The following is a 57,671-nucleotide window of genomic DNA, read 5'->3' as shown; positions in this document are numbered from 1 at the left end:
CAATCTCCGCTAATACCTCTTCGCTCAGCTCCAGATAGAGGCTCTCAACGTTGGTTTTTAGCTGCTCCATGGTCGTGGCGCCCAGCAGGGTGCTGGCCACGAACGGCTGACGGCGGACAAAGGCCAGCGCCATCTGCGCCGCGTCCAGATTATGCCGTTTAGCGATATCCACGTAGGCAGCGATCGCTTTTTGCGTCTGCTCGCCGCTGTAGCGCGTAAAGCGGCTAAACAGCGTGTTGCGCGCGCCGGCGGGCTTCGCACCGTTCAGGTATTTGCCGGTCAGGGTGCCGAAGGCCAGGCAGGAGTAGGCCAGCAGTTCAACGCCCTCAAACTGGCTCACCTCTGACAGACCGACCTCAAAGCTGCGGTTAAGCAGGCTATAGGGGTTCTGGATGGTGACGATGCGCGGCAGATCGTGCTTATCCGCCAGGTGCAGATAGCGCATCACGCCAAACGCCGTTTCGTTTGAGACGCCGATGTAGCGGATCTTGCCTGCCCGCTGACATTCGGTCAGCGCTTCCAGCGTGTCGAGAATGGTGACGGCGGGGGTGGATTCGGCCCACTCATAGCCCAGCTTGCCAAAGCAGTTGGTCGGACGCTGTGGCCAGTGGACCTGGTAGAGATCGAGATAGTCGGTTTGCAGGCGTTTCAGGCTGGCATCCAGCGCTTCACGGATATTCTTGCGATCCAGTACCTGATTCTGGCGAATGCCGCTGTCGTTATTGCGGCTCGGCCCGCTTACTTTGGAGGCGATAACCAGTTTTTCACGGTTGCCGTGCTTCGCCAGCCAGTTGCCGACGTAGGTCTCGGTTAAACCCTGCGTCTCCGGGCGCGGCGGCACGGGGTACATCTCTGCCACATCGATCAGGTTAATACCCTGGGCTACGGCGTAATCAAGCTGTGCATGGGCCTCGGCTTCGCTGTTCTGCTCACCAAAGGTCATTGTGCCCAGCCCCAGCGTGCTTATCTCAAGCGAGCTGTGAGGGATACGGTGATAATGCATAGCCGGCTTCCTTGTTTTTTAACAACGTCAGGGGCTTCCTGACAAAGGAATATAAACATGGCAGAGGGGAGGCAAAAGGGGAAGAGAAAAATCAAAAGGCCAGCAGATTGCTGACCTTAGCACTTATCGTTCGATAATTTGCGACACGTCATCACGGTTAATCTGCATCTCGTTGCCCTGCAGGTCGCGGTAGCTGACCAGCCCGGTATCATCATCTACTGCTGGCTTGCCTTCGGTCAGGATCATACGGCCATCTTTCGTCGCCATCACATAGTCGCTGCTGCATCCTGAAACTGCGCAGGCTAAACCCACTGCGGAAATCACTACTGCCCATTTTTTCACGGCTTTTCTCCTTCTTAAGGCCAAAATATGTATTGAGTGTAGTAATAACGCATGGATACGAAAGGAAAAAGCGGGAAAATCTTAAAAGACTACAAGAAATAGCGGCATTCGCCACGGTTTACCATACGCATAGCATGGTAATATTTTCGCGTTGTAATTAACGTTACAAGTAACGGAGAAGGAGAGATGGAGATACGCGTGAAAACGCTTGAGGAGAAGGTCGAGTCGCTGGTAACGGATGTCGCCGTGATTAAATCTAACTATGCAACAAAGGAGGACGTTTCAACCATCAGGGTAGAAATAGCAGAGACTAACGTCAGGATTGCAGATGTAAAGGCCGAGCTTCATAACACGCTTAGAGCGCAGGTTACGACAATCGTTGGCTCAATGATTGCGATTACCGGCGTCGCTTCAGGCGTCATCATCAAATTTCTCGCCCATTAATGCAGCGATGGCTCCCCCGGAGCGGGGGAGCGAGAGATCACAGCGGATTCTTTTTATTGCGCAACAGGTTCAGGGTCTCGACGGCAATCGAGAAGAACATGGCGAAATAGATATAGCCTTTCGGCACGTGGATGCCAAAACTCTCCAGCATCAGCGTAAAGCCAACCAGGATCAGGAACGACAGAGCCAGCATTTTTACCGATGGGTGACGATCAACAAATTCGCCGATAGGACGGGCGGCAAACATCATCACGCCGACGGAGATCACCACCGCCGCCATCATAATGAACAGATGATCCGACAGACCGACCGCCGTAATGACCGAGTCGAGGCTAAAGATAATATCCAGCATCATGATCTGCACGATGGCGCCGAGGAAAGAGTGAACGTTGGTTTTCAGCCCCTCCTCTTCACCTTCGATCGTTTCATGGATCTCCTTGCTGGCCTTCCAGATCAGGAACAGACCGCCGAGCAGCAGGATCAGATCGCGAGCGGAGACCGCATGATCGAAAGCGCTGAACAGCGGCGTCGTCAGCCGGGTCACCCATGATATAGAGGCCAGCAGCGCCAGACGCATCAGCATTGCGCCTGCCAGGCCAATACGCCGGGCATGGTTGCGCTGTGCGGTTGGAAGTTTAGCGACGACCAGAGAGAGGAAAATAATATTGTCGATCCCGAGCACAATCTCCAGCAGCGTCAGCGTACCGAGCGCGAGCCAGGCGTTGGGATCGGTTATCCATGCAAATAACATCGTAAAGTCCTGCCAAAAAAAGAAGCGCTAATTATAAGCCTCCGGCAGGCGAGGGCAAAAAATTTAATATCCCTGCAACAAAAAATGCCGGGCCAGCAGTGCGCGAGTGAAGTTCTTTTTCAGATAGAAGCCGCGCGGCAGCGTCAGGATCGGCTGGCCATGCTGGCCCACCGCCTCGGTCAGGGCCTTGCTGTTCGCCGCCTTTGGGCGAAGCTGTAGCACCTCGCCATGACGGGCGGTAATGCTCTCTACCTGACCCAGCACGATAAGATCCATCAGCTCCTCCCAGTCCATGCGCAACTGCTGCTCTTCCTGCTCGCTGGGACTCCACAGCAGCGGCGAGCCAACCCGGCGGCTGGCGACAGGGATCTCCCGCGAGCCCTCTACCGGGATCCACAGCACCCGCTTCAGCTTGTGACGCACGTGGCTGCTCTCCCATGTGACGCCGCTGTTGCCGGTCAGCGGCGCAACGCAAACGAAGGTTGTCTCCAGCGGACGGCCCAGGCTATCCACCGGAATGGTCTTCAGCTCGACCCCTAGCGCAGCGAAATCTTGCTCAGGCTTGCTGCCCGCGCTCGCCCCTAGCCAGCGCTCCAGCAGCACCCCGGTCCAGCCCTTATCACGCTTGAAGTCTGCCGGAACCGGCAGTCCAGCCAGCGCACCCAGCTCGCCAAGAGTCAGCCCGGCCAACCGCTGCGCCTGCTCAAGCAGAGCGCTTTCCGAGTCCGGCGGAGAGGTAAAAGGTGAGAGCGGCAACATATGTACAACCTCTGGTTAAAAAATGAACAGCAATAGTGCACAGGGGGCAACGCGATAGATTTTTTCCCACAGCGATAAACAACGCGATGATTTTTAGGATTTTTTTCCCTTGCGTGCTCTGTGTTGCGCAACGGCTCGCAATGTTTTCCAATTCTGGTCACTGACAATGAACAGGATCTTACACCATGTTATCCACAGAAAAGTGGGATAAGTGAGAAAAACCCGCACTACTGTTTCCATTTACAGCCTTGACGTGCGACCAAAATCGAATTTTCGCACAAATTGTGCTTAACTTATTGGCACAAACTGTGGATAAAACCGACTCTGTTCGATCTTTCATCAGTTGTCGGATCGTGCCTGTGATACACATCACATAATGATCCCGATAGCACAAAGATCGTGATATAACCTAATGAATAGTCCCAAATTATTTTTACGAGTGATAAACTGATTGTTCAGGGCCGTCAGGGTTTTCCCGGAGTAATTCCGTACTTCTGCACAACTCTATCCACAGAAATCGTGAATAAAACCGCCGCCGATGCGCCCATTCTGTTTATAACTCAGGTGATAATTGTGAGTTATTCAAATGTTATTCGGTTATAGCGCATTGAGAGAGTGGTTTACCGTATCTCACGAGTGTGAAACAATCGTTTAATTCAGGTTTATTTTGAGGTAGTCCGGTGATTGATGACGATGGCTACCGCCCAAATGTGGGTATCGTAATCTGTAATCGACAAGGCCAGGTTATGTGGGCCAGGCGCTTCGGTCAGCACTCATGGCAGTTTCCCCAGGGCGGTATCAACCCTGGAGAGTCCCCGGAGCAGGCTATGTACCGGGAGCTGTTCGAAGAGGTGGGGCTGAGCCGTAAGGATGTACGTATTCTTGCTTCGACCCGCAGCTGGTTGCGTTACAAGTTACCAAAACGTTTGGTGCGTTGGGACACAAAGCCGGTTTGTATCGGCCAAAAACAGAAGTGGTTTCTTTTGCAGTTGATCAGCAACGATGCGGATATCAATATGCAAACCAGCAGTACACCTGAGTTTGATGGCTGGCGCTGGGTAAGCTACTGGTATCCTGTTCGTCAGGTTGTCTCGTTTAAGCGCGATGTTTATCGTCGGGTGATGAAGGAGTTTGCAAGTGTGGTCATGGCGCTGGCAGAGAGCACCCCAAAGCCACAACACTCTCCTGCCTGGCGACGTAAGAGAGGATAAGCCATACATATCATGCTCACCCGGTTACGAGAAATAGTTGAGAAAGTTGCCAGCGCGCCGCGCCTTAACGAGGCGCTGGATATTCTGGTGACGGACATCTGTCTGGCGATGGATACCGAAGTCTGTTCGGTCTACCTCGCCGATCACGACAGACGCTGCTATTACCTGATGGCGACGCGCGGTTTGAAAAAGCCGCGCGGTCGCACCATCACGCTCGCATTCGATCAGGGTATCGTCGGTCTGGTAGGCAGGCTGGCGGAGCCGATTAACCTCGCCGACGCGCAAAAGCACCCCAGCTTTAAATACATTCCCTCGGTAAAAGAGGAGCGGTTCCGCGCCTTCCTTGGCGTGCCGATTATCCAGCGGCGCCAGCTGCTTGGCGTGCTGGTGGTGCAACAGCGCGAGTTGCGCCAGTTTGATGAAAGCGAAGAGTCATTCCTGGTCACGCTGGCCACCCAGATGGCGGCGATCCTCTCCCAGTCACAGCTTACCGCTCTGTTTGGTCAGTATCGGCAGACGCGTATTCGTGCCTTGCCTGCCGCACCCGGCGTTGCCATCGCCGAGGGGTGGATGGATGCCACGCTGCCGCTGATGGAGCAGGTCTACGAGGCCTCGACGCTGGACACCGCCCTTGAGCGCGAGCGGCTCACCGGTGCGCTGGAAGAGGCCGCCGGCGAGTTTCGTCGCTACAGCAAGCGCTTCTCTGCCGGGCAGCAGAAAGAGACGGCGGCCATCTTCGATCTCTATTCGCACCTGCTGTCGGACGCCCGCCTCAGACGCGAGCTGTTCGACGAGGTCGATCGCGGTTTCGTGGCCGAGTGGGCGGTGAAAAAGGTCATCGGACGCTTTGCCGAACAGTTTGCCGCCCTCTCCGACGGTTATCTCAAAGAGCGTGCTGGCGATCTGCGCACGCTGGGGCAGCGCCTGCTGTTCCACCTCGACGATAGCCTACAGGGCCCCAATACCTGGCCCGAGCGCTTTGTGCTGGTCGCCGACGAGCTCTCCGCTACCACGCTGGCCGAGCTGCCTCACGATCGGCTGGTGGGCGTTGTAGTACGCGACGGCGCAGCCAACTCCCACGCGGCGATTATGGTGCGCGCGCTGGGCATCCCAACGGTCATGGGGGCCGATATTCAGCCCTCGGTGCTGCATCGTCGCACGCTGGTGGTGGATGGCTACCGGGGTGAGCTGCTGGTTGATCCTGAACCGATCCTGCTTCAGGAGTATCAACGTCTTATCACCGAAGAGAACGAGCTAAGCAAGCTCGCGGAGGATGAGGTTAACCTTCCCGCCCAGCTGAAAAGCGGCGATCGGGTTAAGGTGATGCTCAACGCCGGGCTGAGTCCTGCGCATGAGGAGCAGCTTGGCAGCCGTATCGACGGCATTGGCCTCTACCGAACTGAAATCCCGTTTATGCTGCAAAGCGGCTTCCCCTCCGAAGAGGAGCAGGTGGCCCAGTACCAGGGGATGCTGCAGCTCTTTAACGAGAAGCCGGTGACCCTGCGCACGCTGGATGTCGGGGCGGATAAGCAACTGCCCTATATGCCCATCAGCGAGGAGAACCCCTGCCTTGGCTGGCGTGGGATCCGTATTACGCTCGATCAGCCAGAGATTTTCCTGATTCAGGTGCGGGCCATGCTGCGCGCCAACGCCGCCACCGGCAACCTCAGCATCCTGCTGCCGATGGTCACCAGCATTGAAGAGGTGGACGAGGCTCGTCGCCTGATTGAGCGCGCCGGGCGGGAAGTGGAAGAGATGATCGGCTACGCCATCCCCAGACCGCGCATCGGCGTGATGCTGGAGGTCCCTTCCATGGTCTTTATGCTGGCGCATCTGGCCAGCCGGGTCGATTTTATCTCCGTCGGCACCAACGATCTCACCCAGTACCTTCTGGCAGTGGATCGCAACAACACCCGCGTGGCAAGCCTCTACGACAGCCTGCATCCGGCGGTGCTGCGCGCGCTGGCGACTATCGCCCAGGAGACGGAGCGCTATGGCATCGATCTCTGCCTGTGCGGTGAAATGGCGGGCGATCCGATGTGCGTGGCAGTGCTGATCGGTCTTGGTTACCGTCATCTGTCGATGAACGGCCGTTCGGTGGCCCGCGTTAAATATCTGCTGCGTCATATCGACCGCGAAGATGCCGAGACGCTGGCAAACCGTACCCTGGAAGCGCAGTTTACCACCGAGGTGCGCCATCAGGTGGCTGCCTTTATGGAGCGCCGTGGCATGGGTGGCCTGATCCGCGGCGGACGCTAGCGCACCGGCGGCGGGTAAAGGGACGATACAGATCTTTTACAACTTCGCCCTAATCGCCCGCCTGGCTTATGCTATGATTCCCAGCTTTGGAGCGCCCTGTTAAGCGAGCGCACATCTTAACCGCTGTCGATTTTTGGCGGAATAACAACACTTTGTGGTGACAGATGAATAATGGATATCTGCGTTTTCCCGATTTCGATCCGGTAATTTTCTCTATCGGACCGGTTTCGTTGCACTGGTACGGCATGATGTACCTCGTTGGCTTTATTTTTGCCATGTGGCTGGCTGGCCGCCGCGCAAATCGTCCCGGCAGCGGCTGGACAAAAAACGAAGTGGAAAACCTGCTCTATGCGGGCTTCCTGGGCGTCTTCCTTGGCGGGCGCATCGGCTATGTGCTGTTCTATAATTTCCCGACCTTTATCCAGGATCCGCTCTATCTGTTCCGCGTCTGGGATGGCGGCATGTCCTTCCACGGCGGCCTGGTTGGCGTGATCGTGGTGATGATTATCTTTGCCAAACGCACCAAGCGTACCTTCTTCCAGGTCTCCGACTTTATCGCACCGCTGATCCCGTTTGGGCTGGGCGCCGGGCGACTGGGTAACTTTATCAACGGCGAACTGTGGGGCCGCGTCGATCCGAGCTTCTCGCTGGCGATGCTCTTCCCTAACTCCCGTGCTGAAGATATGGCACTGCTGCCTTCGCACCCGGAGTGGCAGTCTATTTTTGACACCTACGGCGTACTGCCGCGCCACCCTTCACAGCTTTACGAGCTGGCGCTGGAGGGGGTTGTGCTGTTTATCATCCTTAACCTGTTTATCCGTAAGCCGCGCCCGATGGGTGCAGTATCAGGCCTGTTCCTGATCGGCTATGGCGCATTCCGCATTATCGTGGAGTTCTTCCGCCAGCCGGACGCGCAGTTTACCGGCGAGTGGGTGCAGTACATCAGCATGGGCCAGATCCTCTCTATCCCAATGATTATTGCGGGCGCGCTGATGATGGTCTGGGCGTACCGCCGTCGCCCGCAGCAACACGTCTCCTGAGGAATCATGAAACAGTATTTAGAACTGATGCAAAAAGTGCTGGATGAAGGCACACCGAAAAACGACCGTACCGGCACCGGCACGCTTTCCATTTTTGGCCATCAGATGCGCTTTAACCTGCAGGAGGGCTTCCCGCTGGTGACCACCAAGCGCTGCCACCTGCGCTCAATCATTCATGAGCTGCTGTGGTTCCTGCAGGGCGATACCAATATCGCCTACCTGCATGAAAACAACGTCTCTATCTGGGACGAGTGGGCCGACGAGCAGGGTAATCTCGGCCCGGTCTACGGCAAACAGTGGCGCGCATGGCCAACGCCGGATGGCCGCCACATCGACCAGATCGCGACCGTGCTGAACCAGCTGAAGACCGATCCGGACTCCCGACGGATCATCGTCTCCGCATGGAACGTGGGCGAGCTGGACAAAATGGCGCTGGCCCCGTGCCACGCGTTTTTCCAGTTTTACGTGGCGGATGGCAGGCTCTCCTGCCAGCTCTACCAGCGCTCCTGCGATGTCTTCCTCGGCCTGCCGTTTAATATCGCCAGCTATGCGCTGCTGGTGCATATGATGGCGCAGCAGTGCGACCTGGAGGTAGGTGACTTCGTCTGGACCGGCGGCGATACCCATCTCTACAGCAACCACATGGAACAGACGCACCTGCAGCTGAGCCGTGAGCCGCGCGCGCTGCCGAAGCTTGTTATCAAGCGTAAGCCGGCGTCGCTGTTTGACTACCGCTTCGACGACTTTGAGATCGAAGGCTACGATCCGCACCCCGGCATCAAAGCCCCGGTCGCTATCTGATAATCACAGCCTGCCACAGCCGGCGCGTTACTGCGCCGGTTTTTTTCCGCTTTTACCCCATTCTGCGATCCGCTTTCCCGCTGTGATGTAACCCTCTGCAATCCCCGATATTTTTCCCGTAGCGCCTCGTAAAAGCGAGCATCTCACCTCGCATGCATCGCGCATCAGGCGCAGAGTACGGCCATGAAAAAAGAGCAGGGTTACACCCTTATAGAGATCACGGTGGCGATGATTGTGCTGGTGATCCTTGGCGCGTCGGGGCTGTACGGCTGGCAGAGTTACCAGGCGCACCAGCGTCTGTGGCAAACCACCTGGCAGGTGCGTGACTATCTGGAATTGCTGCGGGACGACGCCAACTGGCACAACCGGGATCGCAAGGTACAGGTGAGGCAGGAGAGCGGCCGCTGGTGCCTGCTGGCGTCAGCTGATGCGCAGGCAACGTGCGGCGCGGACAATCCCTTTGCGCTGCGCTCGCTTTGGCCTGAGGTGGCACTGGTGGATATCACCCCCTCGCTCGGCTTTTACGGGCTGCGCAATACGGCATGGGCCGGACATATCACACTGCGCAGCGAGGCGGGGGAGTGGCAAATCATTGTATCGAACTGGGGGCGGATAAGAGTATGCCAGCGTACAGACAGCGACTCATGCAGCTGACCGAAGGTGGTTTCTCCCTGCTGGAGGTGCTCATCGCGATGACCATCGGCAGCGTACTTCTGCTCAGCGCCGCCCGATTTTTGCCTGCGCTGCAAGCGGCGATGCTCCATCAGACCCGGCAGCAAGCGCTGGAAGAGACGGTTTGGCAGCATCTTTTCACGCTGGGAAAGCATCTCCAGCGGGCTGGCTACTGCCGGGGAGAATGCAGCGGAGAGCCGCTGGTGATGGGGCGGCAGGGGGCCTGCGTGATCGTCCAGTGGGATGCCAACAGCAATGGCCGGTGGGAGCATTCGCCTCTCTCGGAGGCCGAGCAGACCGGCTTTCGCTTGCAGAACGGCGTACTGGAGACGCGGCAGGGGGCAGAGAGCTGCGAAGAGAAAGGGTGGGATAAAATCACCGATCCCGCCACGGTCAGCGTGCAGCGCTTCACGGTGATCCGCCAACCGCAGGGCGTTTTAGCCCCCGTGCTGACGGTCACGCTGGCGGCGGCTCCCCTTAACCATCCCGAGGAAGCCATTAGCGCGACGTACAGCGTGGCGGGGTACAATTTATGAAAAGTGAAATCTGTGAGAGACGAAAGAGGAATATCATCCCTGGCGCTGGTGCTCCTGCTGCTGGTGTTAGGTAGCCTGATGCTTAACGGTTTAAACCAGCGCCAGCGCACCCATACGCAGCGCATTACTAGCGAAAGTCGGGCAATGCGCAATTTGGCCGATGCCCACTCGGCGCTGGAGTGGGGGCGAATGCAGGCCTGGCAGATGCAGCCTGCCGTGCAGTGCCGGGCGCATCGCAGCCAGCCGTGGCGGGTCTGCCTGCGCATTTTTGCCGACCGGACGCTGCTACTGATCGCCGCCAGCGGGAGCGAAACCCTGTGGCGCAGCGGAGCGATAGGCGAGAGCGGCGTGACGTTTTCGCCCCACGGCTGGAGCGATTTCTGTCCTCTCAAGGAGATACGCCAGTGTCAGATGCCGTAGCTCGCCAGAGGGGCTTTAGCCTGCCGGAAACGTTGCTGGCAATGGTGCTGCTGGTCATGGTTGTCACGGCGCTGACAGGGTATCATCGCGTGCTGCTTGAGGGCTTCACCGCCTGGAGCCACTACCGCTACCTGTGGCGCTACGGCTGGCAGCAGGCGCAGCTCCGACCCGCGCCGCTACCGCCCGGCTGGCAGGTCAGCCGGGTACAGACAACGGACGCCGGATGTGTCAGCATCAGCGTAACCATCACCTCGCCGGTGGGCAGGCAGGGGAAGATGACGCGGTTATATTGCCCAGTTTATAAGTAGTCAGGAGCGTTTATGTTAAGGGTCTATCACTCCAATCGTCTGGATGTGTTGGAAGCGTTGATGGAGTTTATCGTTGAGCGCGAACGGCTCGACGATCCCTTTGAGGCCGAAATGGTGCTGGTACAGAGTACCGGCATGGCGCAATGGCTACAGATGACGCTGTCGCAAAAGTTTGGCATCGCTGCCAATATCGACTTTCCGCTCCCGGCGAGCTTTATCTGGGATATGTTTGTCCGCGTGCTGCCGGACATCCCGAAAGAGAGCGCCTTTAATAAACAGAGCATGAGCTGGAAGCTGATGACCCTGCTGCCGCAGATGCTGGAGCAGGAGGCGTTCACCATGCTTCGCCACTACCTCAACGACGACGATGACAAGCGTAAGCTGTTTCAGCTCTCGTCTCGGGTGGCGGATCTCTACGATCAGTATCTGGTCTTTCGCCCAGAATGGCTGACCCGCTGGGAAGAGGGCGGCCTGATCGATGGCCTCGGTGAAGCGCAGATCTGGCAGGCACCGCTCTGGCGGGCGCTAGTGGAGCACACTGCGGCGCTGGGGCAGCCGCACTGGCACCGCGCCAACCTCTATCAGCGTTTTATCAACGTGTTGGAGTCCGCGACGACGCCACCTGCCGGGCTGCCTTCCCGGGTGTTCATCTGCGGCATTTCGGCTCTGCCGCCGGTCTATCTCCAGGCGCTGCAGGCGCTGGGCAAGCACGTGGATATTCACCTGCTGTTTACCAATCCCTGCCGCTACTACTGGGGGGATATCAAAGATCCGGCGTTTCTCTCCCGGCTCATTGCCCGCCAGCGTAAACACCACCTTGATGCCCATCCGGTGGCCCTGTTCCGTGAAGATCAGCCGGTAGAGGGCCTGTTTAACAGCGAAGGCGAGCAGGAGGTGGGTAACCCGCTGCTGGCCTCGTGGGGCAAGCTGGGGCGCGACTACATCTATCTGCTGGCAGGGATGGATCGCTACGACGATCTCGACGCTTTCGTTGATATTACGCCCGGCGCGCTGCTGCAAAACCTGCAGTATGACATCCTGGAGCTGAAAAACAGCGCCGTCGCTGGCGTAACGGCCAAGGAGTATGAGCGCAGCGACGCTAAGCGCAGGCTGGAGCGGGAGGACCGCAGCGTGGCGGTGCACGTCTGCCACAGCCCGCAGCGGGAGGTGGAGGTGCTGCACGATCGCCTGCTGGCGATGCTGGAGGAGGATCCCAGCCTCTCCCCGCGCGACATCATTGTGATGGTGGCGGATATCGACAGCTACAGCCCCTTTATCCAGGCGGTATTTGGCAGTGCCAGCGGGGAACGCTATCTTCCCTATGCCATCTCCGACCGTCGCGCCCGTCAGTCACACCCGGCGCTTCAGGCTTTTATCAGCCTGCTTTCGCTGCCGGACAGCCGTTTTCAGTCGGAGGACGTGCTGGCCCTGCTGGACGTGCCGGTGCTTGCCGCACGGTTTAACATCGATGAAGAGGGGCTGCGCTATCTCCGCCAGTGGGTCAACGAGTCCGGCGTACGCTGGGGCATGGATGACGACAACGTGCGCGAGCTGGCGCTGCCTGCGACCGGGCAGCACACCTGGCAGTTTGGTCTGACGCGTATGCTGCTTGGCTATGCAATGGAGAGCCGTCAGGGCGAGTGGCAGTCGGTGCTGCCCTACGATGAGTCCAGCGGCCTGATTGCCGAGCTGGTGGGCCATCTGGCCTCGCTGCTGATGCAGCTCAGGCTGTGGCGCAAAGGGCTGGCTCAGGATCGCCCGCTGGCCGAGTGGCTACCGGTCTGCCGGGACATGCTCAACGACTTCTTCCTGCCGGATCCCGATACCGAAGCTGCGCTGGCGCTGATTGAACAGCAGTGGCAGGCGGTCATTACCCAGGGCGTTGGCGCACACTATGACGAGGCGGTGCCGCTCTCGCTGTTGCGCGACGAGCTGGCGCAGAGGCTCGATCAGGAGCGCATCAGCCAGCGCTTCCTCGCCGGGCCTATTAATATCTGTACCCTGATGCCGATGCGCTCAATCCCCTTTAAGGTCGTTTGCCTGCTGGGGATGAACGATGGCGTCTATCCGCGTGCGCTGGCCCCGCTTGGCTTTGATTTGATGAGCCAGAAACCGATGCGCGGCGACCGTAGCCGCCGGGACGATGACCGCTACCTCTTCCTGGAGGCGCTCATCTCCGCGCAGCAGAAGCTCTACATTAGCTATATTGGGCGCTCGATTCAGGATAACAGCGAACGGTTCCCGTCGGTGCTGGTGCAGGAGCTGGTGGACTATATCGGGCAGAGCCACTATCTGCCCGGCGATGAGGCACTCACCTGCGACGAGAGCGCGCGACGGGTGGTGGATCATATTACTCACCTGCATACGCGAATGCCGTTCGATGCAGAAAACTTTATTGCCGATGAGCTGCAAAGCTACGCCCGGGAGTGGTTGCCCGCCGCCAGCCAGCAGGGGGTAGCTCATGCCACCTTTATTCAGGAGCTGGACGATGAGCCGCTGGAGACGCTGGCGTTTGAGCAGCTGCAGCGCTTCTGGGCGCATCCGGTGCGGGCCTTCTTCCAGATGCGTCTGAAGGTTAACTTCCGTCCCGAGGCGAGCGATATTCCCGACGCCGAGCCGTTCATCATTGATGGCCTGGACCGCTACCAGCTCAACCAGGCGCTGCTCAACACCCTTGTCGAGGAGGAGGACGTCGAGAAACTCTTCCGTCAGTACCGTGCGGCAGGCCAGCTTCCCTACGGCGCATTTGGTGAGATTGTCTGGGAGAGCCAGCATCAGGAGATGCAGCAGCTGGCATCGCGGGTTCACGAGCACCGCAAGCCAGCCGAGAGCATGGAGATCGAGCTTGACTGCGGCAAGGTACACCTGACCGGCTGGCTACAGCACGTGCAGGAGGATGGCCTGCTGCGCTGGCGTCCTTCGATGCTGAAGGTCTCACAGGGGCTGCAACTTTGGCTGGAACATCTTGTCTACTGTGCCAGCGGCGGAACGGGAGAGAGTCGGCTGTTTGTCCGCAACGATAAAGCCTGGCAGTTCCCGCCTCTCAAGCAGGAAGAGGCCCTCAAGTACCTTGAGGAGCTGGTCGAAGGCTACCGCGAGGGGATGAAAAAACCGCTGCTGCTGCTACCTGAAAGCGGTGGGGCATGGATAAAAGCCTGTTATGACGCGACAAATGATGCGATGTTAAAAGATGAGGAGACGCTCGCTAAGGCACGGAGCAAATTCCTGCAGGCTTATGAAGGCAATATGGTGGTCAGCGGCGAGGGGGAGGACGTATGGTACCAGCGCCTGTGGCGTACCCTCGAACCTGAAAACTATGCCGAGATAGTTAAGCAGGCAGAGCGTTACTTACTGCCGCTCTTTCGCTTTAGTCAGTCCTGATGAAGTGTGTAAAAATTGCGCAGTGGAAGGGCTTCCATTATGATGCGCAGCGAATCACGGACTGATTGGATATGCCGGTACTTCCGGCACTGGTTTGTTAATGATGAGGTTCGTGAATGCCCAGCAGCACCTGGTTCAAAGCATTAGTCTTATTTGTCGCCTTCTGGGCACCGTTAAGTCAGGCAGACACCGGTTGGCAACCCGTTCAGGAAACCATTCGTAAAAGCGATAAGGACACCCGTCAGTATCAGGCTATTCGCCTCGATAACGGCATGGTGGTTCTTTTGGTTAACGATCCGCAGGCGGTGAAATCGCTCTCCGCGCTGGTGGTACCCGTTGGCTCGCTGCAGGATCCGGAGGCGCATCCCGGCCTGGCGCACTATCTTGAACACATGACCCTGATGGGCTCTACCCACTACCCGCAGCCGGACAGCCTGGCTGAATTTTTAAAGCTGCACGGCGGCAGCCACAATGCCAGCACCGCACCCTACCGTACCGCGTTCTATCTGGAAGTTGAGAACGACGCGCTGGAAGGGGCCGTGGATCGGCTGGCGGATGCCATCGCCTCGCCGCTGCTTGATAAAAAGTATGCCGAACGCGAGCGTAACGCGGTCAACGCCGAGCTGACGCTTGCCCGCTCCCGGGACGGGATGCGCATGGCCCAGGTGAGCGCTGAAACCATTAATCCGGCACATCCGGCTGCACGCTTCTCCGGGGGTAACCTGGAGACCCTGAGCGACAAGCCGGGTAGCCCGGTGCAGGAGGCGCTGCTGGCCTTCCGCGACAAATACTATTCGGCGAACCTGATGAAGGCCGTGGTCTACAGCAATCGTCCGCTGCCGGAGCTGGCCGCCATCGCGGCGAAAACCTTTGGCCGCGTGCCGAACAAAGCGCTGGCGCTGCCGAAAGTTGACGTACCGGTGGTGACCGATGCGCAGAAGGGGCTGATCCTCCACTATGTGCCGGTGATGCCGCGTAAAGTGGTGCGGGTTGAGTTCCGCATCGATAACAATACGGCGCAGTTCCGCAGCAAAACCGACGAGCTGATTACCTATCTGATTGGCAACCGCAGTCCGGGCACGCTCTCTGACTGGTTACAGCAGCAGGGTCTGGCCGAAGGGATCCGCGCCGACTCTGACCCCATCGTTAACGGCAACAGCGGCGTGCTGGCGATTTCCGCGACGTTGACCGACAAGGGGCTGGCGCACCGTGATGAGGTGGTTGCGGCTATTTTTAGCTATCTCCAGCTTCTGCGTGAGAAGGGCGTGGACAAGCGCTACTTTGACGAGCTGTCCCACGTGCTGGATCTCGACTTCCGCTATCCCTCAATTACCCGGGATATGGACTATGTTGAGTGGCTGGCGGATACCATGATCCGCGTGCCGGTTGAGCACACCCTCGACGCGGTAAACATTGCTGACCAGTTTGATGTCGAGGCCGTTAAGGCGCGTCTGGCAATGATGACGCCGCAGAACGCCCGCATCTGGTACATCAGCCCGCAGGAGCCGCACAATAAAACCGCCTATTTTGTCGATGCGCCTTATCAGGTCGATAAAATTAGCGACCAGACTTTCGCCGACTGGCAGCAGAAATCCAACGCCATCGCGCTGTCGCTGCCGGAGCTGAACCCCTATATTCCGGATGATTTCACGCTGCAAAAGCCAGCAAAAAATTACACTCATCCCGAGCTGATTGTGGACGATCCTACCCTGCGCGTGGTTTACATGCCGAGCCGCTACTTTGCCAGCGAGCCAAAGGCTGACGTTAGCGTGGTGTTGCGCAATCCGCTGGCGATGGACAGCGCTAAAAACCAGGTGATGTTCGCCCTTAATGACTATCTGGCCGGGCTCGCCCTGGATCAGCTCAGCAACCAGGCCGCCGTTGGTGGGATTAGCTTCTCCACTAACGCCAATAACGGCCTGATGCTCAATGCTAACGGCTATACCCAGCATCTGCCGCAGCTTTTCAAAGACCTGCTGGCGGGCTACTTCAGCTATACGCCAACCGAGGACCAGCTGGCGCAGGCGAAGTCCTGGTATGCGCAGATGATGGACTCCGCCGAGAAGGGCAAAGCCTACGAGCAGGCAATCATGCCGGCGCAGATGCTTTCTCAGGTTCCCTATTTCCAGCGTGAAGAGCGCCGGGCGCTGCTGCCGGAGATTACCCTGAAAGATGTGATGGCCTACCGCGATCGGTTGAAAAGCAACGCTCGTCCGGAGTTCTTAATCGTCGGCAATATGAGCGAGACGCAGGCGAAAGACCTGGCCCATCAGGTGCAGGATCAGCTTGCGGCGAAAGGAAACCAGTGGTGTCGCAACCGCGACGTGCTGGTAGACAAAAAGCAGGGGATAATCTTTGAAAAAGCGGGTAGCACCAGTGACTCGGCGCTGGCCGCCGTGTTTGTCCCTCCGGGCTATGACGAGTACAGCAGCTCAGCCTACAGTGCGATGCTGGGGCAAATCATCCAGCCGTGGTTCTACAACCAGCTGCGTACCGAAGAGCAGCTCGGCTATGCGGTGTTTGCCTTCCCGATGAGCGTTGGCCGCCAGTGGGGGCTGGGCTTCCTGCTTCAGAGCAGCGACAAGCAGCCGTCGGCGCTGTGGGCGCGCTACCAGGCCTTCTTCCCCACGGCGGAAGATCGGCTGCGCAAAATGAGCGCAGAAGAGTTTGCCCAGCTTCAGCAGGCGGTGATCGCCCAGGTTACTCAGGCCCCGCAAACGCTGGGTGAAGAAGCGACGCAGATCAGCAAAGATTTCGACCGGGGTAATATGCGCTTTGATTCCCGTGATAAAGTTGTCGCTGAGATTAAACAGCTGACGCCGCAGAAGCTTGCCGACTTCTTCCACCAGGCGGTGGTAGAGCCGCAGGGGATGGCGATCCTGTCCCAGGTCTCCGGCACACCAAGTGATAAATCCGGGTATATACACCCTGAAGGCTGGAAGGTATGGGACAACGTCAGCGCGTTGCAGCGCACGCTGCCCCTGATAAGTGAGAAACAATGAGTAACCCCGCTGAGACTCTGGACCCCCTGCGCTTACCCTTACGCGGTGAGCGCCTGATTGAAGCCTCTGCGGGCACCGGGAAAACCTACACCATCGCCGCCCTCTACCTGCGCCTGCTGCTGGGCCTGGGCGGCGAGAGCGCCTTTTCGCGTCCGCTTACCGTGGAAGAGCTGCTGGTGGTGACCTTTACCGAAGCCGCCACCGAAGAGCTGCGTGGCCGTATCCGCAGCAACATTCACGAGCTGCGCATCGCCTGCCTGCGTGAAAGCAGCGCCGATCCGCTCTATGCCCGCCTGCTTAACGATATTCCCGATAAGCAGCAGGCAGCGAGCTGGCTGATGCTGGCCGAGCGGCAGATGGATGAGGCCGCGGTCTTTACCATCCACGGCTTCTGTCAGCGTATGCTGAGCCTCAACGCCTTTGAGTCCGGCATGCTTTTCCAGCAGCAGCTGATTGAAGATGAGTCCCTGCTGCGCGCGCAGGCCTGCGCGGACTTCTGGCGTCGCCACTGTTATCCGCTGCCTCGCGACATTGCCGAGGTGATCCATGCCTCGTGGAAGGGGCCGCTGGAGCTGCTGAACGCAATTAACCGCTATCTGCAGGGGGAGGCACCGGTAATCAAATCTCCACCGCCTGCGGATGAGACCCTGGCCTCGCGCCATGCGAAAATCATCGCCCGTATTGATGCCATCAAGCAGCAGTGGCTTGCAGCGGTAGCGGAGCTCGATCCCCTGATTGAAAATTCAGGCATTGACCGACGCAAGTTTAACCGGGGTAACCAGGGCAAGTGGATCGAGAAGATCAGTGCCTGGGCACAGGAGGAGACCCGTAGCTATCTGCTGCCGGACGCGCTGGAGAAGTTCGCCCAGTCCTTTTTAACCTCGCGCACCAAGGCGGGCGGCGCTGTGCCGGAGCACCCGCTGTTTGTCGCCATTGAGGGGCTGCTGGCCGAGCCGCTTACCCTCAGCGATCTGGTACTGACCACCGCCATGCGGGAGATCCGCGAGGCGGTGGCGCGGGAGAAGCGCCGTCGCGGCGAGCTGGGCTTTGATGACATGCTGAGCCGTCTTGACCAGGCGCTGAACAGTGAAAACGGCGAGGCGCTGGCGACCGCGATCCGCCAGCGTTTTCCGGTCGCGATGATCGATGAGTTTCAGGATACCGATCCCCAGCAGTACCGTATTTTCCGCCGCATCTGGCGACAGCAGCCGGATACCGCGCTGCTGCTGATTGGCGATCCCAAGCAGGCGATCTACGCCTTTCGCGGCGCGGACATCTTCACCTACATGAAAGCGCGTGGGGAAGTTAGCGCTCACTATACGCTCGATACCAACTGGCGTTCTGCACCAGGCATGGTCAATAGCGTGAACACGCTGTTTAGCCAGATGGATAACGCCTTTATGTTCCGCGAGATCCCCTTCATGCCGGTGAAGGCGGCGGAAAGAAACCAGCCCCTGCGTTTTGAACTGCACGGTGAAACCCAGCCCGCCATGAACCTGTGGCTGATGGAGGGCGATGGCGTTGGCATCGGGGACTACCAGGCCTTTATGGCCCAGCTCTGCGCGGCGCAGATCCGCGACTGGCTGGTGGCGGGTCAGGAGGGTAGCGCTCTGTTGCATGACGGCAAGCGATCCCGGCCGGTGCAGGCCTCTGACATAACCGTCCTGGTGCGCAGCCGCCATGAAGCGGCGCTGATCCGTGACGCCCTGACGCTGCTGAACATCCCTTCGGTGTATCTCTCCAACCGCGACAGCGTCTTTGAGACGCCGGAAGCGCAGGAGCTGCTGTGGCTCATCCAGGCGGTGCTGACGCCCGAGCGGGAGAGCACCCTGCGCAGCGCCCTGGCGACGGGGATGCTCGGTCTGACCGCCCAGGATATTGAGCAGCTCAATAAGGATGAAGAGGCCTGGGATCGGGTGGTTGAGGAGTTTGACGGCTACCGCCAGACGTGGCAAAAGCGCGGCGTCATGCCGATGCTACGCACCCTGATGGCCCAGCGCAATATTGCGGAAAACCTGCTCGCGACCTCCGGTGGCGAGCGGCGTCTGACCGATATTCTGCACATCAGCGAGCTGCTACAGGAAGCGGGAGCGCATACCGAGAGCGAGCATGCGCTGGTGCGCTGGCTGGCGCAGCATATCGCCGAGCCGGACAGCAACGCCGCCAGCCAGCAGCTCAGGCTGGAGAGCGACAAACACCTGGTGCAGATCGTTACCATCCATAAAGCGAAAGGGCTGGAGTACCCGCTGGTCTGGCTGCCGTTTATTGCCAACTACCGCGCACAGGACCAGGCCTTCTATCACGACCGCACCTCCTTTGAGGCGGTGCTGGATCTTAGCCAGGCCGACGAGAGCATTGAATTAGCCGAGGCGGAGCGGCTGGCGGAGGATCTGCGTCTGCTCTACGTGGCGCTGACGCGCTCCGTATGGCACTGTAGCCTGGGTATTGCGCCGCTGTTCCGTCGTCGCGGAGAGAAGAGCGGCGAGAGCGATTTTCACCATAGTGCGCTGGGCAGGCTGATCCAGCAGGGCGAGCCGCGCGATGCCGCAGGCTTACGCCACTGCCTGGAGGCGCTGAGCAGCGACGATATCGTGCTGAGCATTCCCGGCACGCCGGATAATTCGCGCTGGGAGTACACCCTCTCCCTGCCGCCGTCGCTGCGCGCCCGACACATTGACCGTCCTATTCTCGACGACTGGCGGGTGACCAGCTACTCTGGCCTGCAGCAGCGCGGGCACGGTATCGCCCAGGATCTGCTTCCCCGGCTGGACGTGGACGCCGCAGGTGAACGCCAGGCGGACGAGGTACCGGCCTTAACGCCGCACGCGTTCCCACGCGGGGCGTCGCCGGGCACCTTCTTACACGGGCTGTTTGAAGATATCGATTTCACTCAGCCGGTGACCGAGGAGTGGGTGAGCGAGCGCCTTCAGGCGGGCGGTTTTGGCGAGGAGTGGCAGCCGGTGCTGCTGGCATGGATCAATGCCATCCTGCGTGCGCCGCTTATTGAATCAGGTTTATCGTTAAGCCAGCTCACCGCGAAAGACAAGCAGGTGGAGATGGAGTTCTATATCCCGATTGCCCAGACCCTGACCTCAGAGAAGCTGGACGCGGCGATCCGTCGCTACGATCCGCTCTCAGCGGGCTGTTCGCCGCTGGATTTCCGCGACGTGCGCGGCATGCTCAAGGGCTTTATCGACCTGGTTTTCCGCCACAACGGGCGTTTCTACCTGCTGGACTACAAATCTAACTGGCTGGGCGAGAGCAGCGAAGCCTATACCCGAGAGGCGATGGCGGCTGCGATGCAGTCGCATCGCTACGACTTACAGTATCAACTTTATACTCTGGCGCTACACCGCTATCTTCGCCACCGCATTGCGGACTACGATTATGAGCGCCACTTTGGCGGCGTGATCTACCTGTTCCTGCGCGGCGTTGATGCGCAAAACAGCGAGCAGGGCATCTATACCACCCGTCCCGATGTACGGCTAATTAGCGAGATGGATGCCCTGTTTAGCGGTGAAGAGGCCAGTGAAGACTATCAGGAGACCGCACAGTGACGATGCAAACTCTGCTTATAGAGGCGCTGGCTCAGAAGCTGTTTCGCCCGTTGGACGTCCAGTTTGCCCTGACCGTGGCCGGACGCGACGAGCCAGCGGTAACCCTGGCGGCAGCAATACTTAGCCGCGACGCGGGGGAGGGCCATGTCTGTCTGCCCCTCTCCCGACTGGCTGCTGAGGCCGAAGATAAGAGCCATTCGCTGCTGATGGCGCTGTTTGCCGAGGCCGGTGCGCCCTGCGACTGGGCTGGGATCTTACAGCGATCCGAGGCCGTCAGCGACGGTCATACCCCTGCGCCGATGGTGCTGGCCGGGGAGCGCCTCTACCTTAACCGGATGTGGTGCAACGAACTGACCGTAGCGAGTTTCTTTAGCGAGGTTAACCAGCCGCTGAGCGTTGACGAAGACCAGCTGCGCCAGATCCTCGACGGGCTTTTCCCGTCAACGGAGGGGATCAACTGGCAGAAGGTGGCGGCAGCGGTGGCGCTGACCCGGCGGATCTCGGTGATCTCCGGCGGGCCCGGCACCGGAAAAACCACCACGGTGGCGAAGCTGCTGGCGGCGCTGGTACAAATGGCGAACGGCGCCCGCTGCCGCATCCATCTGGCTGCTCCGACCGGGAAAGCCGCGGCGCGTCTGACGGAGTCGCTGGGGGCCGCCCTGCGCCAGCTGGCATTAACCGACGATCAGAAAAAGCGCCTGCCGGTGGAGGCCAGCACGCTGCACCGCCTGCTGGGGGCTCAGCCCGGCAGCCAGCGCCTGCGTTATCACGCCGGGAACCCGCTGCACCTTGATGTACTGGTGGTGGATGAAGCGTCAATGATTGACCTGCCGATGATGTCCCGGCTGATTGATGCGCTGCCTGCCCATGGGCGAGTGATTTTCTTAGGCGACCGCGATCAGCTGGCCTCGGTAGAGGCGGGAGCGGTGTTGGGAGATATCTGCGCGTGGGTTAACGCGGGCTTTACCCCGGCGCGGGCGGAGCAGCTCTCCCGCCTGACCGGCATGGCGGTTCCCGGTGGCGAGCCGGGCGGGGCAGGCGCATTGCGCGACAGCCTCTGCCTGCTGCAAACCAGCTACCGCTTCGGCAGCGACTCTGGCATTGGCCAGCTGGCGGCGGCGGTAAACCGGGGCGACAAGAAGAGTACCCGCTCGGTATTTAGCCAGGGCTTTAGCGACATTGAGCACAAGCCTCTCCAGGCGCGTGACGATTACCAGGCACTGTTAGACGATGCGCTGGCGGGCTACGCTCGCTATCTGCAGCTGGTGCGGGATGAGGCGGAGCCAAAGGCGATCCTCGCGGCGTTTAGCGAGTATCAGCTGCTCTGCGCCCTGCGCGAGGGACCGTTTGGCGTAGCAGGCCTCAACGAGCGGCTGGAGCAGACCCTGGCGAACCAGCGGCGGATCGGTCGGACACCACACTCGCGCTGGTTTGATGGACGCCCGGTGATGATCTCCCGCAACGACAGCGCGCTGGGGCTGTTTAACGGCGATATCGGCGTGGCGCTGAACCGCGGGCAGGGGACGCGCGTCTGGTTCCCGCTGCCGGACGGCAGCATCAAATCGGTGCAGCCCAGCCGCCTGCCGGAGCACGAAACGGCCTGGGCAATGACGGTGCATAAATCGCAGGGCTCGGAGTTCGACCACGCCGCGCTGATCCTGCCGGGGCAGATGGTGCCGGTGGTGACTCGGGAGCTGGTCTATACCGCGATCACTCGCGCCCGCCGTCGCCTGTCGCTCTATGCCGACGAGCGTATTCTGGTGCAGGCCATTGCTACCCGTACCGAACGACGCAGCGGCCTCGGCGAGATTTTTGCCCAGGTCAAATAGCAAAATCCCTACCCGGCCGGGTAGGGAAGAACGTGCTTAGGTAAGGTCGGCCATCAGCACCTTTGAGCGGCGTTGATAGTTGTACATCTCTTTCTTGCTCTCCGGCAGCAGGTCGATATCCACCGGCGTAAAGCCGCGCTCCTGGAACCAGTGGATGCTGCGGGTTGTCAGCACAAACAGCTTGCTGAGGCCCATCTGCCGCGCCTGAAGGGCCACGCGCTCCAGCAGCGCTTCCCCCCGCGACGAGCTGCGGTAGTCCGGGTGCACCGCCACGCAGGCCATCTCGCCAATCTTCTCTTCCGGGAACGGATAGAGCGCCGCGCAGGCGATAGTCAGGTTGTCGCGCTGAATGATCGTGAACTTGTCGATCTCCATCTCCAGCTGTTCACGGGAGCGCCGCACCAGAATACCCTGCTGCTCCAGGGGACGGATCAGCTCCAGAATGCCGCCAATGTCGTTGATGGTGGCGCGGCGGATCTGCTCCGCGCTCTCCATCACGATCTGCGTCCCGATGCCATCGCGGGAGAAAAGCTCCTGCAACAGCGCGCCATCTTCCTGATAGCTAATCAAGTGGCTGCGACGTACGCCGCTGCGGCAGGCCTTCACCGCGCCGCGCAGGAAGCGCACCGTGCCGGAGTGATAGTCCTGCCGCCCCTCCAACTCTTCCACCCGCGCCTGCGCCTCGTTGGGGAACAGCTCCGAGACGATATTGCCCTCGTCGTTGATTACCCCCTGCGAGGAGCAGAAGCCGATCATCTTCTCCGCCTTCAGCTTGATCGCGAGCTGGGTGGCCACTTCTTCCGAGGTGAGGTTAAAGCTCTCCCCGGTCACGGAGACCGCCACCGGCCCCAGCAGCACAATCGCGCCGCCGTCAAGCTGGCGATGGATCGCCTCTTCATCAATGCGGCGAATACGTCCGCTGTGGCAGTAGTCGACGCCGTCATCCACGCCCAGCGGCTGAGCAATGATAAAGTTGCCGCTCACCACGTTGATATGCGCCCCCTGCAACGGCGTATTGTTAAGGCTCATGGAGAGACGGGCGGTGATATCGAGCTGTAACAGCCCCGCCGCCTGTTTGACCAGCTCCAGGGTCTTCGCGTCGGTTACACGGGTATGCTTGTGATAGATAGGCTCGTGGTGGTGCTCCGCCAGGTTGGCATCGATCTGCGGCCGTGCACCATAGACCACTACCAGGCGAATGCCGAGGCTGTGCAGCAGCCCGATGTCGTTGACGATGCTGGAAAAATTCTCATGCTCGATGGCTTCACCGCCCAGCATGATGACAAAGGTTTTCCCCCGATGGGCATTAATATAGGGAACAGAGTGGCGGAATCCCTGTACCAGTTCGGTTCGACGCTCCTTCACCACGGCACAACCCTCATTGCATGATTATTCGTAATTTATGTATTTTTATTCTTTTATTGCCGTGGGCGCAAGTCAAAATTTCACCGGGATGCGAGAAAAATCTCCACATTGTCACTGCCGTTAAATCAATGTTTACCCTTTTGTTGATGACAGTTTATGCATCATTCGTTAAAGTTTTTCATCAAGCAGGCCGTTTTAATAATAAATGTCATATTTTTTTGCTCGGGAGAGGCATGTCAGGATCCAACTCAGCTCTTAGCCGTCGCCGGCTGTTGCAAGGCGCTGGCGCTCTGTGGTTGCTTAGCGTAAGCAAGGCAGGTTTAGCCGCGGTAAGTCAGATTATTGCCGTCCGCGTCTGGCCCGCATCGACCTATACGCGTATTACCGTGGAGTCAAACCGGGTGCTGAAGTACCGTCAGTTCGCCTTAAGCAACCCTGAACGGCTGGTGGTGGATATCGAAGGGGTGAACCTTAATTCGGTCCTGAAGGGGATGGGCACACAGATCCACGACAGCGATCCCTTTATCAAATCTGCCCGCGTCGGTCAGTTCGATCCCAATACTGTGCGGATGGTGTTTGAACTTAAGCAGAACGTCACGCCACACCTCTTCTCGCTGGCTCCGGTAGCTGAGTTTAAAGAGCGTCTGGTGATGGATCTCTACCCGGTTAACGGGCAGAACGAGCAGGATCCGCTCCTGGCGCTGCTGGAGGATTACAACAAAGGCAGTCTGGAGAAGCAGGTTCCGCCTGCCCAGAGCGGACCGAAGCCGGGTAAGGCCGGGCGCGACCGCCCGGTGGTGATCATGCTCGATCCCGGCCACGGGGGCGAGGATCCGGGTGCGATCGGAAAATACAAAACCCGTGAAAAAGACGTGGTGCTGCAAATTGCCCGCCGCCTGCGCGCGCTGATTGATAAAGAGGCCAATATGAAGGCCTACATGACGCGTAACGAAGATGTCTTTATTCCGCTGAAGGTGCGGGTCGCTAAGGCGCAGAAGCAGCGCGCCGATCTCTTTGTCTCTATCCACGCCGACGCCTTTACCAGCCGGGCCGCCCGCGGCTCGTCGGTCTTTGCGCTGTCAACGAAAGGAGCCACCAGTACGGCGGCAAAATACCTCGCCCAGACGCAGAACGCCGCCGACCTGATTGGTGGCGTAAGCAAGAGCGGCGATCAGTATCTGGATCATACCCTGTTTGATATGGTGCAGTCCCTGACCATTAACGACAGCCTGAAGTTTGGCAAAGAGGTGCTAAACCGCCTCGGGCACGTCAACAAGCTGCATAAAAACCGGGTCGATCAGGCGGGTTTTGCGGTGTTGAAAGCGCCGGATATCCCGTCGATTCTGGTAGAGACGGCGTTTATCAGTAATGTGGAAGAGGAGCGCAAGCTCAGAACCTCGGCGTTTCAGCAGGAGGTCGCGGAGTCGATTCTGGCTGGGATCAAGGCGTACTTTGCTGATGGTGTGACGTTGGCCCGCAGGGGCTAACGTTTTTGCCGAGAGGTTTTTCCGGAAGATTTTCCGGGAGACAGATACAAAAAAACACCCGGAAGGGTGTTTATTGTTGAAGTGGTTGCGGGGGCCGGATTTGAACCGACGACCTTCGGGTTATGAGCCCGACGAGCTACCAGGCTGCTCCACCCCGCGTCCGAGTCTTCTACTTCTTATTTTACTACACAATTTTACTTCACAGTGTTGGTTGCGGGGGCCGGATTTGAACCGACGACCTTCGGGTTATGAGCCCGACGAGCTACCAGGCTGCTCCACCCCGCGTCCGTCTCTGCTTATTCAGCAGGTTTCTTTCTTTCACACTGTATTGGTTGCGGGGGCCGGATTTGAACCGACGACCTTCGGGTTATGAGCCCGACGAGCTACCAGGCTGCTCCACCCCGCGTCCGTGGAAGCGCACTATACTCCGCTCGCTCTTTGACGCAACCCTTTTTCGAGAAAATTGTTAAATAATGAAAGTATCTGCATAAAAAAGGCACATTATGCGCGTTTTTTGAGCGCAATTGCCGTTAAGTCCCGTATTTCGCATTTCATTAGCGAAACTGGTTTGTTATCTTCATCACGCCCCCTGGTTAACCAAAAGATGAGAAACAATGAAAGGACGTTGGTCGAAGTATCTCCTCACGGGCGCAGCGCTGGCTTTGCTTGCCGCCTGCTCCTCAAAACCGACCGATCGCGGTCAGCAGTATGAAGACGGGAAATTAACCCAGCCTTTCACCCTGGTAAACCAGCCCGATGCGGTGGGTGCACCGATTAACGGCGGTGACTTTGCCCAGCAGGTAGGCCAGATCCGCAGCGCTTCGCCGCGCCTCTATGGCAACCAGAGCGCCGTCTACAGTGCGGTGCAGGAGTGGCTGCGCGCCGGGGGCGATACCCGCACTATGCGCCAGTACGGCATTGACGCCTGGCAGATGAACGGCACCGATAACTACGGCAACGTTCAGTTTACCGGCTACTACACCCCGGTCGTCCAGGCCCGCCATACCCGGCAGGGCGAGTTCCAGTATCCTATCTACCGCATGCCGCCTAAACGTGGCCGCCTGCCGTCCCGGGCAGAGATCTACGCGGGCGCGCTCAGTGACAACTATGTTCTGGCCTACAGCAACTCGCTGATGGACAACTTTATTATGGACGTGCAGGGCAGCGGCTATATCGATTTCGGCGACGGCAGCCCGCTTAACTTCTTCAGCTACGGCGGTAAAAATGGCCACGCCTACCGCAGCATCGGTAAAGTGCTGATCGATCGTGGGGAAGTGAAGCGCGAGGATATGTCGATGCAGGCGATCCGCCACTGGGGCGAAACCCACAGCCCGGCGGAGGTGCAGGAGCTGCTGGAGCAGAACCCTTCATTCGTCTTCTTCAAGCCGCAGTCTTATGCGCCGGTGAAAGGTGCCAGCGCCGTGCCGCTGATTGGCCGCGCCTCGGTGGCGTCCGACCGCAGCATTATCCCGGCGGGAACCACCCTGCTGGCGGAAGTGCCGCTGCTGGATAATAACGGCAAGTTCAACGGTCAGTATGAGCTGCGCCTGATGGTCGCCCTCGACGTGGGTGGCGCGATTAAGGGTCAGCACTTTGATATCTATCAGGGGATTGGTCCCGAGGCCGGGCACCGCGCTGGATGGTACAACCACTACGGTCGCGTCTGGGTACTGAAAAACGCGCCGGGAGCAGGAACCGGTAACGTCTTTAGCGGCTGAATATGCTAATCTGCGCGCCCAATTTTACTCTCTGAGGTCTTATGTCTGTGGTAATCAGCGATGCCTGGCGTCAGCGTTTTGGCGGCACGGCGCGGTTATATGGTGAAGATGCGCTGGCGCTGTTTGCTGGCGCGCATATCTGCGTGGTCGGCATTGGCGGCGTGGGCTCCTGGGCGGCGGAGGCGCTGGCCCGCACCGGGATTGGCGCTATCACGCTGATCGATATGGACGACGTCTGTGTGACCAACACCAACCGGCAGATCCACGCCCTGCGCGACAGCGTTGGGCTGGCCAAGGCCGAGGTGATGGCGGAGCGCATTCGCCAGATCAACCCCGAATGCCTGGTAACGGTGGTGGACGACTTCGTGACCGCCGACAACGTGGCGACACTGCTGAACAAGGACTTCACCTACGTTATTGACGCGATCGACAGCGTGCGCCCCAAGGCGGCGCTGATTGCCTACTGCCGCCGGTATAAAATTCCGCTGGTGACCACCGGCGGCGCGGGCGGGCAGATCGATCCGACGCAGATTCAGGTCAGCGATCTGGCGAAGACGATTCAGGATCCGCTGGCGGCCAAGCTGCGCGAACGGCTGAAAAGCGACTTTGGCGTGGTGAAAAACAGCAAGGGCAAGCTGGGCGTGGACTGCGTCTTCTCTACCGAGGCGCTGGTCTACCCGCAGGCAGACGGCTCGGTCTGTGCCATGAAGAGTACCGCAGAGGGGCCGAAGCGGATGGACTGCGCCTCCGGCTTCGGTGCGGCCACCATGGTCACCGCCACCTTTGGCTTCGTGGCGGTCTCCCATGCGCTGAAGAAGATGATGGCCAAGGCGGCTCGCACTTCGTAGTGCGTAGGCCGGGTAAGGCGAAGCCGCCACCCGGCATTTTCACACTTGCTTCGCCGCCTCTACCACCGCCTCGCTCAGCGCCGCCAGGCCCTGTGTCCGCGAGGCGCTCAGCTGGGCGCGCAGGCCAAGCTCATCAAACAGCGCCAGCGGATCGCCCGCCAGCAGGGCGTCGGCGCTTTTCCCCTCGACGGCGGTCAGCAGCACCGCCAGCAGGCCGCGTACGATGCGCCCCTCACTGTCGCCAAAGAAGTGCATTTTCCCCGTTGCCGTGCGCGTATGGCCCAGCCAGACCCGGTTTTCACAGCCGGGGATCTCCCGGGCCTGCGCCTTTAGCTCCTCCGACAGGGGTGGCAACTGCTTGCCGAGCATAATCAGCTGGCGATACTTGTCCTCCCACTGGGTCAGCGGGCCAAAGGTCTTTTTCAGCGTCTCTTCGGTGACGGCGGTGCCAAACGGGTGTCCGGCAAAAGCAGGGCTAGTCATTAATCCACCAGTATCTCAAGGGCGCGATCGACGGCGTTAACCAGCGCGTCGACGTCGGCTTTCGTGTTGTACGGAGCAAACGAGGCGCGCAGCGTCCCGCTCACGCCGAGGGCGGCCAGCAGCGGCTGGGCGCAGTGCTGCCCGGCGCGCAGGGCGATCCCGTACTCTGCCAGCAGGGTAACCATATCGCTGTGGTGCACGCCGGCAAAATCAAACGCCAGCAGGCTGGAGTCCTGGCAGCGGAACGAGCGGAAACCCGGACGCTGGGCCAGCGCCTCTTCGGCCAGCGTCGCCAGGCCACGGCTGTAGTTTTCGGCCTGCACGATATCAAACCCCTCCAGCCACTCCAGCGCGGCGCAGAGGCCAATCACCCCGGCGACGTTGGGCGTACCCGCCTCCAGACGATAGGGCACGGGCTGAGTGGTAAAGCCGTCGAAGGTGACCTCGGCGATCATCTTACCGCCGCCCAGCCAGGGCGACATCTCATCCAGCAGGCTGGCTTTGCCGCAAAGCACGCCGATCCCGGTTGGGCCATACAGCTTATGGCCAGAGAAGGCGTAGAAGTCGATCCCCAGCTTCTGTACGTCGGCGGGAAAGTGCACCGCGCCCTGCGCGCCGTCGACCACCACCTTCATGCCTGCGCCGTGGGCCCAGGCGATAGCGCGAGCCAGATCCGGGCAGCCGCCGGTAACGTTAGACATCTGCCCGAGGGCGAGAATACGACTGCGCGGGGTGATCAGCTCATCAAGCTGCTCAACGTCCGGCACGCCGTTGGCCGCCAGCGGCAGCTTAACGATGCGAGCCCCGGTCTGCTCCGCCACCATCAGCCACGGCACCAGGTTGGCATGGTGCTCGGCCACGCTGACGATGATCTCATCTCCCGCCTTCAAGCGCGGACGGGCATAGCACTGGGCGACCATATTAATGGCTTCGGTGGTGCCTCGCGTCCAGACGATATTCTTGCCGGAGGGGGCGTTGAGCAGAGCCGCAACGCGATCCCGCGCCGCTTCATAGCGTGCCGTCAGCCGCTGGGCCTCGGCAAACTGGCTGCGGTGGACGTTGCCCGCGCTCAGGCTGTAGAACTGCTGCGTCGCGTCGATCACCGCCTGGGGCTTCAGCGCCGTGGCGGCAGAGTCCAGGTAGATACCGGCATCGGCAAGCGCCGGGAACTGGGCGCGAAACTGCGCAGGATTAAAAGCGTTCATAGAATTCCTCATATCAATATAAGGATCGTCGCGCAATTTTCACCAATGTACAAGCAAAGTGCTAACCATCGGAATTATCTGTTTATCCTGGCGAATTTATGTAAGCCGATTATGCTGATAAGTGTTAGGTGTCGATTGAAGCCTGTTAAGAAAAACGGTTTGAATAGCATTTATTGCTAAAAGGAGAAGAAGATGAAAAAGACTGCCGCAATTATCTCTGCTTGTACACTGGCTTTTGCCCTGAGCGCCTGTTCTGGTCCGAACTATGTCATGCACACCAATGACGGTCGTACGATTGTTTCCGACGGTAAGCCGAAGACTGACGATCAGACCGGAATGATCTCGTATAAAGATGCGAACGGTAATAAACAGCAGATTAACCGCAGCGACGTGAAAGAGATGGTCGCGCTGGAGAAATAATCTCGGGTTAAGCTACTGAAATTTAAGCTACTAAAAATAGCCTAAAAAAAAGCACCGCAATTCGCGGTGCTACATTAATCACTATGGACAGACAGGGTAAATGTACAGGAAGTGAAATAGGGTAGCGTTGCTACCATGGTCTGAATCGCAGACCAAATGCAAACACAACAACACAACATCACAACCGTAAGCCAAAAGCCCATCAGAACACGCATTCCAAAAAAAGCTTTTCGTTCCGGCTCAGGAAGTGCCGCCACTATAGGTATTTGCTGGTAGTTCCTCAACGGACAATTTATAATGGCTCAGATAAAAAAAACTAATAGGTAACGTGTTGTTTCCTGTTTGTTAAAATGATTTAACACCTAAGCCAAATAACCCATGTCTAAGCGATTACCGCCCTTAAATGCATTACGTGTTTTTGATGCTGCCGCCCGCCATTTAAGTTTTACTCGCGCCGCCGATGAGCTTTTTGTGACGCAGGCCGCAGTAAGCCACCAGATCAAGTCTCTTGAGGATTTTCTTGGGCTCAAGCTGTTCCGCCGCCGCAACCGATCCCTGCTGTTAACGGAGGAGGGGCAGAGCTATTTTCAGGATATCAAAGAGATTTTTTCCCAGCTCACCGAGGCCACACGCAAGCTGCAGTCGCGCAGCGCAAAAGGGGCGTTAACCGTCAGTTTATTGCCCAGCTTTGCCATTCAGTGGCTGGTGCCAAGACTCTCTAGCTTTAACTCAGCTTATCCGGGAATCGACGTCCGTATCCAGGCCGTAGACCGTGAGGTCGATAAGCTGGCGGACGACGTCGACGTGGCCATTTTTTACGGTCGGGGCAACTGGCCAGGCTTGCGTGTTGAAAAATTATACGCAGAATATCTGCTGCCGGTCTGCTCACCGCTGCTGCTGACGGGGGACAAGCCGATAAAGACCCCTGAGGATCTGGCTAAGCATACGCTGCTGCATGATGCTTCGCGCCGCGACTGGCAGACCTATACCCGCCAGCTGGGCCTGAATCTTAACGTGCAGCAGGGGCCCATCTTCAGCCACAGCGCCATGGTGCTGCAGGCGGCGATCCACGGTCAGGGCGTTGCGCTGGCAAATAACGTGATGGCCCAGTCGGAGATCGAAGCCGGTCGCCTGGCCTGTCCGTTTAACGACGTGCTGGTCAGTAAAAACGCCTTTTATCTGGTTTGTCATGACAGTCAGGCAGAACTGGGTAAAATAGCCGCCTTCCGCCAGTGGATCCTGGCCAAAGCGGCAGCCGAGCAAGAGAAATTTCGCTTTCGCTATGAGCAATAACGTATATAGGCGCGCGGTTAGCGCATGACTTTAGGGTAAGACTATGACCAGCCGATTTATGCTGATTTTTGCCGCTATCAGCGGTTTTATTTTTGTGGCCCTGGGCGCGTTTGGCGCACACGTATTGAGTAAATCGTTAGGCGCCGCCGAGATGGGCTGGATCCAGACCGGTCTTGAGTACCAGGCGTTTCACACCCTGGCGGTCTTTGGCCTGGCGGTAGCGATGCAGCGCCGGATCAGCATCTGGTTCTACTGGAGCAGCGTCTTTCTGGCACTGGGTACGGTTCTCTTCAGCGGGAGCCTTTACTGCCTCGCGCTGTCGCATCTGCGCCTGTGGGCGTTTGTCACCCCGGTCGGCGGCGTTAGCTTCCTTACCGGCTGGGTATTAATGTTAATTGGCGCAGTTCGTCTGAAACGTAAAGGCCCTGGTCATGAATAAGCTTGTACTGCTGTGTCGCCCCGGATTTGAAAAAGAGTGCGCCGCAGAGATCACCGATAAAGCCGGGCGGCTGAACGTGTTTGGTTTTGCCCGCGTCAAAGATAACGCTGGCTATGTGATTTTCGAGTGCTACCAGGCCGAAGAGGCCGACAAGCTGGCGCGGGAGCTGCCGTTTAGCTCGCTGATTTTTGTCCGCCAGATGTTCGTGGTCGGTGAACTGCTCCAGGATCTGCCCCCGGAGGATCGCATTACGCCGATCGTCGGCATGCTGCAGGGCGTGGTCGAGAAGGGCGGCGAGCTGCGCGTTGAGGTGGCCGACACCAATGAAAGCAAAGAGCTGATGAAGTTCTGCCGTAAGTTCACCGTGCCGCTGCGTGCTGCGCTGCGTGAGGCGAAGATCCTCACCAGCTACGAAACCGCCAAGCGTCCGGTGGTGCATGTCTTCTTTATCGCGCCGGGCTGCTGCTACACCGGCTACTCCTACTCCGACAATAACTCGCCGTTCTACATGGGCATTCCGCGCCTGAAGTTCCCCTCCGATGCGCCAAGCCGATCTACGCTGAAGCTGGAAGAGGCGTTCCACGTCTTTATCCCGGCGGACGAGTGGGATGAGCGCCTGGCCAACGGCATGCACGCCGTCGATCTGGGGGCCTGCCCTGGCGGCTGGACCTATCAGCTGGTGAAGCGCAACATGTGGGTTGCGTCGGTGGATAACGGCCCGATGGCCCAGAGCCTGATGGATACCGGACAGGTGACCTGGCTGCGGGAAGACGGTTTCAGATATCGCCCAACGCGCAGCAACATTACCTGGATGGTGTGCGATATGGTGGAGAAGCCTGCAAAGGTTGCCGCCCTGATGGCGCAGTGGCTGGTTAACGGCTGGTGCCGGGAAACCATCTTTAACCTCAAGCTGCCGATGAAAAAGCGCTATGAGGAGGTCTCGAACAACCTCGCGTATATTCAGCAGCAGCTGGAAGCGAACGGCATCAATGCCCAGATCCAGGCCCGTCAGCTCTACCACGATCGCGAAGAGGTGACGGTGCACGTCCGTCGCTGGTGGGCAGCCGTGGGTGGCCGTCGCGACGAGCGCTAAGTTATTGGTTTTGTAGGCCCGGTAAGCGCAGCGCCACCGGGCGGTTACACTAACCTTAGCTGCTGTAAATTGCCGTCGAGGTGCAGATCGGTCTGTAGCGTTGCCACCTCGCGGCAGATAAACGCCATCTCCCGGTGCGCCTCGAGCTTGCTGCGCCACTTCTCCGGCACCTCGTTCAGATGGGCGTAGATCCCTTCCAGCGTGGCAAACTGCGTCAGCAGCTGAGCAGCGCTCTTCTGACCAATCCCCGCCACGCCGGGTATTTTTGAACTGCTGATGCCCGCCAGTCCCCAGAAATCCGTTAGCTGCTCCGGCAGAACGCCAAACTCGCCTGCAATAAAGGGCGCATCCAGCCAGCGCTTCTGGAAGTAGTCACGAATGCGCAGGGTGGGGGAGAGAAGCTGGCAGTAGCCCTTGTCGGTTGAGACGATGGTCGCCTGATGTCCCGCCTGGGCCACCTTTACCGCCAGGGTGGCAGCGAGATCGTCCGCCTCGTTGCCCTCGGAGATCCAGCAGCGCACGCCGCGCTGTTCAAACGCCGCGCGTAGGGCAGGCATTTCGCCGTGCAGGGTATCGGGCATCGGCGGACGGCCCGCCTTATAGTCCGGCAGCCTCTGGTGCCGCCAGCCGCTGTTGCGGGCCTCGTCGTCAAATACCGCGACCGCGTGGGTCGGCTGGCTGTGAACAATTAGCTGTCCCAGCGCGTGCGTACAGGCATCCACGCAGGGTGAGCCCTGTACGGCATGAATACGGCGAATAAGGTTAAGTGCATCAACGATAAGCAGATGAACGGCCACGCGATCCTCCCGGCAATGACAGACCGGCTAAGGGTATCATTGACGGGAGGCGGAGACCATTCATCGCTCAGGGGATCAATCGCAGGCGACGATTTTCATTGCCAGCCCGCCGCGGGAGGTTTCGCGGTATTTGGCGTTCATGTCCTTGCCGGTTTCGTACATGGTTTCGATCACCTTGTCGAGGCAGACGCGCGGCTCGCTGGTGCGACGCAGCGCCATCCGCGCGGCATTCACCGCTTTGACAGAGGCGATGGCGTTACGCTCGATGCAGGGAACCTGTACCTGACCGGCAACCGGATCGCAGGTGAGACCCAGGTTGTGCTCCATGCCGATTTCCGCTGCGATGCAGACCTGGGTCGGGCTACCGCCCAGCAGCTCGGTCAGCCCGGCAGCCGCCATTGAGCAGGCGACGCCAACTTCACCCTGACAGCCCACCTCCGCCCCGGAGATAGAGGCATTCATCTTATAGAGCGAGCCGATGGCGCTGCACACCAGCAGGTAGCGCGCCAGCGAGTTAGCGTTCACTTCGCGGATGAACTTGTCGTAATAGGCCAGCACGGCGGGAACGATACCGCATGCGCCGTTGGTCGGTGCGGTGACCACGCGCCCGCCAGCGGCGTTCTCTTCGTTGACCGCCAGGGCAAACATGTTGATCCAGTCGACCACTGCCATCGGATCGGTGGTGGTTTTATCGCTGCTCACCAGCATCCGGCGCAGCGCTGCTGCCCGACGCGGAACCCGCAGCTTGCCCGGCAACGCCCCTTCAGTGGTAATTCCGCGCTCGATGCCGCCGCGCATGACCGCCCAGACGCTGGCGAAGTGCTGCTCCAGCGCCGCTTTGCTGTGCAGGGCCAGCTCGTTCTCCATCATCAGCCCGGAGAGCGACAGGCCAGTCTGCTGGCAGTGGCGCTGCAGATCGGCGGCGTTCTTATAGGGATAGGGCACGGCAACCGGCGAGTCGCTGGTCTGGCCGAAGTGCGCCTCATCGACGATAAACCCGCCGCCGATAGAGTAGTAGGTCTGGCTGTAAAGCAGCGTATCGCCTGCCAGGGCGCTGATACGCATCCCGTTTTCATGCAGAGAGAGATTGTCAGCATGGAAGTTCATGCTCTGCTCAAGGGGAAAATCGACCTCATGCTGTCCGTTCGCCAGCGGCAGACGGCCTCGGGCGCTGACATCGGCAATAAATGCCGGGATGGCATCGATGTCGACGCTGTCCGGCAGGTTGCCTGCAAGGCCCATAATAATGGCTATATCGGTGTGGTGGCCTTTGCCGGTAAGCGACAGCGAGCCATATACGTCAACCACCACGCGGGTAGTCTCGGCAAGGATCCCGCGCGCCACGAGGTCATCGGTGAACTGCTTTCCGGCTTTCATTGGCCCGACGGTGTGCGAGCTGGAGGGGCCAATACCAATTTTAAAGATATCGAATACGCTGATCATAATAATTGTCCATGGCGTAGTGCTGGGTTCGCCGCCCGGGTGGGCGGCGAGGGGGGATAACTTAAGCAGCGAAGAGGTGATACAGGGAGTAGAAGATCGCAGAGATAGCGATCAGACCCATCACCACGACAAACGCGTTGCTGATATGGCCGCTGTATTTACGCATCGCCGGGACTTTCTGGATGGCGTACATCGGCATCAGGAACAGGATCATGGCGATAACCGGGCCGCCCAGGGTTTCGATCAGGCCGAGGATGCTCGGGTTCAGCGTCGCAACCAGCCAGGTGGTCAGCAGCATGAAGATCGCCGTGATGCGGTTTAGCTTGCCGATCTCCATGGTTTTGCCTTTGCCGCGCAGGGACTTAATGATCATCCCGTTAAAGCCTTCGCGCGCGCCCAGGTAGTGGCCGAGGAAGGATTTAGTGATTGCGACCATGGCGATAATCGGTGCCATCCACTCAATGACCGGGGCATGGAAGTGGTTAGCCAGGTAAGAGAGGATAGAGATGTTCTGCTCTTTCGCCGCAACCAGATCGGCCGGGGCCAGGCTCAGCACGCAGCTGAAGACAAAGAACATCACCGTCAGCACCATCATGATGTGGGCATAGGAGAGGATGCGGGAGCATTTTTTCTCTGCGTCATCGCCATACTCTTCGCGTTTAGCAACGGCGAAGGAGGAGATGATCGGCGAGTGGTTGAAGGAGAAGACCATCACCGGGATCGCCAGCCACAGGGTCATCCACAGGCCTTGTCCGGTGTTAGCGGCCGCATCAAAGGAGAGGGTCTCCAGCGCCGCGCCGCTCCACTGTGGGATCAGGTAGAGCGCCAGCAGCATCAGGGCAATCACAAACGGGAAGACCAGGATGCTCATCGCCTTAACGATCATCTTCTCGCCGAAGCGCACGATGGTCATCATGCCGACGATCAGGATCAGGGACAGCACGACGCGCGGCGGCGAAACCATACCCAGCTGGTGGGTCAGGAAGCTGTCGACGGTGTTGGTGATCGCCACGCTGTAAACCAGCAGGATCGGGTAGATAGCAAAGAAGTAGAGCAGGGTGATGACCTTACCGGCACCAACGCCAAAATGCTCTTCCACTACTTCGGTGATGTCTTCGCCAGGGTTTTTCCCTGACAGCACAAAGCGGGTCAGGCCGCGGTGGGCAAAAAAGGTCATCGGGAAGGCGATAATCGCCATGATGATCAGGGGGATCATGCCGCCGACGCCGGCGTTAATCGGCAGGAACAGAACGCCTGCACCAATTGCCGTGCCATACAGGCCCAGCATCCACATGGTATCGCTCTTACGCCATGTGCTTCGCGTTGCCTGCGAAGCAATGGTGCTGGTTTGCGTGGTTTCCATCTCTATCTCCATTTACTTTAAAAGCTAAATATCAGGCGCTTAGTCAAATCCGATGAAAAAGCACCCAACGGTAATATAAAATTGGGTTAAGTAACGTCTTGGGATTATTTTTCTCCGTTACATTTTGCGGCGGAACGATACATTTATGTTATGACCCTGACAGTGATCGCGATCTCAATTGCAATAATCCACTTTCTATATGGCTGTGTTTAGACCAACGCGCTGCTAAAAATGCCCACAGGGAGATTTATGGTGGCGAAGGCTACCATCGCCAGGATTTGCGATCAAAGCGGTAGATGTGAAATACGATAATCACCCGGTAAAAGGCGTAGATAGCAGCGTTTTATCAGATTTAAGCAAAACTTTTCTAGATAAATAACGGGGGGCATTTCCTAAGCAATCGATTGCTTTTGCGGGGCGGTTAAGAACTATAAGCTTAGTGTATGTATTGAGTAGGCCGGGTAAGCGGAGCGCCACCCGGCAGGTCAGGAGAAATCAGGCACAGATTTCGTAGCAGGGGATATAGGCCGAGCCCGGCAGCTTCATGCGGTGCTGAGCCACAAAGCCCTGGAGCAGATCGTCCATCCGGCGCATCATTGCCCGGTCGCCGTGGATCTTGTACGGTCCGGCGGCTTCAATGGCACGAATACCTACCTCTTTGACGTTGCCCGCCACGATCCCTGAGAAGGCGCGACGCAGATCCGCCGCCAGCACCTCTACCGGCCGATCCGGGTAGAGCTGAAGGTTGGCCATATTCTCATGGGTCGGCTCAAACGGCATCTGCAGATCCGGCGCGATGCGGATAGACCAGTTAAAGCTGTAGGCGTCTCCGGTATCGCGACGGTGCTCTTTCACCAGCGGCATCGCTTTTTTCATCTGGCGAGCCACTTCCGGCGCATCGTCAATAATGATGCGGTAGTAGCGGCGGGCCGATTCGCCGAGCGTATGGGTAATAAACTCGTCCAGCACGCGGAAGTAGTCTGCGCTCTGTTTTGGTCCGGTGAGGATCAGCGGCAGCACCTGATGCTGGTTGGCCGGGTTCATCAGAATGCCGAGCAGGTAGAGCAGCTCTTCTGCGGTTCCCACACCGCCGGGGAAGATGATGATCCCGTGGGCGATACGTACGAAGGCCTCCAGACGCTTCTCGATATCCGGCATGATCACCAGCTCGTTAACCAGCGGGTTAGGCGGCTCGGCAGCGATGATGGACGGTTCGGTCATGCCGATAAAGCGTCCCTCTTTATAGCGCTGCTGGGCATGGCCCACCGCCGCCCCTTTCATCGGGGCTTCCATCGCGCCAGGGCCACAGCCGGTGCAGATGTTCAGCTCGCGCAGACCCAGCTGGGTTCCGACGCGGCGAGCGTAGAGGTACTCGGTTTCATTGATCGAGTGGCCGCCCCAGCACACCACCATATTAGGTGCTTCGCCCACGTGCAGCGCGCGGGCGTTGCGCAGGATCGAGAAGACCAGGTTGGTGATGTGGGTAGAGCTCTCCAGGTTAAGGTGCTGGAAGCGCCCGGCATTGTGGATCTGCCCGTTGACGAACAGGATATCGCGCAGCACGGCAAAGAGGTTAGCCTGGAGCGAGCGGATAATACGTCCGTCAACGAATGCCTCTTCCGGCGGGTTGATCAGCTCCAGCTTTACGCCGCGTTCGCGACGTAACACGTTGATATCAAAATTCTCGAAGCGGGACAGCAGCTCTTTACTGCTGTCGGTCTGGCTTCCTGAGTTTAGAACGGCAAGTGAACAGTTACGAAACAGTTGATAAAGGTCGCTGCTGGCCGAGCTTTTGAGCATATCGACTTCCAGCTGCGACAACAGATCCATTGAGCCTAGCGGGCTAATATGTGTAATCAAGTGAACTCCTTATGGGGCGAAAATCGCCGCTCCCTGTGATTACAATAGCCCTGGCTTATGACGTTTAACAACCTCAGGCGCGGAATCCACCGCGCAAATCAGTAAAAAATCGTACTTTTTGCCGCCGCTACTGGCGCACCAGACGACCGGTAGCGGGCTGGAAGTCGGTGTTGCTACGCCACGGGTTGATATCCAGACCACCGCGACGGGTATAGCGAGCATAGACGCTCAGCGTTTCCGGCTGACAGAAGCGCAGCAGATCGTTAAAGATGCGCTCAACGCACTGCTCGTGAAACTCGTTGTGGTGGCGGAAGGAGACCAGATAACGCAGGAGCTTCTCGCGATCGATCTGCGGCCCGCGATACTGAATCTGAACGGAACCCCAGTCCGGCTGATGGGTGATCAGGCAGTTGGATTTCAGCAGGTGGCTGACCAGGGTTTCTTCCACTACGCTGCCACCCGCGGCGTTTTGCAGGTAGTCGGCGTTGAACTGGTAGTCATCGATCACGATATCCTGGTTATCGATGCATTTGCCGTTGAAGTGGGCAATCGGCTGGCCTTCCAGCTCATCTAACGCATAGAGCATCACGCTCACCTTACCCTGCGCGCAGGCGCTGAGATCCCGCTCCAGCGTCGTGCGAACCTCTTCCCAGCTGCTAAAGCGCGTTTGGTTAAAGCTGTTCAGGTAGAGCTTAAAGCTTTTTGACTCCACCAGGTTAACGCTGGCGTAGTCCAGCTCGACATGGCCCACTGCAACCTGCGGCAGGCCGTTGGCGTTGAGCCATGACAGCTCATACAGCGTCCAGATGTCTCCGCCGTGGAAGGGCAGGCTGTCGGCGTGCAGGCCGAGGGGATCGCGATTCAGGCTACGAGGAACACCCTGCAGCAGGGTTGCGTCGTAGGTATCGCGGTAGCGGGTGGTTTTGCCCAGGGTCAGGCCAGCCAGCGCCTGGTGGTTATCATAAGAAGAAGACATGTTTCATCGCCGTTTTGCAGGTAAACTCTCAGCCTTAAGTTTATCCTGGCTGAGTGAAGAGAGGAACCGGTGGACCAAGAGACATCCCTTGCCCTGAAGGCTTTTACCGCGCGCTACTGCGACGCCTGGCATGAGACCCACAATAGCTGGCCGCAGAGCGAAGCGCTGTATGGCGTGCCGTCGCCCTGTGTGATCTCCTCGCTGGAAGACCGGGTCATCTGGCAACCCCAACCTTTTGATGCAGAAGAGAATGTAAACGCTGTTGAACGTGCATTAGATATTGTGATACAACCTGCAGTTCACAGCTTTTATTCCACACAGTTTGCCGGTGATATGCTGGCACGATTCGAGAATGAGGCGCTGACGCTCCTGCAAACCTGGAGTGCGGACGATTTCCTGCGTGTTCAGGAGAATCTCATTGGACATCTGGTGACGCAGAAGCGATTAAAGCTGCCACCCACGCTGTTTATCGCCACGCTCGACAGCGAACTCGATGTCATCTCGATCTGTAACTTAACCGGCGAGGTGGTGAAAGAGACGCTCGGTACCCGTCATCGCACCGTGTTTGCCCCTTCGGTAGCGCTATTCCTTCAGCGGCTTGAGCCTGTCATGTAATCCAATCCTCTATTACGCGTGTGAGAGATCTCTTACAAGCGTGTAGGATATTGCCATTTTGTTAAAAAACATTTTGAATATGTAAAATCGATAAAGCAAATTCAAATCAGTAATTTACTAAAAATTGCGCGACATTTAACGCAAATTAATCCGCACTAAAGTCTTATGGCAGGGTTGCAAGACGAAGCGGAAAGGTCGATTCTATTTGTGTCGACAGGATGTTGAACACGAAGTGAATATCAGGATGATGTCGCTTCTGGCACAGGACATACCGGGACGGTATTGCAGGGAAAGGCTTCAGGATGAAGCAAAAAGGATAACGCCGGAGCGCGTTGAAGGACACCTCCAGGAAGGAGAATGTGAACCGGGCAGGATATCCGGTGGATCAGGATGATTAGGATGTCGCTTAATGGATTAAGCGTGTCGTATCGGGCGATGCGAGCAGGCAGCATGGTTTATGGATGAACAGGGTTTATGGATGAACAGGTCAGGAGACCGCAGGAAAAGTTTTCATGGATGAGCAGGGAGCATCAAGGTAGCCGGACTGCTGCTAAACGAACCGGGAGCACTGTTTAATTACAGTGCTCCCTTTTTTATTTCCCCCTCCGCAATGCTATTCTGCGCGCCAGTTCGATCGTCATTGAGGTTTCTATGTCTCTTCATATCAGCGTACGCGAGCAGCTGCACGCCATTGAGGCGCTGCTGCGCGAGAAAAAAATCTGGCAGGGCGTTGCGCCAGAGAGCAGCGCGTTTGCCAGCACGCAGCCCTTTTGCCTGGATACGCTTGCCCCGCTGGAGTGGCTGCAGTGGGTGTTGATCCCCCGCATGCACGCCCTGCTGGACAGCGGTCAGCCGCTGCCGCAGACCTTTGCCGTGACTCCTTATTACGAGATGGCGCTCGATGCCAGCGATCCGCTGCGTGACGTCATCCTTGTGCATCTGCAACGCCTTGATGCGCTCTTTGCCGGTAGCGACACCTGATGCTGGAGATTATTTATCAGGATGAGTGGCTGGTGGCGGTGAACAAACCCTCCGGCTGGCTGGTGCACCGTAGCTGGCTCGATCGCGATGAAAAAGTGGTGGTGATGCAAACCGTGCGGGATCAGATTGGTCAGCACGTCTTTACCGCTCACCGTCTGGATCGGCCCACCTCTGGCGTGCTGCTGATGGGGTTATCCAGCGAGGCGGGGCGTCTGCTCTCCCAGCAGTTTGAGCAACACCTGATCCAGAAGCGCTACCATGCGATTGTTCGCGGCTGGCTGATGGACGCCGCCACGCTGGACTACCCGCTGGTAGAGGAACTGGATAAGATCGCCGATAAGTTTTCCCGCACTGACAAAGAGCCGCAGCCAGCGGTGACCCGCTATCGCGGGCTGGCCACCGTCGAGCTGCCGGTTGCCGTCAGCAAGTTTCCGACGACCCGCTACGGGCTGGTAGAGCTGGATCCGCAAACCGGACGCAAGCACCAGCTGCGCCGTCACCTGACTCACCTTCGTCACCCGATTATCGGCGACAGCAAGCATGGCGATCTGCGTCAGAACCGCAGCGCGGCGGCGCACTTTGGCCTGAACCGTCTGATGCTGCACGCCAGCGAGCTCTCCCTGACCCATCCCTTTACCGGCGAGCCGTTAACTCTGCGCGCCGGGCTGGACGACGTCTGGATGCAGGCGTTAACCCAGTTTGGCTGGCGCGGCCTTCTCCCGATGAATGAAAGGGTTGAGTTTGTGCCGGACAGCGGCCAGGATGAAACCTGGCAGTTAGCAACCAGGGAGTGAAAAATGGCAGAGATTGGTATTTTTGTTGGCACCATGTATGGCAACTCATTGCTGGTGGCCGAAGAGGCGGAGACGCTGCTGACCGGGCAGGGGCATCAGGTTAAGGTCTTTGAGGATGGCACGCTGGCGGACTGGGCCTATTACCAGGACAAAACCGTGCTGGTGGTCACCTCTACGACGGGGCAGGGCGATCTGCCGGATAACATCGCGCCGCTCTACGCAGCGATCCGCGATTCGCTCGGATTCCAGCCCAACCTGCGTTACGGCGTGATTGCGCTGGGCGACAGCACCTACTCCCACTTCTGCGGCGGCGGGAAACGGTTTGCCGAGCTGCTTGCAGACCAGCAGGCGCAGCGCGTCGGCGATGTCCTGCTCATTGACGCCAGCGAACACCCTGAGCCTGAGACGGAGTCGAACCCGTGGGTTGAGCAGTGGGGAACCCTGCTAAAATAAATTCCATTTAGCCCTCCCGCCTGGGGAGGGCCATCGTCTTTTTTCCTCTCTTTTACTCCTGACGCTTTTCAATTCCGTGAACTCCCCCCCATCGCCTTGTGCCTATGCCCCAAAGCAGAGTGATAAGCACCCTGAATATTGTGTGCGTGCACGGTGAGCAGATTCTGGCCACTTCATATACTTTTCTCGCCAGTTATTAAAAGGCAGTCCGCAGGGGCTAACGAACCGCTGTACAGAGACTGCCATAAAACACCAGTACGTCATTCTGATACCCCTACAGGTTGTGCTTTTCAGAATGAATGTAGCTCAACGCTATAATTCAGGAGTGCAATAATGAGTTCATTAAGCCACGCAGCGAGCAGCGCCGAAAAGCGCACTAACGCTCGCTACTGGATAGTGGTGATGCTGTTTATCGTCACATCCTTCAACTATGGTGACCGCGCGACGCTGTCCATTGCCGGCTCTGAAATGGCAAAAGATATCGGTCTTGATGCTGTTGGCATGGGGTATGTTTTCTCTGCATTTTCATGGGCCTATGTTATCGGTCAAATCCCCGGCGGCTGGCTGCTCGACCGCTTTGGTTCAAAACGTGTCTACTTCTGGTCTATCTTCATCTGGTCGCTGTTTACCCTGCTGCAGGGCTTCGTGGATATCTTCAGCGGCTTCGGCATCATCGTTGCGCTCTTCACCCTGCGCTTCCTGGTGGGCTTAGCGGAAGCGCCCTCCTTCCCCGGTAACAGCCGCATCGTGGCGGCCTGGTTCCCGGCGCAGGAGAGGGGCACGGCGGTTGCGATCTTTAACTCCGCCCAGTACTTTGCCACCGTTATCTTCGCCCCGATCATGGGCTGGCTGACCCACGAAGTGGGCTGGTCGCACGTCTTCTTCTTCATGGGCGGTCTGGGCATTATCATCAGCTTTGTCTGGCTGAAGGTGATCCACGAGCCGAATCAGCACCCTGGCGTGAACAAGAAAGAGCTGGAGTACATCGCCGAAGGCGGCGGGCTGATCAACATGGATCAGCCGGGCAACAAAGTAAAAGTGCCTTTCAGCGTTAAGTGGGCGCAAATCAAGCAGCTGCTCAACTCGCGCATGATGATCGGGGTCTATATCGGCCAGTACTGCATTAACGCCCTGACCTACTTCTTTATCACCTGGTTCCCGGTCTACCTGGTGCAGGCACGCGGCATGTCGATTTTGAAAGCGGGCTTTGTCGCCTCTATCCCGGCTATCTGCGGCTTTGCCGGTGGCGTACTGGGCGGCATCATCTCCGACTGGCTGATGCGCCGTACCGGCTCGCTGAACATTGCCCGTAAGACACCTATCGTATTAGGGATGCTGCTGTCGATGGTGATGGTGTTCTGTAACTACGTCGACGCGGAGTGGATGATCATCGGCTTTATGGCGATGGCCTTCTTCGGCAAAGGCATCGGCGCGCTGGGCTGGGCCGTAATGGCCGACACCGCACCGAAAGAGATCAGCGGCCTCTCCGGCGGCCTGTTCAACATGTTCGGTAACATCTCCGGGATCGTCACCCCGATCGCCATCGGCTACATCGTGGGCACCACCGGCTCCTTTAACGGCGCGTTGATCTACGTCGGTGTCCATGCCCTGGTCGCGGTATTGAGCTATCTGGTGCTGGTGGGTGATATCAAACGTGTCGAACTGAAACCTGTGACAGGACGCTAACGATGAGTATGCAATCCAGCCCCGTTATTACCGATATGAAAGTGATCCCGGTTGCCGGCTACGACAGCATGCTGATGAATATCGGCGGGGCACATAACGCTCACTTCACCCGCAATATCGTGGTGCTGACCGACAACGCCGGGAACACCGGCGTGGGGGAAGCGCCCGGCGGCGAAGTGATCCTTAAAACGCTGACCGATGCGATCCCGATGGTGATCGGCCAGCAGGTTGCCCGCTTAAACCAGGTGGTTCAGCGGGTGCATAAAGGCAACCAGGCGGCTGACTTTGATACCTTCGGCAAAGGTGCCTGGACCTTTGAGCTGCGGGTGAATGCGGTGGCGGCCCTGGAGGCCGCGCTGCTCGACCTGCTGGGCAAAACGCTCGGCGTGCCGGTCTGCGAGCTGCTGGGGCCAGGTAAACAGCGCGACGCCGTGACGGTGCTCGGCTACCTGTTCTACGTCGGTGACCGACAGAAGACCGATTTGCCGTATCGCGTCAAAACCGAGGGCAACCACGACTGGTATCATCTCCGTCATCAGGAGGCGATGAACAGCGAGGCGGTGGTACGCCTGGCGGAGGCGTCACAGGATCGCTACGGCTTCAAAGATTTCAAACTGAAAGGCGGCGTGCTGCCGGGCGAGCAGGAGATTGACACCGCCCGCGCGCTGAAAAAACGCTTCCCGGACGCCCGCATCACCGTCGATCCCAATGGCGCGTGGCTGCTGGATGAGGCCATTGAACTCTGCAAAGGGCTGAATGACGTCCTGACCTACGCGGAAGATCCGTGCGGTGCAGAGCAGGGTTTCTCTGGCCGGGAGGTGATGGCGGAGTTCCGTCGGGCAACCGGTCTGCCGGTGGCGACCAATATGATCGCCACCAACTGGCGTGAGATGGGCCACGCGGTGATGCTCAACGCGGTGGATATTCCGCTGGCGGATCCGCACTTCTGGACGCTCTCCGGGGCGGTACGCGTGGCGCAGCTGTGCGACGACTGGGGCCTGACGTGGGGCTGCCACTCCAATAACCACTTTGATATCTCACTGGCGATGTTTACCCACGTTGGTGCCGCCGCGCCGGGTAATCCGACCGCCATCGACACCCACTGGATCTGGCAGGAGGGTGACGCGCGCCTGACCAAACAGCCGTTGGAGATTAAGCACGGCCAGATTGCCGTACCGGACGCGCCGGGCCTTGGCGTAGAGCTGGACTGGGACCAGGTACAGAAAGCCCACGCGCTGTATAAGACGCTTCCGGGCGGGGCGCGTAATGACGCGGGCCCGATGCAGTATCTGATCCCCGGCTGGACGTTCGATCGCAAACGCCCCGTCTTTGGTCGACACTAAATTTGTTATAGAAGGATTAAACGATGAGCAATCAATTTTCTACCCCGGTCGTTACGTCCATGCAGGTGATCCCGGTTGCGGGCCACGACAGCATGCTGATGAATCTGAGCGGAGCGCACGCGCCGTTCTTCACCCGTAACATTGTTATCATCAAAGACAACTCGGGTCATACTGGCGTGGGCGAGATCCCAGGCGGCGAGAAGATCCGCCAGACGCTGGAAGATGCCGCCGCACTGGTGGTAGGTAAAACCGTTGGCGAGTACAAAAACATTCTGACCGCCGTCCGCAACCAGTTTGCCGACCGTGACTCGGCGGGCCGTGGCCTGCAAACCTTTGACCTGCGTACCACCATCCACGTAGTGACCGGGATCGAAGCCGCGATGCTGGATCTGCTGGGCCAGCACCTGGGCGTCAACGTGGCGACCCTGCTCGGCGACGGTCAGCAGCGCAGCGAAGTGGAGATGCTCGGCTACCTGTTCTTCGTCGGCAATGCCAAAGCGACGCCGCTGCCCTACCAGAGCCAGCCGGATGATCCATGCGACTGGTATCGCGTGCGTCATGAAGAGGCGATGACCCCGGATCGCGTGGTGCGTCTGGCCGAAGCGGCCTATGAGAAATACGGCTTTAACGATTTTAAACTTAAAGGCGGCGTGCTGGCGGGCGAAGAGGAGGCCGAGTCCATTGTGGCGCTGGCGAAACGCTTCCCGCAGGCGCGCGTGACCCTCGACCCGAACGGCGCATGGTCGCTGGCCGAGGCTATCAACATCGGTAAGCACCTGAAGGGCGTGCTGGCCTACGCAGAAGATCCGTGTGGCGCAGAGCAGGGCTTCTCTGGCCGTGAGGTGATGGCCGAGTTCCGCCGCGCCACCGGTCTGCCGACCGCCACCAACATGATCGCCACCGACTGGCGGCAGATGGGCCATACGCTCTCCCTGCAGTCCGTGGATATCCCGCTGGCGGATCCGCACTTCTGGACCATGCAGGGCTCCGTGCGCGTGGCGCAGATGTGCCATGAGTTCGGCCTGACCTGGGGCTCGCACTCCAACAACCACTTCGACATTTCACTGGCGATGTTCACCCACGTGGCAGCCGCCGCGCCGGGTAAAGTCACTGCTATCGATACCCACTGGATCTGGCAGGAGGGCAACCAACGCCTGACCAAAGCGCCGTTTGAGATCAAGGGCGGGATGGTGCAGGTGCCGAGCACGCCGGGTCTGGGCGTCGAGCTGGATATGGATCAGGTGATGAAGGCGCACGAGCTGTATCAGAAGCACGGTCTCGGCGCGCGTGACGATGCTATGGGCATGCAGTATCTGATCCCGGGCTGGACGTTTGATAACAAACGTCCGTGCATGGTGCGTTAATGCAGAGGCCGGTCCCGGCGGGATCGGCCTGTTCCCTATTTTTCCGGCTGTAGGGTTTAGGCAATCACACTCTGCGTAAGGACGGCTTATGAAAATTGTTATCGCACCGGACTCCTATAAAGAGAGTTTGAGCGCCCTTGATGTCGCGACCGCCATAGAGCAGGGCTTTCGTGAGATCTTTCCCCAGGCGGAGTACATCAAACTGCCGGTGGCGGATGGCGGTGAAGGCACGGTTGAAGCGATGGTCGCCGCCACTCAGGGGCGGATCGTCGAGGTTGCCGTGACCGGCCCGCTTGGCGCTCAGGTTGAGGGCTTCTATGGCCTCTCCGGCGACGAGCAGAGCGCCTTTATTGAGATGGCGGCAGCCAGCGGCCTTGAGCTGGTGTTACCCGAGCAGCGTAATCCGCTGATCACCACCTCGTGGGGAACGGGGGAGCTGATCCGTCATGCGCTGGACGCAGGCGTTAAGCATATCATTATTGGCATCGGCGGTAGCGCCACCAACGACGGCGGCGCAGGCATGGTGCAGGCGCTGGGGGCGAAGCTGCTGGACAGCGAAGGCAACGCCCTCGGGCAGGGTGGCGGCGCGCTGGAGACGCTGGCGCGGATCGACATCAGCGAACTGGACAGGCGGCTCCACGACTGCCGTATTGAGGTCGCCTGCGACGTGACCAATCCCCTGACTGGCAAAGAGGGCGCAACGGCGATCTTTGGGCCGCAGAAAGGAGCGACGCCGGAGATGATTACCCGTCTTGATGCGGCGCTGGCGCACTATGCCCAACTGATCAAGCGCGATCTCGATCTCGACGTGCTGGATCTTGCCGGGGGCGGGGCAGCAGGCGGCATGGGCGCGGCGCTGTTTGCGTTCTGCGGTGCTGAGCTGCGGCAGGGCATTGAGATTGTCACCGACGCGCTGCATCTCGACCGCTATGTGGCCGAAGCGGATCTGGTGATCACCGGCGAGGGGCGGATCGACAGCCAGACGGTGCACGGTAAAGTCCCGGTGGGTGTGGCAAAGGTGGCGAAGCGCTACAACAAGCCAGTGATCGGCATCGCGGGTAGCCTGACGGCGGACGTCAGCGTGGTGCACGAGCACGGGATCGACGCGGTATTCAGCGTGATCTACGGCATCTGTACCCTGGACGACGCCCTGAAAAACGCGGCGGAAAACGTGCGCATGACGGCACGCAACGTGGCAGCGGTGTTGAAAGCGGGCCAGGCATTGCGTTAATCGAAAGCATAGTAACGCCCGGTGGCGCTACGCTTACCGGGCCTACATAGGGCACCATATCCGCCGTAGGCCGGGCAAACGCAGAGCCGCCCGACGTGACGACGACGCTATCACCCAATCCATCTGCGCGCTTCCCGCGCCACGTTATCCATCTCATCCAGCAGCTCCAGGAACTCCGGCTCCAGATCCTCTGCGGGCATGCCGCTGCGCAGATGGTGTTCGATCAGATGACACAGCCGCTTGAGGCGCGGTACGCCGCTGTAGCCGCAGCTGCCGTGCAGCTTGTGAATGGCCTCGACTAAATCTTCAGGCGCTTCCCCTACCAGCTGCTCCTCAACCTTATTGCGGATCTCCGGCAGGAAGGCGATCAGCATCTGTAGCATCTCCCGCGCCAGATCGGGTTTATTTGCCGACTGACGCAACGCCAGCTGCCAGTCCAGAGAGACCTCAGGCTTTTCCGGTACGTCTACCGACTCCGGCTCCGGCGGGGTGAGCCACTGGCTGACTCCAGGGCCGGGAAGGTAGCGCAGCAGCAGGCTGTGGAGCTTCTCTTCTTCTATCGGCTTCGCCAGATAGCCGCTCATTCCGGCATTTAACAGCTTCTCTTTTTGCCCGGCCATGGCGTGGGCCGTTACCGCGATCACCGGCGTCTGCTGCTGGTGCGGCAGCTGGCGAATGGTTTCGCAGGCGCGAATGCCGTCGATATCGGGCATCTGAATATCCATCAGGATCAGATCGAACTGCATCTGCTTTGCACAATCGATCGCGCTATGACCGCTGTCGCACAGTTGGACATACTGAACCTGATCCTCAAGCAGCGCGCCGATAAGCTTCAGGTTGGCCGGATTGTCATCCACCGCCATTACGCTCATCGGCAGCTTGCGATCGTCGTTAAGCGCCTGCTCGCGAGGACGATTCAGGCGGCAGTACTCGGTCAGGGCAGGCAGCAGGCGCGTGGAGGTAAGCGGTTTTAACAAGCACGCGGCGGCACCCTCCTGCTTGAGCTGCTCGGCGTTGATCTGCACGTGACACGGCAGCGCCAGCAGCAGGAAATCGGTCATGGAGGCGGCCTTTGCCAGCCGCTCGTGCTGCATGGTGAGCGGCTCGCGCAGGGTCACCGGCACGGCCAGCAGCAGGATATCGTAGCGCGCCTCCGGCAGGGCAGAGAAGGTCGGGCTGTAGATCACTTCCAGCGGCGTTCCCTGGAGCAGATCCAGCGTGCTCTGGGCGGCGGCAGCGTTCGGCTCAACGTAGGCCAGCCGCTTACCGGCGAGGCAGTCGGTAGGCAATCCTTCGCTGCTGACGTTAGGGTTAAGATCGAGGTTAATGTGGAACCAGAACGTCGAACCCCGCCCAGGCTGGCTGTGGAAGGAGATATCGCCCCCCATCTCGTTCACCAGTCTTTGGGTGATCACCAGCCCCAGCCCGGTACCTCCATGCCGCCGGGAGATGCTGGCATCCGCCTGGCGGAACGCCTGGAAGAGCCGGGACTGATCGCGCTCGGGAATGCCGATCCCGGTATCGCGGATCTGCATCTCGATCTGCACCTTGTTGTTGCTTAGGGCGCGCTTCTCTACCAGCACGTCAATATTGCCGTTTTCGGTAAACTTAATGGCGTTGCCGACCAGGTTGGTAATGACCTGTTGCAGGCGCAGCGGATCGCCAATCACATTGTCCGGCACGTCGTTTTTGACGTTGAGCGTCAGCTCCAGCCCTTTGTCGTGGGCCGAGTGGGCGAGCAGGGTGACTACCTCGTCGAGGGCGTTACGCAGCGGGAAGGGAATGCTCTCGAGGATCAGCTTGCCCGCCTCCAGCTTGGAGAAGTCCAGCACGTCGTTAATGATGGTAAGCAGGTTGTCCGCCGAGCGCTCAATGGTATGCAGATGATCGCGCTGGGTCGGCGTCAGCTCGGATTTCAGCGTCAGCCGGGTAAAGCCAATCACGCCGTTGAGCGGGGTGCGCAGCTCGTGGGACATATTGGCCAAAAACTCGGACTTGATGCGGGCTGCTTCCTGGGCGCGCTTCTTCGCCAGATCCAGCTCGACGTTCTGGATCTCCATCTGCTCAAGGGTTTCGCGCAGATCCGACGTCGCCTGATCGATGTTGTGCTGCATCTCCTCGTGGTAGGCCGCCAGCGACATCGCCATCGAGTTGATGCCGTTTTTCAGCATATCCAGCTCGCCCAGCATAAAGCCCTCAACGCGGCTATCCAGCTGGCCCCGGCGGATGCGGTCCACCGTATTGACCATGTTGCGGATAGGCCCGGTAACGTCGCGCATCAGCCGCCAGCCAAAGATCAGCGCTATCCCCGTGCAGAAGAACATCATCATGGCGGCGATAAAGATCTCTTTATACTGCTGTAAACGCACGGAGCGGAGATCCAGCTCCAGCGCGACGTAGCCCAGCATGTTATTGGTCGTTTTGAGATCCGGCATGGTGGGCTCGTCGGGTGAATAGCCCTCGGAGACAATGGGCGTGCGCAGGATCAACAGATCGCCATGGCGCGTCACGCTCAGCAGGCGAGGGAAGGCCGCGCCATCCGGGAGCCTTAACTCTTTGGGATCGAGATGAAAGTTAGAGGTTACGAACAGCCGGTTATTGTCATCGTAGACGGAGATAGCACGCACGATGTCGGAGTGGCGGCGGTGCAGAATGCTGATCAGCTGGCCGATCGAGTCCCGGTTTTGCAGGTTCATACCGTATTCACTCGCCACCGCCAGCGGCTCGATAATGCTTGCCCCCGCATCCTCAAGCTGCTGCTGTAAGTCATTGTAGCGGTGGACAACAAAGAAAACGCTAAGCAGTAAACCGATCAGAACGGTTGGCGCTAAGATTAAAATCATCATTCGCGCCCGCAGGCTGTAGTTGGTCATGGAGTTCCGTTATGGGACAATTAGAGTCATTATGTTTGATTGAGAAAAATCCCGGCAATGGCGCAATTCTACTCTGCAAAACGGCGCGTGACGACGCGTGAGATCATAACCGTAACAGTAAATGACCTGGATCCCTTTGGCCAGGGTGTTGCACGTCACAACGGCAAAGCGCTGTTTATCCCCGGACTGCTGCCCGGCGAGCGCGGCGAAATTACCCTGACGGAAGATAAACGCCAGTTCGCGCGCGGGGCGGTGAAGCGTCGGCTGAACGACAGCCCGGATCGCGAAACGCCGCCGTGCCCGCATTTTGGCGTCTGCGGCGGCTGCCAGCAGCAGCATGCCAGCGTGGCGCTGCAGCAGCGCAGCAAAAGTAAGGCGCTGGCGCGTCTGATGAAGCACGAGGTAGACGACATCCTCGCCGCCGAGCCGTGGGGCTACCGGCGGCGGGCACGACTGAGCCTGAACTATCAGCCGAAGACGCAAACGCTGGAGATGGGTTTTCGCAAAGCCAGCGCCAGCGACATCGTCAACGTGGTGCGCTGCCCGGTGCTGGCGCCCCGTCTTGAGGCATTGATCCCTTCACTACGTGAATGCTTACAGAGCCTGGAGGCGGTACGCCATCTTGGCCACGTTGAGCTGGTGCTGGCCGATAACGGCCCGCTGATGGTATTGCGCCATACGGCTCCCCTTCCGGCCGCCGATCGCGAAAAACTGGAACGCTTTTCGCATTCTCACGGCGTTGCGCTGTTTCTTGCTCCGGAAAGCGCCATACTGGAGCAGGTATCCGGTGAGTTGCCCTGGTACACCTCGGACGGGCTACGCCTGACCTTTAGCCCGCGTGATTTCATTCAGGTTAATGATAAAGTGAACCAGCAGATGGTAGACCGGGCGCTGGCGTGGCTGGATATTCAGCCGGATGACCGGGTGCTGGATCTCTTCTGCGGCATGGGCAACTTTACCCTGCCGCTGGCAAAGCGCGCCGCCAGCGTGGTGGGCGTGGAGGGGGTGGCGGCGCTGGTGGCAAAGGCGCAGGAGAACGCGCAGCAGAACGGGTTGCAAAACGTGACCTTCTTCCATGAAAACCTGGAGGATGACGTCACAAAACAGCCCTGGGCACAGCACGGTTTCACGAAGGTGTTGCTCGACCCGGCACGCGCGGGCGCGGCAGGCGTGATGCAGCACGTGCTAAAACTATCCCCAAAAAAGGTGGTCTACGTGTCATGCAACCCCGCGACGCTTGCCCGAGACAGCGAAGCATTATTAAATGCGGGCTACACTATGTCGCATCTCGCGATGCTGGATATGTTCCCGCACACCGGGCATCTGGAATCGATGGTGTTGTTTGAGCGCGAGTGATTAATTCTGGCTTGCCGAATTCGGCAGGCTTCGTCCCTGAAAGGAGAGGACAATGGTTGCGGTAAGAAGTGCACATCTTAATCGAGCGGGTGAATTCGATTCGAAAAAATGGATCGCAAGTCTGGGCATCTCCAGTCAGCCGTCGTGTGAGCGCTTAGCCGAAACCTGGGCGTACTGCCTGCAACATACTCAGGGCCACCCTGACGCCGAGCTGCTGCTGTGGCGCGGCGTCGAGATGGTGGAAATCCTCTCCATGCTCAGTATGGATCTCGACACCTTGCAGGCTGCGCTGCTCTTCCCGCTGGCAGATGCCGAGGTGGTGAGCGAAGCGGTGCTGCGCGAAAGCGTGAGCAAGTCCGTAGTAGCGCTGATCTATGGCGTACGTGATATGGCGGCGATCCGCCAGCTCAAGGCCACGCATACCGACGCCGTCTCCTCTGAACAGGTCGATAACGTTCGCCGCATGCTGCTGGCCATGGTGGATGATTTCCGCTGCGTGGTTATCAAGCTCGCCGAGCGTGTCGCACACCTGCGCGAAGTGAAGGACGCTCCGGAAGACGAACGCGTGCTGGCCGCCAAAGAGTGCACCAACATCTACGCCCCGCTGGCAAACCGGTTGGGCATCGGCCAGCTGAAGTGGGAGCTGGAAGACTACTGCTTCCGCTATCTGCACCCGGACGAGTACAAGCGTATCGCCAAGCTGCTGCACGAGCGGCGCATCGATCGTGAACGCTATATTGATGAGTTCGTCGGTCACCTGCGCGCTGAAATGAAGCGCGAGGGGGTGAAGGCCGAAGTCTATGGTCGGCCTAAGCACATCTACAGCATCTGGCGCAAAATGCAGAAAAAGCATCTCACCTTTGACGAGCTGTTTGACGTGCGGGCGGTGCGTATCGTCGCCGAGCGCCTGCAGGACTGCTACGCCGCGCTGGGGATTGTCCATACCCACCATCGTCACCTGCCGGATGAGTTCGACGACTACGTAGCCAACCCGAAGCCGAATGGCTATCAGTCGATCCACACCGTGGTGCTGGGGCCGGGCGGCAAAACCGTTGAGATCCAGATCCGCACCAAACAGATGCATGAGGATGCGGAGCTGGGCGTTGCCGCGCACTGGAAATACAAAGAGGGCACCACGGCGACCAGCGCCCACAACAGCCACGAGGATCGTATCGCCTGGCTGCGGAAGCTGATTGCCTGGCAGGAGGAGATGGCGGACTCCGGCGAAATGCTCGACGAGGTGCGCAGCCAGGTCTTTGACGATCGCGTCTACGTCTTTACCCCGAAAGGCGACGTCGTGGATCTGCCCGCCGGCTCGACGCCGCTCGATTTCGCCTACCATATTCACAGCGACGTCGGCCACCGCTGCATCGGGGCGAAGATCAGCGGGCGTATCGTGCCCTTTACCTATCAGCTACAGATGGGCGATCAGATTGAGATCATCACCCAGAAGCAGCCGAACCCGAGCCGCGACTGGCTGAACCCGAACCTTGGCTATGTCACCACCAGCCGCGGACGCTCGAAGATCCACGCCTGGTTCCGCAAGCAGGATCGTGACAAGAATATCCTTGCCGGTCGCCAGATCCTTGACGATGAGCTCGCGCACCTGGGCATCAGCCTGAAAGAGGCGGAGAAGCTCCTGCTGCCGCGCTACAACTTCAATGAAATGGAGGAGCTGCTGGCGGCCATCGGCGGGGGCGATATTCGCCTTAATCAGATGGTGAACTTCCTGCAGTCGCACTTTAACAAGCCCAGCGCCGAAGAGCAGGATGCCGCCGCGCTGAAGCAGCTGCAGCAGAAATCCTATGCGCCGCAGGGGCGCAACGGCAAAGACGATGGCCGGGTGGTGGTTGAGGGCGTCGGTAACCTGATGCACCACATTGCCCGCTGCTGCCAGCCCATTCCGGGGGATGAGATCGTCGGCTTTATCACCCAGGGGCGTGGGATCTCTATCCACCGCGCCGACTGCGACCAGCTGACGGATCTGCAATCCCACGCGCCGGAGCGCATTGTCGATGCGGTATGGGGCGAGAGCTACTCGGCAGGCTACTCGCTGGTGGTGCGCGTCACCGCCAACGATCGCAGCGGCCTGCTGCGCGACATCACCACGATCCTCGCCAACGAGAAGGTGAACGTGCTTGGCGTAGCCAGCCGGAGCGATACCCGGCAGCAGCTGGCTACCATTGATATGAATATCGAGATCTATAACCTGCAGGTGCTGGGACGCGTGCTCGGCAAGCTCAACCAGGTGCCAGACGTGATTGACGCCCGTCGTCTGCACGGCGGTTAACCGCATACTCTGCTATTTTCCCCGGCGGCGCGTTGCTCGCCGGGGATTCGCTCTACCGTAGGCCGGGTAAGCGTTAGCGCCACCCGGCGTTCTATTCAGGAAATCGTATGAATCAAATCAATCGCTTGCTGGACATCATGCAGCGCCTGCGCGACCCGGAAACCGGCTGCCCGTGGGATAAAGAGCAGACCTTCGCCACCATCGCCCCCTATACGCTGGAAGAGACCTATGAGGTGCTCGACGCCATCGCCCGCAACGATCTTGACGATCTGCGCGGCGAGCTAGGGGATCTGCTGTTCCAGGTGGTGTTTTATGCCCAGATGGCGCAGGAGCAGGGGCGTTTTGACTTCAACGACATCTGCGCGGCCATCAGCGACAAGCTTGAACGCCGCCATCCGCATATCTTTGCCGATGCGACCGCCAGCAGCAGCAGCGAAGTACTGGCGCGCTGGGAAGAGATCAAAACCAGCGAGCGGGCTGAAAAAGCGCAGCACTCGGCGCTGGACGATATTCCCCACGCTTTTCCCGCGCTGATGCGTGCCCATAAGATCCAGAAACGCTGCTCGGCGGTGGGCTTTGATTGGGACTCTCTCGGCCCGGTGCTGGATAAGGTGCATGAGGAGATCGACGAGGTGATGCACGAGGCAAAACAGGCGGTCGTGGATCAGGCCAAACTGGAAGAGGAAGTGGGCGATCTGCTGTTCGCCACCGTCAATCTCTCCCGTCATTTAGGGGTAAAAGCCGAAACCGCGCTGCAAAAAGCGAACCTCAAATTTGAGCGCCGCTTCCGGGAAGTTGAGCGAATTGTCGCCGCCCGTGGTCTGACAATGACTGGCGTTGATCTCAACACCATGGAAGAAGTCTGGCAGGAGGTAAAGCGCCAGGAATCTGATCTCTAACGAATTTTGTGAATCAAGCGCGAAAAGTGGGATTTTTTAAATAACAAGCGCTTGATTTGCGTCAAAAACATTTGCCGCAAACGAGCTATTTTCTCTCTCCCCGTTGTGAGCTGAAGATGAGAAGAGGAGGGATAATGAAAGTTTGTGGCGACTGCCTAGTTCCGGTATACTACTTTCCCGTCCTGGTTATTCCATCGTCTTTTAAACCTAACTTCTCAGGTTCAGCATGACAACGAACTATATTTTTGTGACCGGCGGGGTTGTATCCTCTCTGGGTAAAGGCATTGCAGCCGCCTCCCTCGCAGCCATTCTTGAAGCCCGTGGCCTTAACGTGACCATGATGAAACTGGATCCGTACATCAACGTCGATCCGGGTACCATGAGTCCAATCCAGCACGGGGAAGTGTTCGTTACGGAAGACGGCGCTGAAACCGACCTGGATCTGGGCCACTACGAGCGTTTCATTCGTACTAAGATGACGCGCCGCAACAACTTCACTACTGGCCGTATCTATTCCGACGTACTGCGCAAAGAGCGCCGTGGCGACTATCTGGGCGCAACCGTTCAGGTTATTCCGCACATTACCAACGCCATTAAAGAGCGCATCATTGCCGGTGGCGAAGGTCACGACGTGGTGCTGGTTGAGATCGGCGGTACCGTGGGTGATATCGAATCCCTGCCGTTCCTTGAAGCCATTCGCCAGCTGGCGGTGGATATCGGCCGTGAACACGCGCTGTTTATGCACCTCACTCTGGTGCCGTACATGGCGGCAGCGGGTGAAGTGAAAACCAAGCCTACCCAGCACTCTGTAAAAGAGCTGCTCTCTATCGGTATTCAGCCAGATATCCTCGTTTGCCGTTCCGATCGTACCGTACCTGCCAACGAGCGTGCGAAAATTGCATTGTTCTGTAACGTGCCGGAAAAGGCCGTTATTTCAATGAAAGACGTCGATTCGATTTATAAAATTCCAGGCCTGTTGAAATCACAGGGGCTGGACGATTATATTTGTAAACGATTCAGCTTGAACTGCCCGGACGCTAACCTGAGCGAATGGGAACAGGTTATCTATGAAGAAGCGAATCCGTCAGGTGAAGTCACCATCGGTATGGTCGGCAAGTACATTGAGCTGCCGGATGCCTACAAGTCGGTGATTGAAGCGCTGAAGCATGGCGGCCTGAAAAATCGTGTTACCGTCAACATCAAATTGATCGATTCGCAAGATGTTGAAACACGTGGTGTAGAAATCTTGAAGGATCTGGATGCTATCCTGATCCCTGGTGGCTTCGGCTACCGTGGCGTAGAAGGTAAGATCGCCACCGCGCGCTATGCGCGTGAACACAATATTCCTTATCTGGGCATCTGCCTGGGTATGCAGGTTGCGCTGATCGAGTTTGCGCGCAACGTGGCGGGGATGGACAACGCTAACTCAACGGAATTTGTGCCAGACTGTAAGTTCCCGGTTGTGGCTCTCATTACCGAATGGCGTGACGAAGAGGGCAACGTCGAAGTGCGCTCTGAGAAGAGCGACCTGGGCGGCACAATGCGTCTTGGTGCGCAGCAGTGCCAGCTTGATGACGATAGCCTGGTGCGTCAGATGTACGGTTCGTCGACTATCGTTGAACGTCATCGTCACCGCTATGAAGTTAACAACATGCTGTTGAAACAAATTGAAGCTGCGGGTCTGCGTGTTGCAGGCCGTTCCGGCGATGATCAGTTGGTCGAGATCATCGAGGTGCCAAACCATCCGTGGTTTGTTGCCTGTCAGTTCCACCCGGAATTTACTTCAACGCCGCGCGACGGGCATCCGCTGTTCTCAGGCTTTGTGAAAGCCGCCAGCGACTACCAGAAGCGTCAGGCGAAGTAAGAGTTAGAGCGACAGTGCATCCTTAGGGATGCACTGTTTGTCTGGAGTTTTAATTAACTTGTACTGAGGAAATCCTAATGTCCAAAATCGTTAAAGTCATCGGTCGTGAAATCATCGACTCCCGTGGTAACCCGACTGTTGAAGCCGAAGTACACCTGGAAGGTGGTTTCGTCGGTATGGCTGCTGCCCCGTCAGGTGCTTCTACTGGTTCCCGCGAAGCGCTGGAACTGCGCGATGGCGACAAATCTCGTTTCCTGGGTAAAGGCGTGACCAAAGCCGTTGGCGCGGTTAACGGCCCAATCGCTCAGGCTATCCTTGGCAAAGACGCTAAAGATCAGGCTGGCATCGACCAGATCATGATCGACCTCGACGGTACTGAGAACAAATCTAACTTCGGTGCTAACGCAATTCTGGCTGTTTCCCTGGCGAACGCCAAAGCTGCTGCTGCCTCTAAAGGCCTGCCGCTGTATGCGCACATCGCTGAACTGAACGGCACCCCGGGCAAATACTCTATGCCGGTTCCGATGATGAACATCATCAACGGTGGCGAGCACGCTGACAACAACGTAGACATTCAGGAATTTATGATTCAGCCGGTTGGCGCGAAATCCCTGAAAGAAGCCGTACGTATGGGTTCAGAAGTGTTCCACAACCTGGCGAAAGTGCTGAAGTCTAAAGGCATGAACACCGCTGTGGGCGACGAAGGTGGCTACGCGCCGAACCTGGGTTCCAACGCCGAAGCACTGGCTGTTATCGCTGAAGCGGTAAAAGCAGCGGGCTACGAGCTGGGTACCGACATCACTCTGGCGATGGACTG

General features: G+C 58.6%; 46 protein-coding genes and 3 tRNA genes (2 of these 49 only partly in view). 33 read left to right on the top strand and 16 right to left on the bottom strand.

Going from position 1 to position 57,671, the window contains the following annotated elements; translation table 11 throughout:
* A protein-coding gene (locus EV102420_RS01215; protein WP_042387939.1) for an NADP(H)-dependent aldo-keto reductase crosses the window boundary here: on the bottom strand, positions 1-1,003 show its 5' portion. 38 nt of this gene lie to the left of the window's left edge; only the first 1,003 of its 1,041 coding nucleotides appear in the window; the start codon lies at positions 1,001-1,003; its stop codon lies beyond the left edge, outside the window.
* A gap of 123 nt (positions 1,004-1,126) precedes the next feature.
* Positions 1,127-1,345: a YgdI/YgdR family lipoprotein gene (locus EV102420_RS01210; RefSeq protein ID WP_042387937.1), complete on the bottom strand. Its 219-nt coding sequence runs from the start codon at positions 1,343-1,345 to the stop codon at positions 1,127-1,129.
* A 198-nt stretch (positions 1,346-1,543) separates the two neighbouring features.
* Between EV102420_RS01210 and EV102420_RS01205 the strand changes: the two genes are divergently transcribed.
* Positions 1,544-1,789 (top strand): hypothetical protein, encoded by a 246-nt coding sequence (locus tag EV102420_RS01205; RefSeq protein WP_255211641.1) that lies wholly within the window; start codon positions 1,544-1,546, stop codon positions 1,787-1,789.
* A gap of 37 nt (positions 1,790-1,826) precedes the next feature.
* On the opposite strand, the gene EV102420_RS01200 is transcribed toward EV102420_RS01205, so the two are convergent.
* Together EV102420_RS01200 and mutH are read right to left on the bottom strand one after the other, a co-directional pair.
* Positions 1,827-2,540 carry a TerC family protein gene (locus EV102420_RS01200; RefSeq protein WP_042387933.1) on the bottom strand — a complete coding sequence of 238 codons (714 nt, stop codon included), beginning with the start codon at positions 2,538-2,540 and terminating at the stop codon, positions 1,827-1,829.
* A 63-nt stretch (positions 2,541-2,603) separates the two neighbouring features.
* Positions 2,604-3,299, bottom strand: a complete 696-nt coding sequence (gene mutH / locus EV102420_RS01195; RefSeq protein ID WP_042387930.1) for a DNA mismatch repair endonuclease MutH — start codon at positions 3,297-3,299, stop codon at positions 2,604-2,606.
* Between the two features lie 680 nt (positions 3,300-3,979).
* On the opposite strand from mutH, the gene rppH reads away from it, so the two are divergent.
* From rppH to recD, 12 genes are all read left to right on the top strand, one after another.
* The gene (gene rppH / locus EV102420_RS01190; RefSeq protein WP_042387929.1) at positions 3,980-4,510 is read left to right on the top strand and encodes an RNA pyrophosphohydrolase; all 531 of its coding nucleotides are present in this window, start codon (positions 3,980-3,982) and stop codon (positions 4,508-4,510) included.
* Between the two features lie 12 nt (positions 4,511-4,522).
* Positions 4,523-6,769 (top strand): phosphoenolpyruvate--protein phosphotransferase, encoded by a 2,247-nt coding sequence (ptsP, locus tag EV102420_RS01185; protein WP_042387927.1) that lies wholly within the window; start codon positions 4,523-4,525, stop codon positions 6,767-6,769.
* Between the two features lie 164 nt (positions 6,770-6,933).
* Positions 6,934-7,809, top strand: coding sequence for a prolipoprotein diacylglyceryl transferase (gene lgt / locus EV102420_RS01180; protein WP_042387925.1), 876 nt, complete (start codon positions 6,934-6,936; stop codon positions 7,807-7,809).
* Between the two features lie 6 nt (positions 7,810-7,815).
* Positions 7,816-8,610, top strand: coding sequence for a thymidylate synthase (thyA, locus tag EV102420_RS01175; protein WP_042387923.1), 795 nt, complete (start codon positions 7,816-7,818; stop codon positions 8,608-8,610).
* 183 nt (positions 8,611-8,793) lie between these two features.
* A complete protein-coding gene (locus EV102420_RS01170; protein ID WP_042387921.1) occupies positions 8,794-9,264 on the top strand; it encodes a prepilin peptidase-dependent protein in 471 nt (156 codons plus the stop codon).
* Positions 9,255-9,818, top strand: a complete 564-nt coding sequence (locus EV102420_RS01165; RefSeq protein ID WP_042387920.1) for a prepilin peptidase-dependent protein — start codon at positions 9,255-9,257, stop codon at positions 9,816-9,818. Before EV102420_RS01170 ends, EV102420_RS01165 begins: the two co-directional genes overlap by 10 nt.
* 12 nt (positions 9,819-9,830) lie before the next feature.
* Complete coding sequence (locus tag EV102420_RS01160; RefSeq protein ID WP_106403884.1) at positions 9,831-10,238, top strand: DUF2509 family protein; 408 nt, start codon at positions 9,831-9,833, stop codon at positions 10,236-10,238.
* Positions 10,223-10,546, top strand: a complete 324-nt coding sequence (locus tag EV102420_RS01155) for a prepilin-type N-terminal cleavage/methylation domain-containing protein (protein ID WP_042387917.1) — start codon at positions 10,223-10,225, stop codon at positions 10,544-10,546. Before EV102420_RS01160 ends, EV102420_RS01155 begins: the two co-directional genes overlap by 16 nt.
* Before the next feature lie 12 nt (positions 10,547-10,558).
* Positions 10,559-13,927 carry an exodeoxyribonuclease V subunit gamma gene (gene recC, locus EV102420_RS01150; protein ID WP_042387914.1) on the top strand — a complete coding sequence of 1,123 codons (3,369 nt, stop codon included), beginning with the start codon at positions 10,559-10,561 and terminating at the stop codon, positions 13,925-13,927.
* 116 nt (positions 13,928-14,043) lie between these two features.
* Positions 14,044-16,929, top strand: a complete 2,886-nt coding sequence (gene ptrA / locus EV102420_RS01145; RefSeq protein ID WP_042387912.1) for a pitrilysin — start codon at positions 14,044-14,046, stop codon at positions 16,927-16,929.
* A complete protein-coding gene (gene recB, locus EV102420_RS01140) occupies positions 16,926-20,486 on the top strand; it encodes an exodeoxyribonuclease V subunit beta (protein ID WP_042387909.1) in 3,561 nt (1,186 codons plus the stop codon). Before ptrA ends, recB begins: the two co-directional genes overlap by 4 nt.
* Entirely contained in the window at positions 20,483-22,315 is a 1,833-nt protein-coding gene (gene recD, locus EV102420_RS01135; protein WP_042387907.1) for an exodeoxyribonuclease V subunit alpha, read from the top strand. Before recB ends, recD begins: the two co-directional genes overlap by 4 nt.
* Before the next feature lie 36 nt (positions 22,316-22,351).
* Here recD and argA read toward each other — a convergent pair whose 3' ends face one another.
* The gene (argA, locus tag EV102420_RS01130; protein ID WP_042387905.1) at positions 22,352-23,683 is read right to left on the bottom strand and encodes an amino-acid N-acetyltransferase; all 1,332 of its coding nucleotides are present in this window, start codon (positions 23,681-23,683) and stop codon (positions 22,352-22,354) included.
* A gap of 230 nt (positions 23,684-23,913) precedes the next feature.
* On the opposite strand from argA, the gene amiC reads away from it, so the two are divergent.
* Entirely contained in the window at positions 23,914-25,167 is a 1,254-nt protein-coding gene (gene amiC / locus EV102420_RS01125) for an N-acetylmuramoyl-L-alanine amidase AmiC (RefSeq protein ID WP_042387903.1), read from the top strand.
* A gap of 82 nt (positions 25,168-25,249) precedes the next feature.
* Here amiC and EV102420_RS01120 read toward each other — a convergent pair.
* The 3 genes from EV102420_RS01120 to EV102420_RS01110 all read right to left on the bottom strand — a co-directional run bounded on the left by EV102420_RS01120 (position 25,250) and on the right by EV102420_RS01110 (position 25,573).
* A tRNA-Met gene (locus EV102420_RS01120) sits at positions 25,250-25,326 on the bottom strand.
* 49 nt (positions 25,327-25,375) lie between these two features.
* A tRNA-Met gene (locus EV102420_RS01115) sits at positions 25,376-25,452 on the bottom strand.
* A gap of 44 nt (positions 25,453-25,496) precedes the next feature.
* Positions 25,497-25,573: transfer RNA gene (locus EV102420_RS01110), tRNA-Met, on the bottom strand.
* Positions 25,574-25,781: 208 nt separating this feature from the next.
* On the opposite strand from EV102420_RS01110, the gene mltA reads away from it, so the two are divergent.
* Both mltA and tcdA read left to right on the top strand, forming a co-directional pair.
* Positions 25,782-26,885, top strand: a complete 1,104-nt coding sequence (gene mltA, locus EV102420_RS01105) for a murein transglycosylase A (protein WP_042387901.1) — start codon at positions 25,782-25,784, stop codon at positions 26,883-26,885.
* Between the two features lie 41 nt (positions 26,886-26,926).
* Positions 26,927-27,733 (top strand): tRNA cyclic N6-threonylcarbamoyladenosine(37) synthase TcdA, encoded by an 807-nt coding sequence (gene tcdA, locus EV102420_RS01100; RefSeq protein WP_042387899.1) that lies wholly within the window; start codon positions 26,927-26,929, stop codon positions 27,731-27,733.
* 39 nt (positions 27,734-27,772) lie between these two features.
* Here tcdA and csdE read toward each other — a convergent pair whose 3' ends face one another.
* Positions 27,773-28,216 (bottom strand): cysteine desulfurase sulfur acceptor subunit CsdE, encoded by a 444-nt coding sequence (csdE, locus tag EV102420_RS01095; RefSeq protein ID WP_042387897.1) that lies wholly within the window; start codon positions 28,214-28,216, stop codon positions 27,773-27,775.
* A complete protein-coding gene (gene csdA, locus EV102420_RS01090; RefSeq protein WP_042387895.1) occupies positions 28,216-29,421 on the bottom strand; it encodes a cysteine desulfurase CsdA in 1,206 nt (401 codons plus the stop codon). Before csdA ends, csdE begins: the two co-directional genes overlap by 1 nt.
* 192 nt (positions 29,422-29,613) lie before the next feature.
* Between csdA and EV102420_RS01085 the strand changes: the two genes are divergently transcribed.
* The 4 genes from EV102420_RS01085 to rlmM all read left to right on the top strand — a co-directional run bounded on the left by EV102420_RS01085 (position 29,614) and on the right by rlmM (position 32,666).
* On the top strand, positions 29,614-29,841 hold the full coding sequence (locus EV102420_RS01085) for a YgdI/YgdR family lipoprotein (protein WP_042387893.1): 228 nt from the start codon (positions 29,614-29,616) through the stop codon (positions 29,839-29,841).
* Between the two features lie 378 nt (positions 29,842-30,219).
* Positions 30,220-31,134, top strand: coding sequence for a glycine cleavage system transcriptional regulator GcvA (gcvA, locus tag EV102420_RS01080; protein ID WP_042387892.1), 915 nt, complete (start codon positions 30,220-30,222; stop codon positions 31,132-31,134).
* Positions 31,135-31,177: 43 nt separating this feature from the next.
* Entirely contained in the window at positions 31,178-31,573 is a 396-nt protein-coding gene (locus EV102420_RS01075) for a DUF423 domain-containing protein (protein ID WP_042387890.1), read from the top strand.
* The gene (gene rlmM, locus EV102420_RS01070) at positions 31,566-32,666 is read left to right on the top strand and encodes a 23S rRNA (cytidine(2498)-2'-O)-methyltransferase RlmM (protein WP_042387888.1); all 1,101 of its coding nucleotides are present in this window, start codon (positions 31,566-31,568) and stop codon (positions 32,664-32,666) included. The genes EV102420_RS01075 and rlmM overlap by 8 nt, the downstream gene beginning before the upstream one ends.
* Before the next feature lie 44 nt (positions 32,667-32,710).
* On the opposite strand, the gene xni is transcribed toward rlmM, so the two are convergent.
* The 5 genes from xni to queF form a co-directional block, all read right to left on the bottom strand.
* Positions 32,711-33,463: a flap endonuclease Xni gene (gene xni / locus EV102420_RS01065; RefSeq protein ID WP_042387885.1), complete on the bottom strand. Its 753-nt coding sequence runs from the start codon at positions 33,461-33,463 to the stop codon at positions 32,711-32,713.
* A gap of 75 nt (positions 33,464-33,538) precedes the next feature.
* Complete coding sequence (locus EV102420_RS01060; protein WP_042387883.1) at positions 33,539-34,906, bottom strand: L-serine ammonia-lyase; 1,368 nt, start codon at positions 34,904-34,906, stop codon at positions 33,539-33,541.
* Positions 34,907-34,967: 61 nt separating this feature from the next.
* Positions 34,968-36,269, bottom strand: coding sequence for an HAAAP family serine/threonine permease (locus tag EV102420_RS01055; RefSeq protein ID WP_042387882.1), 1,302 nt, complete (start codon positions 36,267-36,269; stop codon positions 34,968-34,970).
* Between the two features lie 495 nt (positions 36,270-36,764).
* Complete coding sequence (ppnN, locus tag EV102420_RS01050) at positions 36,765-38,129, bottom strand: nucleotide 5'-monophosphate nucleosidase PpnN (RefSeq protein ID WP_042387880.1); 1,365 nt, start codon at positions 38,127-38,129, stop codon at positions 36,765-36,767.
* 127 nt (positions 38,130-38,256) lie between these two features.
* Positions 38,257-39,105, bottom strand: coding sequence for an NADPH-dependent 7-cyano-7-deazaguanine reductase QueF (gene queF / locus EV102420_RS01045; RefSeq protein ID WP_042387878.1), 849 nt, complete (start codon positions 39,103-39,105; stop codon positions 38,257-38,259).
* Positions 39,106-39,174: 69 nt separating this feature from the next.
* Here queF and syd point away from each other — a divergent pair, with 69 nt between their 5' ends.
* From syd to EV102420_RS01005, 8 genes are all read left to right on the top strand, one after another.
* On the top strand, positions 39,175-39,720 hold the full coding sequence (syd, locus tag EV102420_RS01040) for a SecY-interacting protein (protein WP_042387876.1): 546 nt from the start codon (positions 39,175-39,177) through the stop codon (positions 39,718-39,720).
* A 651-nt stretch (positions 39,721-40,371) separates the two neighbouring features.
* Entirely contained in the window at positions 40,372-40,701 is a 330-nt protein-coding gene (locus tag EV102420_RS01035; protein ID WP_042387874.1) for a YqcC family protein, read from the top strand.
* The gene (gene truC, locus EV102420_RS01030; RefSeq protein WP_042387872.1) at positions 40,701-41,495 is read left to right on the top strand and encodes a tRNA pseudouridine(65) synthase TruC; all 795 of its coding nucleotides are present in this window, start codon (positions 40,701-40,703) and stop codon (positions 41,493-41,495) included. The genes EV102420_RS01035 and truC overlap by 1 nt, the downstream gene beginning before the upstream one ends.
* 3 nt (positions 41,496-41,498) lie before the next feature.
* Positions 41,499-41,948 (top strand): flavodoxin, encoded by a 450-nt coding sequence (locus tag EV102420_RS01025; protein ID WP_042387869.1) that lies wholly within the window; start codon positions 41,499-41,501, stop codon positions 41,946-41,948.
* A gap of 333 nt (positions 41,949-42,281) precedes the next feature.
* The gene (gene gudP / locus EV102420_RS01020) at positions 42,282-43,634 is read left to right on the top strand and encodes a galactarate/glucarate/glycerate transporter GudP (protein WP_042387867.1); all 1,353 of its coding nucleotides are present in this window, start codon (positions 42,282-42,284) and stop codon (positions 43,632-43,634) included.
* A gap of 2 nt (positions 43,635-43,636) precedes the next feature.
* Positions 43,637-44,977 carry an enolase C-terminal domain-like protein gene (locus EV102420_RS01015; protein WP_042387865.1) on the top strand — a complete coding sequence of 447 codons (1,341 nt, stop codon included), beginning with the start codon at positions 43,637-43,639 and terminating at the stop codon, positions 44,975-44,977.
* Positions 44,978-45,000: 23 nt separating this feature from the next.
* Positions 45,001-46,341: a glucarate dehydratase gene (gene gudD, locus EV102420_RS01010; protein WP_042387863.1), complete on the top strand. Its 1,341-nt coding sequence runs from the start codon at positions 45,001-45,003 to the stop codon at positions 46,339-46,341.
* Positions 46,342-46,429: 88 nt separating this feature from the next.
* Positions 46,430-47,572, top strand: coding sequence for a glycerate kinase (locus EV102420_RS01005; protein ID WP_042387861.1), 1,143 nt, complete (start codon positions 46,430-46,432; stop codon positions 47,570-47,572).
* A gap of 110 nt (positions 47,573-47,682) precedes the next feature.
* Here the strand turns inward: EV102420_RS01005 and barA are convergent, their stop codons facing one another.
* On the bottom strand, positions 47,683-50,445 hold the full coding sequence (gene barA, locus EV102420_RS01000) for a two-component sensor histidine kinase BarA (RefSeq protein WP_042387858.1): 2,763 nt from the start codon (positions 50,443-50,445) through the stop codon (positions 47,683-47,685).
* Between the two features lie 57 nt (positions 50,446-50,502).
* Here barA and rlmD point away from each other — a divergent pair, with 57 nt between their 5' ends.
* From rlmD to eno, 5 genes are all read left to right on the top strand, one after another.
* Positions 50,503-51,801, top strand: a complete 1,299-nt coding sequence (rlmD, locus tag EV102420_RS00995; RefSeq protein WP_042387856.1) for a 23S rRNA (uracil(1939)-C(5))-methyltransferase RlmD — start codon at positions 50,503-50,505, stop codon at positions 51,799-51,801.
* Positions 51,802-51,853: 52 nt separating this feature from the next.
* Entirely contained in the window at positions 51,854-54,091 is a 2,238-nt protein-coding gene (gene relA / locus EV102420_RS00990) for a GTP diphosphokinase (protein ID WP_042387854.1), read from the top strand.
* Positions 54,092-54,198: 107 nt separating this feature from the next.
* The gene (gene mazG / locus EV102420_RS00985) at positions 54,199-54,990 is read left to right on the top strand and encodes a nucleoside triphosphate pyrophosphohydrolase (protein ID WP_042387852.1); all 792 of its coding nucleotides are present in this window, start codon (positions 54,199-54,201) and stop codon (positions 54,988-54,990) included.
* Between the two features lie 226 nt (positions 54,991-55,216).
* A complete protein-coding gene (pyrG, locus tag EV102420_RS00980) occupies positions 55,217-56,854 on the top strand; it encodes a glutamine hydrolyzing CTP synthase (RefSeq protein ID WP_042387850.1) in 1,638 nt (545 codons plus the stop codon).
* Positions 56,855-56,931: 77 nt separating this feature from the next.
* Positions 56,932-57,671 carry the 5' portion of a phosphopyruvate hydratase gene (eno, locus tag EV102420_RS00975; RefSeq protein WP_042387848.1) on the top strand. The gene runs 559 nt beyond the window's last position, so only the first 740 of its 1,299 coding nucleotides appear in the window; it begins with the start codon at positions 56,932-56,934; its stop codon lies beyond the right edge, outside the window.

Origin of the sequence: Pseudescherichia vulneris NBRC 102420 (assembly GCF_000759795.1) — a bacterium.
Taxonomy (GTDB): Bacteria; Pseudomonadota; Gammaproteobacteria; order Enterobacterales; family Enterobacteriaceae; genus Pseudescherichia; species Pseudescherichia vulneris.
Note: the sequence above shows the minus strand (reverse complement) of the source record. Positions and strands in the feature narration are given on the sequence as shown.

Excerpts from the sequence above, each read along its gene's own strand:
- gudD (WP_042387863.1), top strand. The coding sequence starts at position 45,001 with ATGAGCAATCAATTTTCTACCCCGGTCGTTACGTCCATGCAGGTGATC.
- EV102420_RS01075 (WP_042387890.1), top strand. The coding sequence starts at position 31,178 with ATGACCAGCCGATTTATGCTGATTTTTGCCGCTATCAGCGGTTTTATT.
- csdE (WP_042387897.1), bottom strand. The coding sequence starts at position 28,216 with ATGACTAGCCCTGCTTTTGCCGGACACCCGTTTGGCACCGCCGTCACC.
- queF (WP_042387878.1), bottom strand. The coding sequence starts at position 39,105 with ATGTCTTCTTCTTATGATAACCACCAGGCGCTGGCTGGCCTGACCCTG.
- mutH (WP_042387930.1), bottom strand. The coding sequence starts at position 3,299 with ATGTTGCCGCTCTCACCTTTTACCTCTCCGCCGGACTCGGAAAGCGCT.
- pyrG (WP_042387850.1), top strand. The coding sequence starts at position 55,217 with ATGACAACGAACTATATTTTTGTGACCGGCGGGGTTGTATCCTCTCTG.
- EV102420_RS01015 (WP_042387865.1), top strand. The coding sequence starts at position 43,637 with ATGAGTATGCAATCCAGCCCCGTTATTACCGATATGAAAGTGATCCCG.
- lgt (WP_042387925.1), top strand. The coding sequence starts at position 6,934 with ATGAATAATGGATATCTGCGTTTTCCCGATTTCGATCCGGTAATTTTC.
- relA (WP_042387854.1), top strand. The coding sequence starts at position 51,854 with ATGGTTGCGGTAAGAAGTGCACATCTTAATCGAGCGGGTGAATTCGAT.
- EV102420_RS01025 (WP_042387869.1), top strand. The coding sequence starts at position 41,499 with ATGGCAGAGATTGGTATTTTTGTTGGCACCATGTATGGCAACTCATTG.
- EV102420_RS01170 (WP_042387921.1), top strand. The coding sequence starts at position 8,794 with ATGAAAAAAGAGCAGGGTTACACCCTTATAGAGATCACGGTGGCGATG.
- EV102420_RS01005 (WP_042387861.1), top strand. The coding sequence starts at position 46,430 with ATGAAAATTGTTATCGCACCGGACTCCTATAAAGAGAGTTTGAGCGCC.
- EV102420_RS01165 (WP_042387920.1), top strand. The coding sequence starts at position 9,255 with ATGCAGCTGACCGAAGGTGGTTTCTCCCTGCTGGAGGTGCTCATCGCG.
- amiC (WP_042387903.1), top strand. The coding sequence starts at position 23,914 with ATGTCAGGATCCAACTCAGCTCTTAGCCGTCGCCGGCTGTTGCAAGGC.
- recC (WP_042387914.1), top strand. The coding sequence starts at position 10,559 with ATGTTAAGGGTCTATCACTCCAATCGTCTGGATGTGTTGGAAGCGTTG.
- gcvA (WP_042387892.1), top strand. The coding sequence starts at position 30,220 with ATGTCTAAGCGATTACCGCCCTTAAATGCATTACGTGTTTTTGATGCT.
- truC (WP_042387872.1), top strand. The coding sequence starts at position 40,701 with ATGCTGGAGATTATTTATCAGGATGAGTGGCTGGTGGCGGTGAACAAA.
- recB (WP_042387909.1), top strand. The coding sequence starts at position 16,926 with ATGAGTAACCCCGCTGAGACTCTGGACCCCCTGCGCTTACCCTTACGC.
- EV102420_RS01060 (WP_042387883.1), bottom strand. The coding sequence starts at position 34,906 with ATGATCAGCGTATTCGATATCTTTAAAATTGGTATTGGCCCCTCCAGC.
- ptrA (WP_042387912.1), top strand. The coding sequence starts at position 14,044 with ATGCCCAGCAGCACCTGGTTCAAAGCATTAGTCTTATTTGTCGCCTTC.
- thyA (WP_042387923.1), top strand. The coding sequence starts at position 7,816 with ATGAAACAGTATTTAGAACTGATGCAAAAAGTGCTGGATGAAGGCACA.
- ptsP (WP_042387927.1), top strand. The coding sequence starts at position 4,523 with ATGCTCACCCGGTTACGAGAAATAGTTGAGAAAGTTGCCAGCGCGCCG.
- rlmD (WP_042387856.1), top strand. The coding sequence starts at position 50,503 with ATGGCGCAATTCTACTCTGCAAAACGGCGCGTGACGACGCGTGAGATC.
- csdA (WP_042387895.1), bottom strand. The coding sequence starts at position 29,421 with ATGAACGCTTTTAATCCTGCGCAGTTTCGCGCCCAGTTCCCGGCGCTT.
- EV102420_RS01085 (WP_042387893.1), top strand. The coding sequence starts at position 29,614 with ATGAAAAAGACTGCCGCAATTATCTCTGCTTGTACACTGGCTTTTGCC.
- mazG (WP_042387852.1), top strand. The coding sequence starts at position 54,199 with ATGAATCAAATCAATCGCTTGCTGGACATCATGCAGCGCCTGCGCGAC.
- gudP (WP_042387867.1), top strand. The coding sequence starts at position 42,282 with ATGAGTTCATTAAGCCACGCAGCGAGCAGCGCCGAAAAGCGCACTAAC.
- rlmM (WP_042387888.1), top strand. The coding sequence starts at position 31,566 with ATGAATAAGCTTGTACTGCTGTGTCGCCCCGGATTTGAAAAAGAGTGC.
- mltA (WP_042387901.1), top strand. The coding sequence starts at position 25,782 with ATGAAAGGACGTTGGTCGAAGTATCTCCTCACGGGCGCAGCGCTGGCT.
- barA (WP_042387858.1), bottom strand. The coding sequence starts at position 50,445 with ATGACCAACTACAGCCTGCGGGCGCGAATGATGATTTTAATCTTAGCG.
- EV102420_RS01200 (WP_042387933.1), bottom strand. The coding sequence starts at position 2,540 with ATGTTATTTGCATGGATAACCGATCCCAACGCCTGGCTCGCGCTCGGT.
- EV102420_RS01035 (WP_042387874.1), top strand. The coding sequence starts at position 40,372 with ATGTCTCTTCATATCAGCGTACGCGAGCAGCTGCACGCCATTGAGGCG.
- EV102420_RS01055 (WP_042387882.1), bottom strand. The coding sequence starts at position 36,269 with ATGGAAACCACGCAAACCAGCACCATTGCTTCGCAGGCAACGCGAAGC.
- tcdA (WP_042387899.1), top strand. The coding sequence starts at position 26,927 with ATGTCTGTGGTAATCAGCGATGCCTGGCGTCAGCGTTTTGGCGGCACG.